The organism is Pectobacterium hainanensis (genome assembly GCF_046237015.1).
In the GTDB taxonomy this organism is placed as follows: Bacteria; Pseudomonadota; Gammaproteobacteria; order Enterobacterales; family Enterobacteriaceae; genus JBJYIN01.
The window spans coordinates 1-57671 of record NZ_JBJYIN010000005.1 but is presented as its reverse complement, the minus strand read 5'-3'; the positions used below and the strand labels follow the sequence as shown (position 1 = coordinate 57671).

Below are 57671 nucleotides of genomic sequence, written 5' to 3'. Positions count from 1 at the left end.
TACAAATGGTTGAGTGCAACAACACCGTCCACATTCGGGTACTTAGGCAATAGGTCGCGTTCAATAATTTTGACAACGTAGTCCACGACACCGGCAACGCAGTGGACGCTGGTGGTAATGCCCAGTAAATTTTTGGTGCCGACACTCCCATCCGCATTGCGGTAGCCTTCAAAGGTATACCCTTCTAAAGGAGGAAGTGGGGCTGGTACTTTTGTGGCCAGCGGCAATGTTTCAAGCGCGGGAGCCTTGGGTAATTCAACCAGTGATTCGTCGATCCAACTGCCTTGGGGGATATCACGCAGCGCATAGCCGATAATTTCGCCATAGCGTACAATTGCGCCTGCCTTGGGAATGTCGACTAGCGCAACTTTATGACCCTGTGGAATATGCTCAATTAATTCTAGTCCAGTATCAAACCGGGTACCTGCACGTAAACCATTATCATTAACGATAATAGCGACGTTGTCGTTATCATGGACTTTAATATAAAAAGCCTTCACGACATTTTGCTCGTTCTGTGACATAGCGTCTCCAGTTAATCTTTAACTATACCTGTGATACTTCAAGCTACATGTGAGTTGGCTTCGTTTCGTTTGGGTCGTTGCTTGCAACGTTCAAATCAGCGTCCAGCAAATTTGTCACCCGAATCACTTGCCGCCTTTCCTGCAACTCTAATTATTTAGGGTATAAAATCAGTAATTTTTATCGTAGTCATTTATAAAAGTAATGCAGATTTTATACACATAATATCTGATTTTTTATAGTACATAACTGTGCAATTGAATAATATTAATTGTTTTTAACGCCAAATAATTTGGCGATCATCCAGATTAACGTGATCTATCTCTCTTTTGATCTTTTCCTGTTCGTTATTGAAAATCATAGTGTGATGACTGTCGCAGGTTTTTGGGTGAATCTCATAAAAAACGCATTGTTCTATGCATATTATTGTGCAATCACACAGTGCTATTCCTTGGCTCTATTTTTATACTGATATCGTTTTCTGAATGTTCGTAGCGGAAACTGGTAGTGCAAGATTTTATTAATGACATCTTTTCCGGAAGAGAGGAGATGTTAAAGGCTCAAATGAACCATGCAGAAAGAATATTGGTTTATTTAGGTTGGTCATACTAATAATGATAATTAAGGTGATTTTATGAACTCCGATGCGGTTCTTCTAAAAAGAAAAACCTATGTTCGCTACATAATATTGTTAATTATATTTACAGTTACTGCAATAAACTATGCAGACCGTGCAACATTATCTATTGCAGGTACAGCCGTAGCGAAAGAATTACAGTTAGACGCGGTGCATATGGGCTATATTTTCTCCGCGTTTGGATGGTCGTATCTCGTGATGCAAATTCCAGGCGGTTGGTTACTTGACCGCTTTGGATCAAAGAAAGTTTATGCTTACAGTATCTTCTTCTGGTCGCTGTTCACCTTTTTACAAGGGTTCGTCGACTGGGTGCCATTAGTATGGGCGCCGGTAACCTTGTTTGCACTGCGCTTTATGCTCGGGTTTTCTGAAGCGCCTTCTTTTCCTGCTAATGCCCGTATTACGGCTGCCTGGTTCCCAACAAAAGAGCGTGGTACGGCATCCGCCATTTTTAACTCTGCCCAATATTTTTCGCTGGCAATCTTCTCTCCAATCCTCGGTTGGTTGACATATCAGTGGGGATGGGAGCATGTATTCCTGGTTATGGGCGGACTGGGATTTGTGCTAACTATTATCTGGGTGAAGTTTATTCATAACCCAACCGATCATCCCGGCATTAGCCAACAAGAATTGGAATATATTTCCAAGGGCGGTGCTGTTGTTGATATGGACCATAAGAAAGGTGACGGTAAAAGCAACGATGGTCCTAAATGGGATTACATCAAACAACTTCTCACTAATCGTATGATGTTAGGTGTATTCCTTGGCCAATACTTTATTAATAGTATCACCTGGTTCTTCCTTACCTGGTTCCCTATTTACCTGGTTCAGGAAAAGGGAATGTCTATCCTGAAGGTTGGTCTGATTGCAGCAATTCCGGCGTTGTGTGGATTTATCGGTGGTGTATTGGGTGGCGTCGTTTCTGATATGTTGTTAAAACGCGGTTATTCGTTAACTGCTGCTCGTAAAATCCCTATCGTTTTGGGGATGTTATTGGCATCCAGCATCATTCTTTGTAATTACACCGATAGTAATGTTTTAGTGGTCTCATTGATGGCGCTGGCTTTCTTTGGTAAAGGTTTCGGGGCATTAGGCTGGCCTGTCATTTCCGATACTGCACCGAAAGAAATTGTCGGGTTATGCGGTGGTGTATTTAACGTATTTGGTAATGTGGCTTCAATTGTTACACCATTGGTTATCGGTTATCTGGTCAAAGAGTTGCATTCTTTTAATAGTGCTCTGCTTTTTGTCGGTATTTCCGCAATAATGGCAATGCTGTGCTATCTGCTCGTTGTTGGTGAGATCAAACGTATGGAATTAAAGAAAAGTTAATAATTGATAATGGTTGTTGTCATTTATTAGCCACCGTAAATATGAATTAATAGAAGGTTATTATGAGTAATTCGATATTACCTAACCATTTTCGCCAAAATTTACGTGAGGGTAAAACCCTGATTGGCTGCTGGTGTGCGCTGGGTAATCCCATTTCAACCGAAGTATTGGGATTAGCAGGGTTTGACTGGCTGGTACTGGATGGTGAACACGCTCCTAACGACGTGATGACGTTTATCCCGCAGTTGATGGCGTTAAAGGGAAGTCACAGTGCGCCCGTCGTGCGTCCGCCGTGTAACGAGCCAGTTATCATCAAACGGCTGTTAGATATTGGTTTTAATAATTTTCTGGTTCCTTTTGTTGAATCGGAAGAGGAAGCCATTCGTGCGGTAGCGTCCACACGCTATCCACCGGCAGGGATTCGCGGGGTATCGGTTGCCCATCGGAGTAATCGCTATGGCACCGAGCCGGACTATTTTGCCACCATTAACGACAATATTACCGTCATGGTGCAGATAGAAAGTCAGGCCGGTATTGATCATCTGGATGCGATTGCGGCGGTTGACGGCGTAGACGGTATTTTTGTTGGGCCGGGTGATTTATCCGCTGCGCTAGGCTATCTGGGCCAGCCGAATCATCCAGAAGTTCAGAAAGCGATCCGCCATATCTTTGAGCGCGCCGCGGCACATAACAAGCCGTGCGGCATTCTGGCTCCGGCAGAAGTGGATGCCCGTCGCTATCTGGAATGGGGTGCGACGTTTGTGGCTGTCGGAAGCGATCTGGGCATATTCCGCGGTGCAACACAGGCACTGAGCGATAAATTCAAGAAGTAATTCTGCGGCGAAGTGAATCCGCAACCTGCGGATTCATCGCGAATTGAAGTGATATCTACATCAGACAATGAGGTTATAGCAATGAAAATTGGTTTTATTGGGCTTGGCATTATGGGAAAACCGATGAGTAAAAATCTGCTGAAAGCAGGTTACTCATTAGTCGTGATGGATCGGAATCTGGAAGCCGTCGCGGAAGTGGTTGCGGCAGGTGCGACGGCGGCGGAAACGCCAAAAGCTGTTGCAGAGCAAAGTGATGTCATCATCACCATGTTACCGAATTCACCTCATGTCAAAGAGGTTGTGCTGGGCGAAAACGGTGTAATTGACGGCGCACGTGCTGGCAGCATTGTTGTAGATATGAGCTCGATCGCACCGTTAGCCAGCCGTGAAATTGCGGCTGCGTTAGCCGAAAAAGGCATCCTGATGCTGGATGCGCCAGTCAGTGGTGGCGAACCAAAAGCGATCGACGGTACGCTCTCAGTGATGGTGGGCGGCGATAAAGCACAGTTTGATCGTTGTTTTGATATTTTGAAAGCGATGGCAGGTTCCGTTGTCCATACTGGTGACATTGGTGCTGGCAACGTGACCAAACTGGCGAACCAAGTGATTGTTGCGTTGAATATCGCTGCGATGTCCGAAGCATTGGTTCTGGCGACTAAAGCGGGTGTGAACCCTGAGTTGGTCTACCAGGCTATTCGTGGTGGTTTGGCCGGTAGTACCGTGCTGGATGCTAAAGCACCGATGGTGCTGGATCGTAACTTCAAACCAGGCTTCCGTATTGATTTGCATATCAAGGACTTGGCGAACGCGTTAGATACCTCTCACGGTGTAGGCGCTCAGTTGCCGTTGACCGCAGCGGTGATGGAAATGATGCAGGCGTTGAAAGCGGACGATCTGGGTACCGCCGATCACAGCGCATTAGCCTGTTATTACGAGAAATTGGCCAAGATCGAAGTGACGAGATAGGCAGTAATATAACCGTTAGCGAGACCGGCAGCATTATCGGATGCCGGTCTGGTTGATGGCTTCTGATAAGCGCCGATTCATGAGCGCGGATTAAGTACAATCGGAACGTTGATGAAATCGGATCGTTTATGAAAATAGTGATCGCACCGGATTCTTATAAAGAAAGCCTGTCTGCACAAAACGTTGCCATACAAATCGAAAAAGGGTTTCGTGAAATATTCCCCGATGCCTGCTACGTCAAATTGCCAGTCGCAGACGGTGGTGAAGGCACGGTTGAGGCGATGGTCGCTGCAACCGGTGGCAGGATTGTCAACGTCAACGTGACGGGGCCATTGGGCGAAAATATTGATGCCTTTTTTGGCTTGTCCGGTGATGAGAAAACGGCGTTTATAGAAATGGCGGCAGCCAGTGGATTGGAGTTGGTTCCGGCCCCGCAGCGTAACCCGTTGCTGACGACCAGTTATGGTACGGGCGAGCTGATCCGTTGCGCGCTGGATCACGGCGTGGAGCACTGCATTATCGGAATTGGTGGCAGTGCGACCAATGATGGTGGTGCGGGTATGGTACAGGCATTGGGCGTCAGGTTGCTCAATGAGGCGGGTGAAGAGATTGGTTTTGGCGGCGGTGAACTTGATAAGCTGGCAAGCATTGATATCAGGGATGTGGATACGCGTATCAAACGCTGTCGTTTTGAAGTGGCCTGTGATGTCACCAACCCGTTGACGGGTAAGCAAGGGGCTTCCGCTGTGTTTGGCCCGCAAAAAGGCGCGACGCCAGCGATGATAGAACAACTGGATAATGCGTTGAAGCACTATGCTGCGGTGATCCGCCATGATTTGGATAAGGACGTTGAGCAAGTTCCTGGAGCCGGTGCAGCCGGAGGGATGGGCGCCGCGTTGCAGGCATTCTGTGGTGCAGAACTCCGTCAGGGTATTGAAATTGTCACGGAAGCGCTGGGGTTGGATGAACTGGTCAAAGATGCGTCGCTGGTGATTACCGGAGAAGGGCGAATCGATAGCCAGACGATCCACGGGAAGGTGCCAATCGGCGTAGCTCGTGTCGCGAAGCGTTACAATAAGCCAGTGATTGGTATTGCCGGTAGTCTGACGGCGGATGTTGGTGTAGTACATGAACACGGTCTGGATGCCGTATTCAGCGTACTTTATAATATCTGTTCACTGGAAGACGCATTGGATAATGCAGCGGAAAATGTCAGGATGACGGCTCGCAACATTGCCGCGACAATCAGATTGTCAGCAGGTTTAGTATAATGCGATATGAGCAACAAGCGCTTTTTTCTAAAGCGCTTGTTCATTGGAATAGCTTTTATGGAAATGTCAGTCTCCCACCTAATCCCTCTTTTATTTAATGGTTTTAATACCAATCTATTTACATAATATCCATTAGAAACTATTATTTTCGTATACAGTAATTGGATTTTATTAATTGAATTGAGTGTTTTAATTTCTTTTATTATAAAAATTAACTAAATATCACTTTGCGTTTTTTGTGAATGATATCTCATTGTCTTGTGCTGTCGCCTTATTTTAATCCTTATTATATTTTAATATTGAGCGTTTGCCCAATGAGCTGCTTAATGGGGATGCTTATACTTTTTAGTGAAGTCGATGTGGTTGATTTTTTATTCCGCTCTATCGATTGCATATCAATAATATTAACTTAATAACCTGTCTTTCATTCTGACCTCACTACCACTACATTCGTTTAAAGAATAAAGATAAGGTCGCGATAATAAAGTAGGTAAATATGAAAGCATCTATTGGTGCACTATCTGTTTTTAATACTTTAATATTTAGTTCATTTTATACCGTGCTAAAGTTTGATAACTGTTTCGATGTTGCCAGCGTCAAGGCGTCTCGTGTCGAGGGCAAGCATCATGGCTGAAACAACACTCCCCCTGGCTAAAACCAAAACGCATTCTCGGTTCTGGATTTTAGCCATTCTGTTCATCATCAGTACCGTCAATTATGCAGACCGCTCTACGCTTTCTATCGCAGGGCCGCATGTCGCTTCCGACTTGGGGTTAGACCCGCTACAAATGGGATATGTCTTTTCTGCTTTTGGCTGGGCTTATATGCTGGCCCAACTTCCAGGCGGTTGGTTGCTCGATCGCTTCGGCTCTAAAATTGTGTACGGTTTTGCCATTTTTATCTGGTCTATTTTCACGTTTGCACAAGGTTTTGTTCATTTCTTCGCTTCAGCAGCCATGATGTTGTTTATTTTGCGCTTCATGGTCGGTTTTTCTGAGGCTCCGGTTATGCCTGCAAACAGTCGTATTGTTTCGGCGTGGTTTCCTGTCCGTGAACGAGGTACGGCCTCTGCCATTTTTAATATTTCTCAATATGCGGCGTTAGTCGTATTCAATCCATTATTAGGCTGGATTACTCAGGAAGTGAGTTGGGAATATGTATTCATCGTGATGGGTATGGTCGGCATGGTGCTGTCTCTGGTGTGGTACAAGACCATGTATAGCCCGATGAAGCATCCGACGGTCAGTAAGGAAGAAGTGGACTATATCCGCGATGGCGGTGGACTTGTCAACATGGACGATGATCCAAGCCATAAGAAAAGCGCATCGGGCCCGCAGTTCGGCTATGTAAAACAGTTGCTCTCCAGCCGTATGCTGTTGGGGATTTATCTGGCGAACTATTGTGTTAATGCCATTACCTGGTTCTTCCTTTCCTGGTTCCCTATCTACCTGGTGAAAGGTCGTGGAATGTCCATTCTGGAAGCTGGTTTCATTGCCGCTCTGCCTGCCGTGTGTGGCTGTATTGGTGGGGTATTGGGCGGCGTATTTTCAGATTATCTGCTCAATAAAGGGTATTCGCTTTCTGTGGCACGTAAGACGCCAATTATTCTGGGGATGTTGATGTGTAGCAGTATGGTGATTTGTAACTACACCACATCCGATGTCGTTGTTGTTGCCGCTATGTGTCTGGCATTTTTCGGTAAAGGCGTCGGCGCGCTTGGTTGGACGGTTAATGCGGATACAGCACCAAAAGAAATTGTTGGGTTAAGCGGTGGGGTGCTGAATCTGGTCACCCAAATTGGTGCCATCACGACGCCGATCGTCATTGGATACATCTTAAAAGAAACAGGTTCATTTGACGGCGCTTTGTTGTACGTCGTAGCCAATGGCTTAGTGGTGATTTTTAGCTACCTGTTCATTGTTGGCAAGATCCAGCGTCTCGAGTTGAAACCGTTAACCGCATAATTTATCTATTTGAATTCCAGGAGTATGTCATGGGCAGTAATCGTTTTTCAGATACCCCCGTCATTGTTGATATGAAGGTTATCCCTGTCGCGGGTTATGACAGCATGTTGTTGAATATTGGTGGTGCGCATGGTGCTTATTTTACGCGCAATATCGTTATCCTGACCGATAACGCAGGCCATACTGGCGTGGGCGAAGCTCCCGGTGGTGAAGTGATTTATAACACCTTAGTGGAGGTGATCCCGCGTGTAAAAGGTCAGCAGATTGCACGCATGAATCGTTTAGTGCATGACGTACATAAAGGTAACCAGTCTTCAGACTTCGATTCCTTTGGTAAGGGGGCGTGGACGTTTGAGTTACGAGTTAATGCCGTCGCCGCGTTGGAAGCCGCATTACTCGATCTGATGGGGCAATTCATGGGGGTGCCCGTGGCAGAGTTATTGGGGCCAGGGAAACAACGTGATGAAGTCACCGTGTTGGGTTACTTATTTTACGTCGGTGACCGTACCAAAACCGATTTGCCTTATTTGGAAGGTGAGAAAGGTAAACACGAGTGGTACCACCTGCGTCATCAGAAGGCGATGGATAGCGACGCGGTTGTCCGTTTGGCGGAAGCCACCACGGATCGTTATGGGTTTAAAGATTTCAAATTAAAAGGTGGTGTGCTACCGGGCGAGCAGGAAATCGATACGGTTAAAGCACTCAAAAAACGTTTCCCTGATGCTCGTATTACTGTTGATCCAAACGGAGCCTGGCTGCTGGACGAAGCGATTCGTCTGTGTAAGGGGATGCAGGGAATTTTGACCTACGCTGAAGATCCTTGCGGTGCTGAACAAGGTTTTTCTGGGCGAGAGGTGATGTCCGAGTTTCGTCGCGCCACTGGTCTACCGGTTGCGACCAATATGATTGCCACTAACTGGCGTGAAATGAACCACGCTGTCATGTTGCAGGCTGTCGATATTCCTCTGGCTGACCCACATTTCTGGACGATGCATGGTGCTGTGCGAGTGGCACAGATGTGTGATGAGTGGGGGTTAACATGGGGTTGCCATTCCAACAATCACTTTGATATTTCTCTGGCGATGTTCACACATGTCGGTGCTGCAGCACCGGGCAATCCGACAGCGATTGATACCCATTGGATTTGGCAGGAAGGACAGCATCTGACCAAAGAACCCCTGCAAATCGTCAATGGCAAAATCAAAGTGCCTGACCGTCCCGGTTTGGGGATAGAACTGGATATGGAACAGGTAATGAAAGCCCACGAACTGCACAAAAGGTTACCGAGTGGGGCGCGTAATGATGCGGCGGCAATGCAATATCTGATCCCCGGTTGGACGTTTGATCGCAAACGCCCGGTGTTTGGTCGCTAACCGTATTGATATGAATTATGACGGGTATAGAGAGAAAGGATAAAAAGATGGCATTGCAAAGTTCAACACCGATTATTACCCACATGCAGGTTATTCCCGTTGCGGGTCATGACAGCATGCTGCTTAACCTGAGTGGTGCGCATGCGCCGTACTTCACTCGAAACATTGTCATCCTGAAGGATAACAGCGGGAATACCGGCGTCGGTGAAATTCCTGGCGGTGAAAAGATCCGTCAGACGTTGGAGGATGCTTCCGCGCTGGTTGTGGGGAAAACACTGGGTGAATACAAAAATGTGATGACGGCGGTACGGGCGAAGTTTGCCGATCGTGATGCGTCCGGGCGTGGTTTGCAGACATTCGATCTGCGTACCACCATCCATGTAGTGACAGCCATTGAAGCTGCCATGCTTGACTTGCTTGGTCAGTTCCTGAATGTGACCGTGGCGTCGTTGCTTGGCGATGGGCAGCAGCGTGACGCGGTTGAGATGCTGGGCTACCTGTTTTACATCGGCGATCGCAATAAAACCGATTTGCCTTATCAGAACCAATCCGATGATAAATGTGACTGGTATCGTTTACGTCACGAAGAAGCGCTATCACCAGAGGCCGTCGTTCGGCTGGCAGAAGCGGCCTATGAGAAATACGGATTTAATGACTTCAAACTGAAAGGTGGCGTACTGGCTGGTAGTGAAGAAGCGGAAGCGGTAACCGCGCTAGCGAAACGCTTTCCACAGGCACGTATTACGCTGGACCCAAATGGTGCCTGGTCGCTGGATGAAGCAATCAAATTAGGCAAACAGCTGCGTGGTGTACTGGCCTATGCCGAAGATCCGTGTGGTGCAGAACAAGGGTTCTCTGGCCGGGAAGTGATGTCGGAGTTCCGTCGTGCGACGGGGCTGCCCACCGCGACCAACATGATTGCCACTGACTGGCGGCAAATGGGGCATACCATTTCTTTGCAATCGGTCGATATTCCACTGGCTGACCCGCATTTCTGGACGATGCAAGGTTCTGTACGTGTCGCGCAGATGTGCCACGAATGGGGATTGACCTGGGGTTCACACTCCAACAATCACTTTGATATCTCTCTGGCGATGTTTACCCATGTCGGTGCTGCGGCTCCTGGCAAGATTGCTGCACTTGATACGCACTGGATTTGGCAGGAAGGCAATCAGCGTCTGACCAAAGCGCCGTTGCAGATTGTGGGGGGAATGGTGGAAGTGCCGAAGAAACCGGGGCTGGGTGTCGAACTAGATATGGATCAGGTGATGAAGGCACATGAGCTGTATAAAACGAAGGGATTAGGTGCACGTAACGATGCGATGGGAATGCAATACCTGATCCCGAATTGGACGTTTGATAATAAACGTCCGTGCCTGGTGCGCTAACGTTTTGCTTTTTAGCGGTGCCGTTTCGGGTGAAACGGCACCGGGATCATCTATTCACTGGAGAACGCATTGGATAATGCGGCTGAAAATGTCAGGATGACGGGCCCGCAATATTGCTGCGACCATCAGATTGTCAACAGGTTTAGTATAATGCGATATGAGCAACAAGCGTTTTTTCTAAATCGCTTGTTTATTGGATGGATGCCTGTCGCAAATGTAAGTTTGCCGCCTCTGTGACATTGTCTATTTCGTCCAGTAACTCCAGCCATTCTGGTTCCAATTCACCGCTATCGATACCTTTATTTAATTGTTTTTCAAGGTAATAGCAGATGCGTTTTAATCGCGGTACACCGCTATAACTACAGCTGCCGTGTAGTTTATGAATTAATGCAACGATATCGTTGTCTGGGTTTCCGTCTAATATTTTTTCAATTCTGTCGCGGACTTCGGGTAGAAAATCCAATAGCATTTGCAGTAGGTCTTGCGCGAGCTGCGGCTTATTGGCTGCCTGGCGCTGTGCCAGCGCCCAGTCTAGTGAAAGTTGGCTATCGTCATGTTCGTCTAATGGAGGAATCACCTCTACGGAATGTGAATATCTGGCTAATACGTTCCTCAGCATTTGTTCATCAATCGGTTTAGCTAAATAGTCATCCATCCCTGATTGCAGTAGGTGTTCTCGTTCGTTATCTACGGTGTGCGCAGTCACTGCAACGATCGGGGTTTCCGCATGATTGGGCAACTGACGGATGAGTTCGCTGGTACGGATACCATCCATGCCCGGCATCTGGATATCCATAAGGATAATATTGATATTATGGTTTTTGGCCTGAGCGATGGCATCGGTGCCGTTTTCACACAGAATAATATTTTCAACCTGTTCTTCCAGTAAGGTACCAATCAGCTTCAGATTCGCGGGGTTATCATCCACCGCCATTACGCTGAGTGGTAACCGCGTTGTATGAGGTGATGTCGACGGTATCTTTGGCGTATGTTCTTCTAACAATGTATGTTCTTCTAACAATGAAAGTTGAAACAGCGTGCTATCCTGCAATAGCGGTAGCAGGCGTGGCGCAGAGAGCGGCTTACTCAGGCAAGCGTGTACCCCAAATAATTTGAGTTGCTCAGGGTCCATTTGTGCAAGGCTGGGCAGCGCTAAAATGATGCAAGGCGCGAGACGGCAGGCATCACGCAATCTGGGGAGGTAATCCTGTAGGCTGTTGCGGTAATGGACGGGTATACCGAGCAGCAGAATATCAAATGAGGTCTCCGGAAGTTGTTCCAGCGTTGGGCTATAGCTGATCGTCAACGGTGTCTGACCCAGAATATTCAGCGTAGCCTGAGCGGCGGCTGAATTGGATTCAACATAGGCCAGGTGTTTACCTTGTAATCGATGATAGGTCGGTTCACTGGGAACCACATGAGGGTTTAAAGGCAAGTTAATATGGAACCAGAAAGTTGACCCTTGGTTTAACTGGCTCTGGAAACTAATATCCCCCCCCATTTCTTTGACTAAACGCTGGGTAATCACTAACCCGAGTCCGGTTCCACCATGACGACGAGAGATGCTGGTATCTGCCTGTCGAAAAGCTTGAAATAGTTGAGATTGTTGCATTTCCGCAATACCGATCCCAGAATCGCGGATTTGAATTTCCAATTGAACTTCATTGTATTCTTGTCGGCGTTTTTCAACGCGAATATCAATGTTGCCATGCTCGGTGAATTTAATCGCGTTGCCCAGTAAATTGGTAATGATTTGCTGTAGACGCAGCGGATCACCGACGAACTGCTCCGGGATATCGTTCTGGATATCCAACGTAAGCTCTAATCCTTTCTCATGCGCGGTGTGGGCTAGCAACATCACCATCTCGTCTAGCGTGTTATGCAGCGAAAACGGGATGTGTTCCAATATGAGTTTTCCGGCCTCCAGCTTTGAGAAATCTAGCACATCATTGATGATATTCAGCAGGTTATTGGCAGATCGTTCGATCGTGCGCAGGTAATCGGTTTGCGTCGCGTTCAACGGCGTTTTCAATGTCTGGCGGGTGAAACCAATCACACCATTCAGCGGTGTTCTGAGTTCGTGCGACATGTTTGCCAGGAACTCAGATTTAATTCGCGCGGCTTCCTGCGCCCGTTTCTTGGCAATATCCAGCTCAACGTTTTGGATTTCCATCTGTTCCAACGTTTCACGCAGGTCATAGGTCGCCTGATCGATATTTTGTTGCATTTCTTCATGGTAAGCCGTCAACGACATCGCCATTGAGTTGATGCCATTTTTCAGCATGTCGAGTTCGCCCAACATGTGGCCTTCTACCCGGCTGTCCAGTTGCCCGCGACGGATTCGATCGACCGTTTCAACCATATTACGAATAGGGGCCGTGACATCTCGCATGAGGCGATAGGCAAACAGCACGGCAACCCCCAGACACAGCAGTAACAGCAACGCGGCAACAAAAATTTCCTGGTATTGCTGAAGCTTGATGGTCGTCATATCTAACTCAATGACCATATAGCCGATAGGTTTGATCGTACTGGGAAAGGAAAGCGCAAGACCGTCCGCGGTCAATTCACTGTCTGTCGTGATAGGCATATGCAGGATCAGCGAGCTTTCGGTGTAGTGCAACTGCAAACCGTGGTGAGCGGGGGCTTGATCAATAGGTGATGACGCTAATTTGCTATGGCGCACATTCGTGGTTGCCAGCAATTGGCTGCGATCGTCAAACACGCTAATGGCTCTGATAATATCGGAATGACGCCGGTGGATGGTGTTAATCAGCGGTTGAATGGTTTGCTGTTGTTGCTGCGTAATCGCATAAGCGCTAGTGATCACCAGTGGTTCGATGATACTGGTGCCCGTTTCGGCCAATTGTGTCTGGAGTTGGTTGTAGCGATGGATGACGAAAAAGGCACTGAGCAGCAATCCGATCATTAATGTCGGTGCCAAAATCATTATCAACATGCGTGCGCGCAGACTGTATTTGGTCATGGGGTTCCAATGTGGGAGAATTAAGGCAGTTCCCTTCATTTCTCAGTTTGCAGGTGTGCTGGCAGCCGCCCTTCCTGCGCGTTGAAATTCATGGGGTATCATCGTTCAACTCAAAAGATAAATCGACAGCAAATTATGGCGCAATTCTACTCTCCAAACCGGCGCGTGACGACCCGGCAAACGCTCACCGTGACGGTGGATTCCCTTGATGCATTCGGCCAAGGGGTTGCCAGGCATCAGGGGAAAACCATTTTTGTAACGGGAGCCCTGCCAGGAGAACAGGCGGAGATCCAACTGACTGATGAAAAGCGCCAGTTTGCACATGCTAAACTTAAACGCATTCTAACGCGCAGTGCTCAACGTGTTGATCCCGTTTGTCCACATTTCGGAACATGTGGGGGATGCCAACAACAACATGCCAATATTGAACTACAGCAGCACAGCAAGGCGTCTGCGCTAAGGCGTATGATGTCCCATGACTGGGAAGAAGATACCTTACCTGTGACCATGATTGCCGGGCCATCTTATGCCTACCGGCGACGAGCCCGGCTTGCGTTATACTGTCATGCCGAGAAAACAAAGCATGCTGAGAAAACAAACCATGCCGGGAAGCACGGACGTTTCCAGGAAACGCAGCCATCGAAACAGCAACGGTTGGTAATGGGATATCGGCAATCGGGTTCCCATGATTTAGTGGACATTAACGTCTGTCCCATATTGCGCCCGGAACTGGAAAGTTTGCTGTTGCCACTGCGTGATTGTCTGAGTCATTTGCAGGCTGTCAGGCGGTTGGGGCATGTTGAGTTGGTTCTGGCGGACAATGGGCCACTGATTGTGCTGCGTCATCTTGATCCGCTTAGCGCGGCGGATACGCAGACATTGCGTGATTTTGCCCAACAGAGGCATGTCGCCATTTATCTAGCGCCTGATGCTGAATCGCTGGTTTGCCTTAGCGGTGACGTACCAACGTATCAGATAGCAGGGTTAAATCTGGCTTTTAGCCCACGAGATTTTATTCAGGTTAACGACGCGGTTAACCAACAAATGGTGGCGCAAGCGTTGGCCTGGTTGGATGTACGACCTCAAGATAGGATCTTGGATCTGTTTTGCGGTATGGGAAATTTCACGCTTCCTCTGGCGCAGCGGGCCGCTCATGTCGTTGGTGTCGAAGGTGTGATGGCGTTAGTCAATAAAGGCCGTGAAAATGCACAGCGTAACGCACTCGGCAATGTCACATTTTTTCACCAAAATCTTGAGGATGATGTCACTCAGCAACCGTGGGCGGCTCAGGGTTTTGATAAGATACTGCTTGACCCTGCGCGAGCAGGCGCTGCCGGGGTGATGGCGCAGGTCGTTAAATTTTCGCCTCAGCGTGTGGTTTATGTTTCCTGTAACCCCACGACGCTGGCGCGTGACAGCAAAATATTACTCAGTGCCGGTTATCGGCTGGCAAATCTTGCTATGCTGGATATGTTTCCACATACCGGACACCTAGAGTCGATGGCACTATTTTTGCAGGATTCCGACGGGCGGTAACGTAGGGAGAAATTATGGTTGCAGTAAGAAGTGCGCATTTAAATACGGCGGGTGAATTTGTCCCTGACGCCTGGATTGCTTCGCTTGGCATTGCCAGTCAACAGTCATGTGAGCGTTTAGCCGAGACCTGGCGCTACTGTGAGCAACAAACGAAAGGCCATCCTGATGCGGTGCTGCTGTTATGGCGCGGTATCGAAATGGTGGAAATCCTCTCTACGTTGAGTATGGATAATGACAGCATGCGCGCTGCGCTGTTATTTCCCTTGGCCGATGCCAATCTGGTGGATGAAGCTACGCTGAAGGAAGCATTTGGCAGCAATATCGTTGATTTGGTGCATGGCGTGCGCGATATGGATGCCATCCGTCAGTTAAAAGCGACACAGCATGATTCGGTTGCGTCTGAACAGGTAGACAATATTCGCCGTATGCTGCTGGCGATGGTGGAAGATTTCCGCTGCGTAGTCATCAAGCTTGCTGAGCGCATCGCACACCTGCGAGAAGTCAAGGATGCTCCAGAAGAAGAACGTGTTCTGGCCGCGAAAGAGTGTACCAATATCTATGCGCCGTTAGCTAACCGCTTGGGGATTGGTCAGCTTAAATGGGAGCTGGAGGATTTCTGCTTCCGTTATCTACATCCTGATGAATATAAAAAAATCGCCAAACTGTTACATGAGCGGCGTATCGATCGTGAGCAGTACATTGACGATTTTGTTAAAACGTTGCGTGATGCGATGAAAGAGGAAGGGGTGGGGGCGGAGATTTATGGTCGCCCCAAACACATCTATAGCATCTGGCGCAAGATGCAGAAAAAATCCCTGTCGTTTGATGAACTGTTTGATGTCAGAGCCGTGCGCATTGTGGTGGAGCGCCTACAGGATTGCTACGGGGCATTAGGTATTGTTCATACCCATTATCGCCATTTGCCCGATGAGTTTGACGATTATGTCGCCAACCCAAAACCCAACGGCTATCAGTCTATCCATACCGTCGTGCTAGGGCCCGGCGGTAAGACGCTCGAAATTCAGATCCGTACTCGTCAGATGCATGAAGATGCTGAGTTGGGTGTGGCGGCACATTGGAAGTACAAAGAGGGAACGGTCGTCGGTGGGCGTTCAGGTTATGAAGGCCGCATTGCCTGGCTGCGTAAGCTGATTGCGTGGCAAGAGGAAATGGCTGATTCCGATGAAATGCTGGATGAGGTGCGTAGTCAGGTATTTGACGATCGGGTGTATGTATTTACGCCGAAAGGCGACGTTGTAGATTTACCCGCTGGGTCGACGCCGCTTGATTTTGCCTACCATATTCACAGCGATATCGGGCACCGTTGCATTGGTGCAAAGATCGGTGGACGTATCGTACCGTTTACCTATCAACTGCAAATGGGCGATCAGATTGAGATCATCACACAAAAGCAGCCGAATCCAAGCCGTGACTGGCTGAATCCAAATCTGGGATATATCACGACCAGTCGCGGACGTTCAAAGATTCAGAATTGGTTCCGCAAGCAGGATCGTGACAAAAATATCCTGGCGGGTCGGCAGATTCTGGATGATGAACTGGCGCATTTGGGCATTAGTCTGAAAGCGGCGGAAAAGCTGCTGTTACCACGTTATAACGTTAATTCACTGGATGAACTGTTGGCGGGGATCGGCGGTGGGGATGTACGCCTCAATCAGATGGTTAACTTCCTGCAATCTCAGTTGAACCAACCCAGTGCTGAAGAGCAGGACCGCGAAGCATTACGCCAACTGAAGCAAAAATCTCTGCAACCGCCAGTTCGTAGCAACAAAGATAATGGACGTGTTGTCGTTGAAGGCGTTGGTAATCTGATGCACCACATTGCTCGCTGCTGTCAGCCGATACCGGGTGATGAGATTACAGGGTTCATTACGCGCGGGCGAGGCATTTCAATTCACCGTGCTGATTGTGAACAACTGGACGAGTTGCGCGCCAGTTCACCGGAACGGATTGTGGATGCGGTATGGGGTGAAAGCTATTCCAGCGGTTATTCGCTGGTGGTGCGAGTCATCGCCAACGATCGCAGCGGCCTGCTGCGTGATATCACCACGATTCTGGCGAATGAGAAGGTCAATGTATTGGGCGTGGCAAGCCGCAGCGATACCAAACAGCAGTTGGCGACGATTGATATGGATATTGAGATATATAACTTGCAAGTGCTGGGGCGTGTATTAGCTAAGCTTAACCAATTACCTGATGTGATCGACGCACGGCGTCAGCAAGGCGGATAACGCCTGAAACGTCGATGACCCGTAATTCTCCCTCCTTCCTTTGCGAAGGGGGGATCCCTTCCGATAAATACAATGTTTTACAACTGAGAATCCAATGAATTTACCTGCAATTGAGCGCTTGCTCGCCATCATGACTACCCTGCGCGATCCTGAAAATGGCTGTCCGTGGGATAAGAAACAGACTTTTGACACCCTTACGCCCTATACGTTGGAAGAGACTTATGAAGTGCTGGATGCTATCAGCCGCCAGGATTTTGATGATTTGCGTGGTGAGCTGGGGGATTTGCTGTTTCAGGTGGTGTTTTACGCACAAATGGCGCAGGAAAAAGGATTATTCGATTTTTCCGACGTGTGTAACGCCATTAGCGATAAGTTGGAACGCCGTCATCCACATATTTTCGGAAAGCTGACGTTGACGGACAGCGATGCCGTGCTGGCAAACTGGGAGCAGACAAAAGCGCAGGAGCGTGCGGAAAAAGATCGGCATTCTCCCGTGGATGATATTCCTGATGCGCTGCCTGCGTTGATGAAAGCGCAAAAAATTCAGCAGCGTTGCGCTTCTGTTGGTTTCGATTGGGACAGCCTGGGGCCGGTGCTCGATAAAGTTTATGAAGAGATCGATGAAGTCATGCATGAGGCGCGTCAAGCCGTTGTTGATGAAGAAAAACTGGGCGAAGAAATTGGTGATTTATTATTCGCGACGGTGAATCTTTCACGACATCTTGGGCATAAGGCTGAGAGTGCATTACAGGCCGCAAATCGCAAGTTTACGCGTCGTTTTCGTCAGGTAGAACAAATCGTTACGGCATCGGGAAAATCGTTGGAACAGGCAACGCTGGAAGAAATGGAAGCTGCCTGGAATCAGGTGAAAATGCAGGAAAACAGCCATTAGATTCCGTTTCACACGGAATGAAGTATTTATTGATGATAGGTTTTTTATCTTTTTGTTTTTTAATGTAATGGTGACATTGGGTTAGAGGGGTTTTACCTCACCCAATGGGGTGCTGGAATCGCCACTTTGTGTAAAACGAACATTTGTGGCGCTCTTCAGGTTCAGGTATACTACTTTCCCGTCTTGGTACTTCCATCGTCCTTAAACCTAAACTCTCAGGTTCAGCATGACAACTAATTATATTTTTGTGACCGGCGGGGTCGTTTCCTCTCTGGGTAAAGGCATTGCCGCAGCCTCTCTGGCGGCTATTCTTGAAGCCCGTGGCCTCAACGTTACCATCATGAAACTGGACCCGTATATCAACGTGGATCCGGGCACGATGAGCCCGACGCAGCATGGTGAAGTATTTGTCACCGAAGACGGCGCCGAAACCGATCTGGACTTGGGCCACTACGAGCGTTTCATCCGCACCAAAATGTCGCGCCGCAACAACTTCACCACTGGCCGCATCTACTCTGATGTCCTGCGTAAAGAGCGCCGTGGTGACTATTTAGGCGCGACGATTCAGGTTATTCCTCACATTACCAACGCGATTAAAGAACGCATCCTTGAAGGTGGCGAAGGCCATGATGTGGTGCTGGTGGAAATCGGTGGTACTGTCGGTGATATCGAATCATTGCCATTCCTTGAAGCGATTCGGCAGATGGCGGTAGAAGTGGGCCGCGAGCATACCCTGTTTATGCACTTGACGCTGGTGCCGTACCTGGCGGCAGCGGGCGAGGTGAAAACCAAGCCGACTCAGCACTCCGTAAAAGAGTTACTTTCCATCGGTATTCAGCCGGATGTGCTGATTTGTCGTTCTGACCGTACCGTACCTGCTAACGAGCGTGCAAAGATTGCTTTATTCTGTAATGTGCCAGAAAAAGCAGTAATATCCCTTAAAGACATTGATTCCATTTATAAAATCCCGTCGCTATTGAAATCACAGGGGCTGGACGATTATATTTGTAAACGATTCAGCTTGAACTGTCCTGAAGCAAACCTGTCAGAATGGGAACAGGTTGTGTATGAAGAAGCGAACCCGGGTGGTGAAGTCACTATCGGTATGGTCGGTAAATATGTCGCCCTGCCGGATGCCTACAAATCCGTGATTGAAGCACTGAAACACGGCGGTTTGAAGAATCGTTTGACGGTAAACATCAAGCTGATTGATTCGCAGGATGTCGAAACCCGTGGTGTCGACGTACTGAAAGATTTAGACGCTATTCTGATTCCAGGCGGTTTTGGCTATCGTGGCGTCGAAGGGAAAATCATGGCGGCGAATTACGCCCGTGAGAACCAAATCCCTTATCTGGGCATTTGCCTGGGGATGCAGGTCGCATTAATGGAATTTGCCCGTAACGTTGTGGGGATGGATGGGGCAAACTCTACGGAGTTTGTGCCAGACTGTAAGTACCCGGTGGTTGCGTTGATCACGGAATGGCGTGACGAGAACGGCAATGTTGAAGTTCGTGATGAAGCCAGCGATCTGGGTGGCACCATGCGCGTTGGCGGGCAGCAATGCCACTTAACGGAAGGCAGTCTGGTACGCCAGCTTTACGGTGAGCCGACCATCATTGAACGCCATCGTCACCGTTATGAAGTGAACAATATGCTGTTGAAACAGATTGAAGCGGCGGGATTACGGATTGCTGGCCTTTCCGCCGATCGCAAACTGGTGGAGATCGTTGAATTACCCGATCATCCATGGTTCGTGGCTTGTCAGTTCCATCCGGAATTTACATCAACGCCGCGAGATGGGCACCCCCTGTTTGCCGGCTTTGTAAAAGCCGCTGGCGCTTACCAAAAGCGTCAGATGAAGTAAAGGTTTTGCCAGCAACGCGCAATCAGAAGATTGCGCGTTGTTCGTCTAGGGTTTTAGTTATACCTAAAGTTTAACTTGTACTGAGGAAAATCTAATGTCCAAAATTGTTAAAGTCATCGGCCGTGAAATCATCGACTCACGCGGAAACCCAACTGTTGAAGCGGAAGTTCATCTGGAAGGTGGTTTTGTTGGTCTGGCGGCTGCGCCATCAGGTGCTTCTACCGGATCTCGTGAAGCGCTGGAACTGCGTGACGGTGACAAATCCCGTTTTCTGGGCAAAGGTGTAACCAAAGCGGTTGATGCGGTTAACGGTCCTATTGCTCAGGCTGTTCTGGGTAAAGACGCGAAAGACCAAGCGAATATCGACAAGATCATGATTGAGCTGGATGGTACCGAAAACAAGTCTAAATTCGGTGCGAACGCCATTCTGGCCGTTTCTCTGGCTGCGGCTAAAGCTGCTGCTGCGTCTAAAGGCCTGCCTCTGTACGCTCACATCGCTGAACTGAACGGCACCCCAGGCAAATATTCTATGCCTTTGCCAATGATGAATATCATCAACGGTGGTGAACACGCAGATAACAACGTTGATATCCAAGAGTTTATGATTCAGCCTGTTGGCGCAAAAACGCTGAAAGAAGCCGTTCGTATGGGCTCTGAAGTGTTCCACAATTTGGCTAAAGTACTGAAAGCCAAAGGCATGAATACGGCTGTGGGTGATGAAGGTGGCTACGCGCCGAACCTGGAATCTAACGCTGCTGCGCTGGCTGCAATCAAAGAAGCCGTAGAAAAAGCGGGTTACGTTCTGGGTAAAGACGTGACGTTGGCGATGGACTGTGCTGCTTCTGAGTTCTACAACCAAGAAACCGGCGACTACGAACTGAAAGGCGAAGGTAAAACCTTTACCTCTCAAGAGTTCACTCACTATCTGGAAGAACTGACTAAACAGTATCCGATCGTGTCTATCGAAGATGGTCTGAACGAATCTGACTGGGACGGTTTTGCTTACCAGACTAAAGTTCTGGGCGACAAAATCCAACTGGTTGGTGACGATCTGTTCGTAACCAACACCAAGATCCTGAAAGAAGGTATTGAAAAAGGGATCGCTAACTCTATCCTGATCAAATTCAACCAGATCGGTTCTCTGACCGAAACGCTGGCCGCGATCAAGATGGCGAAAGATGCTGGCTATACCGCGATCATCTCTCACCGTTCAGGTGAAACGGAAGATGCTACGATCGCCGATCTGGCGGTAGGTACTGCGGCTGGCCAGATCAAAACCGGTTCTATGAGCCGTTCCGATCGTGTTGCTAAATACAACCAGTTGATCCGTATTGAAGAAGCGCTGGGTAATTCTGCGCCATTCAATGGTCTGAAAGAAGTTAAAGGTCAATAATCATTGCTATTGGTGGTGGCTGGCTGATAGCTAACCGAACCAACTGCATAACGTGATGACCTATTGAATCCAGAAGTGTTTATGCGCTTCTGGATTTTTTTATGCTCATTGTCCAGTCACCCTAATGTGTTTCTTTGATTTCTCCTCACTTATCCTGTGATCGACATAAACGAACCATGGGTTTTCCTAAGTTAAAATGGCTTTTTATAAAATATTTGAAGCCGATCGGGTCATTCTTCTTTGTGGTGCCAGTCGACGGTATCCAGTGGCAAGAGCGCAAAGGTTTTCAGCCGTGCTGAACGTTACTTTAATGCTACGGCGGCAGTATATCCGTCATTTTTCAACGTGCAGTCATGCTGGCTTTCTTCATTCTCCCTGGTTATGGCATTGACAGGTTATGAGCGATAGATTTTTGCTGTCTGGCCGCGTGTCGAAATGAATGAGGTATAGGCATTTCTGTTTGCCATGACACCTTCATAACTAAAAATGACCGAGGAAGGATGGGAATGAAAACACGTAAGATCGGGTTGGCTAACTATTTAGCCTATGGCTCGGGTGACTTTCTTGGGGCGGGCACGACTGCGCTGACAGCGGCCTGGTTACTCTATTTTTACACCACGTTTTGTGGTTTAACACCGATTGAGGCAACCTTTATTTTTGCGATGGCTCGCGTGCTCGATGCTATCGTCAGCCCGCTGATGGGGTTCCTGACTGATAACTTCGGTTCTACCTGGTTGGGTAAACGCTTTGGTCGCCGTAAGTTCTTTATTCTGCTCGGTATTCCCTGTGTGTTCAGCTACAGCTTCATGTGGGTGGGGGACATGGGCTATTGGTATTATCTGCTGACCTATCTGCTGTTTGATGTGGTGTACACCATGGTCCTGGTTCCCTATGAAACGCTGGTGCCGGAAATGACCGATGATTTCAAACAGAAAACCAAGTTCTCCGGCGCACGTATCGCGCTGGCGCAGCTGTCTGCGATTTTGGCTGCGTTTCTACCGGGTATTCTGCTGGGCTACTTTGGCAAAGACAATGCGGTGTCTTTCTTCTATTCGAGCCTGGTGTTTTCCATTATTTGTGCGCTGGTGCTGACGCTGGTCTATTTCTTTACCTGGGAGCGGCCCCGCGATCAGATGTCGGAAGCCTCACTGCGGGCGGAAAAAGAACGCCAGTCTTTGTCGCTGATTGATAGCCTGAAACGCCTGAATGTCGAGCTGCTCTCAACGCTGCGCATCCGTATTTTCCGTCAGCATCTAGGCATGTATCTGGGTGGTTATATCGCACAGGATGTGTTCAACGCGGTGTTCACTTACTACGTGGTCTTTGTGCTGATGCAGAGCCCGACGATGGCGTCTAATCTGATGGGAACGATGGCCATTCTGCAATTTATCGCGGTAATTGGCATGATCCCACTGTGCATTCGCTTTGGGCCAGCGCCGTCTTATCGTTTAGTTGTGTGCCTGTTTGGTCTGAGTGCGCTCTCCTACGCCATTCTGTGGTACAGCGGCCTGCATGATACCTTCTCCCTACTGTTGTTGATCTCTGCATTGGCAGGATTGGGTCGCGGTGGGATCAACTATGTCCCTTGGAATACCTACACTTATATCGCAGATGTGGATGAAGTCATCACCGCACAGCGCCGTGAAGGGATCTTCGCCGGGATCATGACGCTGACTCGTAAAGCCTCTCAGGCTGGCGCAGTGATGCTGGTGGGCGTGGTGTTACAGTTATCCGGCTTCGTGTCTGGGCAAAGCGTACAGGCACCGGGCGTTAGCCACACCATTCTGATGATTTTGAGTTTCGGCACCGTAGGCGTGCTGGCGCTTGGCTTCCTCGTTTCTCTGCGCTTTAAACTGAATTTGCAAACGCACAGTGTGCTGCGGGAAGAGACGTTGAAAATGCGTGAAGCGGGCCGCCCTGTGCCGGAGAATATTACACCGCAGGCTCGTGCAACGGTCGAAACGCTGGCTGGCATGCCGTATGAATCGCTGTGGGGCAACAACAATATCGGCTACCTGAACCGCCATAAAGGCGACAAGCCGATAACGCATGCCACGCAATCGTAACTGTATTGAACTGTTAACTGATAACTCAATTGGATGAATGACTATGACCGTATTCAGTGTAAAACATAGCCCGCTTTTACGTCAGCCGGAACGCTTCATCTCCCGTGAGGATCTGAAGGCACTGATTTGCCGTATCACCGACAATCTGGTGAATATTGAAGATAAAACCGGTGAGTTCTTGTTACGGCTGGACGATGGTCGGGTGATTGATACCAAAGGCTGGGCGGGGTGGGAGTGGACGCACGGTATTGGGCTGTATGGGATCTATCAGTATTATCAGCAGACGGGTGATGAGCAGATGCGCGCCATCATTGACGACTGGTTTACTGAACGTTTGGCGGAAGGCACGCCGACGAAAAACGTCAACACCGTGTGTCCGTTCCTGACGTTGGCGTATCGCTATGAGGAAACGGGTGATGCCCGCTGGCTTCCGTATCTGGAGCGCTGGGCAGAGTGGGTGATGTACGAAATGCCGCGCACGGACAAGCAGGGTTTGCAGCACATTGTTTATAACAATGAAAATCACCAGCAGTTGTGGGACGACACGCTGATGATGAGCGTGCTGCCGCTGGCGAAAATCGGCAAGCTGTTAAACCGGCCGGAGTTTGTCGAAGAAGCGACGTATCAGTTCTTGCTGCATGTGCAATACCTGATGGATCGTGAAAGCGGCCTGTGGTTCCACGGCTGGACGTTCGAAGGGCAGCACAACTACGCTAAGGCTCGCTGGGCGCGTGGTAATAGCTGGCTGACGATCGTGATTCCTGAATTTATCGAGTTGCTGGATCTGCCTGAGCACAACGCGACGCGTCGCTTCCTGTTGCAGGTGCTGGAAAGCCAGATTGAAGCATTGGCGAAATATCAGGATGACAGCGGCCTGTGGCACACGCTGATTGACGATCCGAATTCGTACCTTGAAAGCTCGGCAACCGCCGGTTTTGCCTACGGGATTTTGAAAGCGGTACGCAAGCGCTACATCGATCCGAGCTATGCTGAAGTCGCGGAGAAAGCGATTCGTGGTGTGATTAATCACGTTAATGAGGACGGTGAACTGACGCAGGTGTCATTCGGTACCGCGATGGGCAACGATCTGGATTTCTATCGTAATATCGCGCTGACCTCGATGCCGTACGGACAGGCAATGGCGATTCTGTGTCTGGCGGAATATCTGCGGGTTTATTTGTAACAACGTATATACCCGTCATACTTCAAGTTGCTTGTGCGTTGGCTGCACTCACTCACCCGAATCACTTACTCAAGTAAGCTCATCGGGATTCCTTCACTTTCCGCCTTCATGCAACTCGAATTATTTTGGGTATAGCTTCCTGCGTAGAGTGGCCCCCTTTGCCGAAGGGGGCTGTTATCCGCATTTTACTTTAATCCTGAAAGGCTGTAATTCACTGGGAGCCAGCGGTAGCCGCTTGGTTTACCGTTAGCGTCATACACTGCTTTGACCTGGCCTAAACCGGGGAAGGAAATGTGTGCCGCACCAATCCATTCATTATTGCGTGCCGCCTCTGCCAGAATCTGCAAACGCGCTTCTGCGGCTTCATCCATATTGCGATCGAAATCGATCGTGGTCATGGGGCGAGGAAATTGTACGGCTTCAGCATGGATCGTATCGCCCCACAGCGTCAGTTTCTGGCCTTCACTTTCAACCTGATACAGGCTGTGCCCCGGCGTGTGCCCCGGTGCTGGCACGGTGGTAATACCTGGGAAAAGCTGCTGCTTGCCGGAGAAGGTTTTCAGTCGTTTGGCGGCAATGACGGGGTGAAGTGAATCTTCAGATTGTCCAAACGTGTGTTTCTCGCTATCCCGTACATGTGCGCTGTTGGCTGGGTTAAGCCAAAAATCCACATCCTTCTGGTTAACATAAACGGTGGCATTCGGGAAAACCAGTTTACCGTCACGAGACACCCCGCCGGAATGGTCGGCATGAATATGGGTCAGTAGAATGGTGTCGATCTTCTCGGGTGGATAGCCTGCGGCCCGCAGGTTGTCGGGTAATTTTCCTCCCTGTTTACCGAATAGCGGCCCGGCCCCCGTGTCGACCAGTATCAGCTGCTTACCCGTATTGATCAGATACGCATTAATGGAGGTTTCCATCTGTGGCTGGAGATTTTTTTGTGCCAGCAGATGTGCCATTTCCTCATGAGAAATATGGGTGAGCAGTTTATCCAGTGGAATAGTGACCGTACCGTCAGACAGGGCGGTAATTTCAAACTGGCCTAGCATCATCCGGTAATAACCTGGTGCCTGAGTTTTCAGTTGAGGCATGGCTTCTGCATTGGCTATAACGGGCATTCCCGCGAGTAAGAGGGTAGACAATAGCGTCTGTTTCAGAATATTTATTTTCATCATGTATTCCTGGAAGGTGATCCGGTTTGTCAGGGACTGGAAGGATTATTCGTCTGACAGTACTATTGTTCAAATTGATTAATTTGATACTTACTATCATGGAAAATGATTTCCGCGGTGTGGATTTAAATCTGCTAGTGACATTTCTGGTGTTGTATCGTGAGCAAAGTGTCTCCGTAGCGGCAGATAAGCTGCATTTGGGGCAGCCTGCCGTGAGCGGTGCGCTGGCGCGTCTGCGCACGCTGTTTGACGATCCGCTGTTTATTCGCACTGGGCAGGTAATGCGTCCGACGGCGCGTGCGGATTATCTGGCGACCCGGCTGTCACCCGTTTTTGAACACTTACAGTCGATTTTGGGTGAGCCTGAGAAGTTTGATCCGCAGACGGATTCACGTGTGATTACGTTAGGCATGACCGATTGGGTGGAAATCTGGCTGATGCCGCTACTGCTGAAACGGCTCAAAACCAACGCCCCGCATTTACGAATCAACCTTGTGGCGACCGACCCGTTTTTAGATGTGGAGCGTCTGGAAAATGACAGTGTCGATCTGGTGGTATCCGTCGCCAGTTCACAAGCTGGCTGGTTGAAGCAACAAGCCCTGATGTCATCAGGATTCAGGGCGCTGTGGCATCCGCAGCAACTCGCTTTGCCGCAGCCTCTTTCGTTGGACCTATACTGCCAGCAGCGTCATTTACTGGTGACGTATCGTGAACGTGCACATGGCATCGTAGATGACACGTTGGAAAAACAGGGAATGACGAGGACGATTCATTACACCACGCCGCATTTCTCCGCGCTGCCGGGGATATTGCAGCATACCCCTGCTGTCGCTACCGTGCCTGAAAAACTAGCGATGCTATGGTGTCAGTATTATGGCCTGATCGACAGCCCGGTACCGCTCGCGTTACCGACGTATACGCTCTCGGCGCTTTGGCATGCCCGGCAGGACAGTAATCCGGCAATAAAATGGGTATATGAGCAAATTTCTGAGGTGATTGCAGAGCAGGAGGTTGGCTAGCCTCCTGCTTGAGCGATGGTAAGAGAATTAGTGTGACAACCCAGCCATGCTGTAATTCGCCGGGAGCCAGCGATAGCCGTTGGTGGTGCCGTTGCGTTCCAGACGCGTCCCTACGTGACCAATTCCGGGGAAGGGCAGGTGAGCGCCTGCAACCCAGTAATTCTGACTGGCGGCATCGGCTAGCACGCTATTACGTGACAGTGTTGCCTGATCCATATTTGAGTCAAAACTGATGGTGGTGGCCGGTAAGCTCATTTGCACCGCTTCTGCATGAATGATATCTCCCCATACCAGCAATTTTTTACCTTCGCTCTCCACCATAAAAGAGGTGTGTCCCGGTGTATGACCAGGGCTGGGAATCGCGGTAATGCCGGGTAAAAGGGCGAGTTGCTGGGCTGGGAAGGTTTTCAGCTTGTTGGCATTGCGAACGATGTCAAAGGTACTCTGTACCCGCTGAAATGCGGATTTGCTGCTTTCTGGCGCACTTTTCCGGTTCTCCTGACTAAGCCAGAAGTCGGTTTCAGGCTGGCTGACATAAACCGTCGCATTTGGATAGGTGAGTTCATTATCCTGAACCAACCCGCCAAAGTGGTCGCCATGTAGATGAGTCATCAACACGGTATCAACTTGATCGGGATGGTAGCCTGCTGCGATCAGATTCTGACGTACTTTTCCCACGTTGGGGTTACGCTGTTTGCCATTTCCCGTATCCACCAGCACCAGATGTTTTCCGGTATTGATCAGATAGGCGTTAATCGAGGTTTCTACCTGTGGTGTGAGTGATTTCTCTGCCAGTAGTTCGGTAATTTTCTCCGGTGGGGTTCGTTGCAAGAGCTTATCCATCGGCATGGTATTGGTGCCGTCAGAGAGCGCTGTAATTTCAAATTGGCCCAACATCATACGGTAATAGCCCGGCTGGGTTTTTACCTGTGCAACTTCCTGCGTTTGTGCAATGGCAGGGAAGAATGCACATGATAGGAACAAGAACGCGAGTGGTTTCAAGAGTTTCATTGGTTTTTATCCTTGTTAAAGATGAAACGTTGATGAGGCAGGCGAGATCTGAATAGCAGATTGATTATTATCGTACAAGCGGAATTACTCAACTTCCCCAGTTTGGCGTGCTGAGCGACGATCTGCGATAATACCTTTTTAAGCCAGTGAGACAGTGAATAACATGCAGTACCCGATTAATGAAGTATTCCAGACGTTGCAGGGCGAAGGTTATTTTACCGGTGTGCCGGCGGTATTTGTGCGCCTGCAAGGGTGCCCGGTAGGCTGTAGCTGGTGCGATACCAAACACACCTGGGACAAACTGGCAGAGCGGGAAATCTCATTGGATCAGGTGCTGGTAAAAACGGAAGAAAACGACGCCTGGGGCGCGGCGAGTGCGGACGATATTTTGGCGCTGATGACGCAACAGGGTTACACGGCGCGTCACATTGTCATCACCGGCGGAGAACCCTGTATCCATGATTTGGCACCGCTGACGCTACAGTTGGAAAAGCAGGGCTTCAGTTGCCAGATTGAAACCAGCGGCACTCACGATGTGCGTTGCTCGCCCAAAACCTGGGTGACGGTATCGCCGAAAGTGAATATGCGCGGTGGCATGAAGGTGCTCGATCAGGCGTTGCAACGAGCGGATGAAATCAAACACCCGGTGGCGCGCGAACGTGACATTGAAGCGCTGGATGCGCTATTGGCGCGGCTTGATGATGATAAGCCGCGCATTGTGGCGCTACAGCCAATAAGTCAGAAAGAAGATGCGACTAAGCTGTGCATTGAGACCTGCATCGCCCGTAACTGGCGGCTTTCCATGCAGACGCATAAGTATCTGAATATTGCCTGACTATTTGTGATTTTTTGTGTAGTTGTCATGGGCCGCTGAAATGACTGCTTTAGCGGCGTTGACATCTTCAAATCCTTTTAATTCAACCACTTTTCTTCCCGCAGGTAATTGTTTATAGACCCGGAAGAAAGCCTGTAACCTCTCCTTCTCAATAGGTGGCAAATCGGCGATAGTGTTGATGTTGTCATAGGTCGGATCGATCTTACTGGTTGGAACTGCGACAATCTTGTCGTCGACTTCGCCAGCATCGATCATTTTCAGGATACCAATCGGACGCAATTTGATTAACGAACCGGGGATCAACGGAGCGCGGGTGTAAAAAATGACGTCGAGAGGATCGTTATCGCCACCTAATGACTGGGTGAGCGAGCCATAGTTTGCCGGGTACGCTACTGGCATAGATTGAAAACGATCGGCAATAATAAACCCGGTATCAGCATCGGTTTCATACTTAACCATACTGCCAGCAGGGATTTCCGTTACGGCATAAATCTCATCAGGGGTGTTTTTGGGCTGCGGAAAATCCAGAATATTTATCGGTGCAGCCGTTGCATAAAGTGAACAAAACGAGAGTGCGACAATGAGCTTTCTGACTGAAAAGAACATAAAAATCCCCTATTTATGATGAATGCCTCATGAATAGAGAATGACGGAAATATGTGACAAAAAGATGTAACGAGGCAATTTATTCGCCTTTGTACACGCACCCTGCGGTACAGGTTTCTTTTACCATCACGGCGCTTAACTGCGGTAGAGCGGGTTTCAGTTCTTGCCAAATCCAGTGAGCCAGCACTTCGCTGGTCGGGTTTTCTAAACCGGGGATATCATTGAGATAGTGATGATCGAGCCTTTCCCAAGTGGGTTTGAACGCGGCTTTCAGTTCAGCGAAATCTATAACCCAACCGGTATGTGGATCGACTTCACCCGTGATTTCCAATCGGACCATAAAGGAATGTCCGTGTAGACGCCCACATTTATGCCCGGCAGGGACGTGTGGGAGTCGATGAGCGGCTTCAAATTGAAAATCTTTAAATAGTGTAGTGACCATAGTACGGCTCTCGGTTTCGTTCTGAAAAAACAGACCAGAACATAGTATGCAAAAAACCGCTGCATACTACCTCAAACTACCGTTTGAAGCACTGATTCTTCCCAATCAGGCTTGTTTCATATTGTGTCATCATGATTGTGGGGCTGGTTAGCCCCATATCTATTGAAAATAGAACAGTGTGTGGGAGCGCTTAGAATCCCTCTAGCAGCTTTAATTGATTTAGCGTTAATGGGCGATAAAAAATATATCCTTGGACACCGATATGGCTATATTTATTAAGTTGATTTAGATCGATGGCTGTTTCAACACCTTCACAGATTATATTGGTTCCTAAAGGAATTAACTTATTGAGTAAAGTCTTTAATCTTTTCGCTTTAGTGAGGTCTTCACCGATGCCATCCACGAGTGAACGATCTATTTTTATTGTATCAAAATCAAACAAATTGAGACTGTCGATCTCCAGACTTCCTGCGCCAAAATCATCCAGTGAGATCATGAACCCATATGCCTTTGCCTTACTTAAGAAGTGTAAGCCATCAATTAATTGTTGTCTGGTTATTTTTTCGCTGATTTCTATCTCTATATTTTGTGGGCGAACATTGTACGCTAAACACATTTTGTACAGCGTATCTAAATAGGCTGTATCATTAAAGAGCAGATGAGAAAGATTAAATGATATTGTTATGCTGCTTTTTATTTTTATAATCTTACAAATAACACTAAATATGAAATCGGTTACTTCATTAATGGCATTGCATTTTTCAATTTTTTCTATTGTTTGTTTCGTGTGGACTAATACACCGCTTGTGTTATAAAACCTGGCGAGCGCTTCGTAGCGAAATATTTTATTTTGTGGCAAATAAATGATCGGTTGAAATTCTGCTGTCAGTCTAAGAATTTTCCCATCGATGTTCAATGTTATTGTGTTCATTTTATTGACTCATCACCCTCTCCATTTTCGTAAAAACGGGAGTTATGTGCTATAGCTTTTTGAATTCTACACATTAATTTAGAATGTTGGGAAATTGTTTTAAATGATCGATAATTCTATTTTGATAGTTTTTGGCTATCATTTAAAACGTAATGATCGTTTAAATCTATGTTGTTTTTGGTGTTTTATCTCTGATAAATTATTTGGAATGGAGTTAAATGCTTTTTCGTTTTTATTGAATGGCTTATTTGTTGGTTTTTTCATTGAATTTAAACTATTTTGTATACATGGGGAACCATTGTAACCTCATGGTATCCTTGTTAGAGTAATAAGCGATTTTGCGAAGATCAGTTCGTCGATGATTCATGTAGTAGTCATTCTCATTCTTAATGATGTGTAATCAAAGATTCATACGTTTTTAATTACTTTAGCAGGTCTAATCTAATCGATGCAGATGTGTTTTGTGACAAGGGTTAAAAGATGAACGTAGACACACGTCGTTTTAACAGTAACTCAGCATTCATACTGGATAGTGTTTTTCCAGATACGCGTTGGTTTTTCTACAGTAATTAATCATTCGAATGAATATTCGATGTTTTTAAATAAGAAAGACCTCTTTGATTTTTTAGATGATCGAACTAATAGGTATATCTTATATGGAACATCTCACTCCCCCATCCGTTAATGTTATTCGTGCATTATTGCAACACTCATATGTGATGTCTGTCTACGCGAAAGATATGCCCTATACGCTGAAAGCAGATGTGACGGAGTTAAGTCTGGACAAAAGCCATATGGTATTGGAGGTAGAATACGCAGGCGAGAATATTGAGCGATATCTGACTGATGGTAGTTTAAACTTTGATCTGGAAGCATTAAAAGGAACAGAGGCGATTGAGCGTGAAACTTATAGCCTTTGTAATATTCCCGTTCGGTTGGCTAAAACAGACAACATGTTATATCGACTTGAGTGTCAATTGCCAAAGTCTGTCTTTGTGACGGAAAACCGGGGAGCGGTTCGCATTCCCTTTATTCTTGGCATGCAGGCACGCGTCCGTATTGAGGTCTATATGCACGTACTTAACGTGCCAGGCAAACTGCGGAATTTGTCAACGGGCGGCTGTATGGTCGAAATTGATCTCGTTGAAAGTATTGCCATTGAAGTCGGGCATGATATCCCGGGTATTACGATTGAGTTTCCTAACGGAGAGAGTTTTTTTGCCGAGGGGAAAATTCGCCATATACGCCCCTTTGGAAATAACGGCTATGCCGCGGTTGGTATTCAATTCACTAATCTGTCTTCGCTTCAGGATGAGGCGCTGCTGCACTATACGAATGAGGCAGAAAGAGAAGCGGCACACCGGACTGGCGTTACCGGCAGTATGGTATACCCGTCCCCTCTATTTGTTCCTGGTATCAGGGAGAAGACCATGTTGCAGCGAGAAAGTCAGGATAGAGAGAAACGTACTCGCCAAACGCCAATGGAACAAGGGGTCATGGAAGTGGCCCATCGGTTGCAGATTGGGCTCATGTACATGAAAACTCGCAATCAACTGCTCATCGAAATCTTTTATGATTGCGTTGATACCTTACTTTATCTGGTCAAAAAAGATCGCAAAGCATTTCTGTATGCTCTGTCGTCCCTGCGTGACGAAGCTGATTGGGTCAGGCATGCCGTTCAGGTTGCGGGAAAACTGGCCGATTTGCTGCTGATTGCCGATCCACATGATCCTCAGGTTCGTGAAGCTGTGTTGGGAGCCATCTTGCACACCATGGGCAAACCATTGCTGGTCAACGCCAATCTTCCTTCACTAAAAGTAAATATGAATCCGGCGCAGAAAGCGATTCTCCGTGGTCATGTGGCGGAGCTTTGTGCGAAATTACGCGAATTGGGCTGGACGCCAACGCCGACTTGCTACGATGTGATTAAAAATGCTAACGAGCGTCTGGATGGTACTGGCTATCCGGCCGGTAAATCCGGTGATCAACTTTCGGCGTTAATTCGCGTGGTTTCGGTGATCAAAGCGATTAATAGGCTCAGGTATGCGCGTAATGGCGTCTCTCCTCGCACACCGTTGGCGGCCTATCGAAAAATCTACGAGGCTAATGCGGCCTACGATAGGGGCATTTTGGTCAAATATGTTCAGATTTATGGTTTTTACCCGATCGGTAGTTTGGCGAAATATTCGGGAGGCTTTTTGGGATGGATTGTGGATATCAATAATAAAGGTCGGCCTACCGTTGTACACCTTGTTAAAGATCTTCGCTTTCCCGATACGAATATCAGCAGCATTGTGTCCAAAGGCGATCTGGCTCAGGTTGGTACGCTGGAAGGCATTGTGAACCCGCTAGATTTTGGCATAAGGGTGCTTAAAATTTAGCGGATGTGATGTATTTATCAGGCGCTTCTCGTTTCTGAATGACGTAATCGTAGCGCCTCATTTCATCTGACGAGGGGCCAAATCTCTCTTGATGCCGTATGTCATAAAGCATAACACTTTAAGCAATAAGGATTATCAGAAAAACCATTTAGTCATTTTGGTTATTTAATATTTCCATCATTTCTTTAATTGTTAAGATGCAGATCGTTACCCTTATCCTCTATTCATCTTTTTATTGCTTATTTTTGTATTAGCTTCGTTGGCTAATAGTACAGGCACAAGGAAACAGATATCACAATGACTACTCCGGTTTCCCCCACTTCATTGCTTCCGCTGAGTGTGGAGCAATTAACGCGTTTACAGGCGGCAACCGGTGATTTCTCATCGACGCAGCTGGCCTGGCTATCTGGCTATTTCTGGGGGCTGGTTCAGCAGCCTGGGAATGTTCAGCCGGGTGCGGTGACCGCCGCGGCAACGACTGTATCTGCGGTAACCGTGCCGGTACAAACGATCACGTTGATCTCCGCTTCACAGACCGGCAATGCGCGTCGGGTGGCTGAACAACTGCGTGACGATCTGCTGGCAGCCAAATTGTCCGTTAATTTGGTCAATGCAGGTGATTACAAATTCAAGCAAATCGGGCAGGAAAAACTGCTGTTGATCGTGACATCGACGCAGGGTGAAGGGGAACCGCCGGAAGAGGCCGTTGCGCTGCATAAATTCCTACTGTCCAAAAAAGCCCCGGAACTGAAAGATACCGCGTTTGCCGTGTTTGGTTTGGGCGATACCTCTTATGAATTCTTCAGTAAGGCGGGTAAAGATTTTGATAACCGTCTGGCTGAACTCGGCGCTGAACGTCTGCTGGAGCGTGTTGATGCCGATGTGGATTATCAGGCGCTGGCTGAGCAATGGCGACGCCAGCTGGTTGATATTTTGCAGGCGCGTGTTCCTGTTCAGGGAACGGCGGTCGCACAGCTAGCCTCTCAGGGTGTACTGGATGAAATTACCAGCAGCCCATACAGCAAAGTGTCCCCGCTGCATGCTACGTTTGCGCTGAACCAGAAAGTCACCGGGCGTAATTCCGAAAAGGATGTTCGCCATATCGAGATCGATTTGGGCGATTCCGGTTTACGTTATCAGCCGGGCGATGCGTTGGGCGTGTGGTTTGATAATGACCCTGCGCTGGTGCAAGAACTGCTGGAACTGCTGTGGTTGAAAGGCGATGAGTCCGTCAGCGTTGATGGCAAAACGTTGCTGTTGTCGCAGGCGTTGAAGAGTCACTTCGAACTGACGCAGAACACCGCGCCAATCGTCGAGAAATATGCCGCCCTGTCGCGTAATGAAACGCTGCTGTCGCTGCTGGCCGATAAGCCTGCGCTGCAACAGTTTGCACAGCGTACACCGTTGGTGGATATGGTTCGACAGGCTCCGGCGGAGCTGACGGCGGAACAACTGCTGGGTCTGCTGCGTCCGCTGACGCCGCGTCTGTATTCGATTGCTTCTTCACAGGCGGAAGTCGAAAGCGAAGTGCACATCACCGTTGGCGTGGTGCGCTACGACTACGAAGGTCGTGCGCGTGCGGGTGGCGCATCCAGCTATCTGGCCGATAGGCTGAGCGAAGACGATGAAATCCGCGTCTTCATCGAACATAACGATAACTTCCGTCTGCCCGCCAATGCCGACACGCCGGTCATCATGATTGGGCCGGGCACCGGTATTGCGCCGTTCCGCGCGTTTATGCAACAACGCGATGCCGAAGGGGCAGAAGGGAAAAACTGGCTATTTTTTGGTAACCCACACTTTACGGAAGACTTCCTGTATCAGGTTGAATGGCAACGCTACGTTAAAGATGGATTGTTGACCCATATCGATCTGGCTTGGTCACGCGATCAGGCACACAAAATATATGTGCAGGACAAACTGCGGGAAAAAGGCGCGGAGGTCTGGCGCTGGATTCAGGATGGCGCGCACCTGTACGTGTGTGGTGATGCCAACCGTATGGCGAAAGACGTCGAGCAGGCGCTGCTGGATGTGATTGGTGAGCATGGCGGCATGGACAGTGAACAAGCCGATGAGTTTTTAAGCGATCTGCGCCTTGAGCGCCGTTATCAGCGAGATGTGTACTAATGAGCGAAAAATACGTTTTCAGTGAAAAACACCCCGGTCCCTTGGTGGTTGAAGGGAAACTCGTTGATGCTGAGCGGATGAAGCTGGCAAGTAACTTTCTACGCGGCACGATTGCGGAAGATCTGAACGATGGCCTGACTGGCGGCTTCAACGGCGATAACTTTTTGCTGATCCGCTTCCACGGCATGTATCAGCAGGATGACCGCGATATTCGTGCCGAGCGTGCCGAGCAGAAACTGGAGCCTCGCCATGCAATGATGCTGCGTTGCCGTCTACCCGGTGGGGTGATGACGCCGGAACAGTGGCTGGGGATCGACCAGTTTGCCAGCGAAAGCACCTTGTACGGTAGTATTCGTATTACCAACCGCCAGACCTTTCAGTTTCATGGCATTCTCAAGCCAAACGTGAAACCGGTGCACCAACTGTTGAATCGTCTTGGGCTGGATGGCTTGGCGACGGCAAATGACGTGAACCGTAACGTGCTGTGTACCTCCAATCCCGTGGAGTCGGAACTGCACCAGCAGGCGTATGAGTGGGCGAAAAAGCTCTCTGAGCATCTGCTGCCGCGCACGCGTGCCTATGCCGAGATCTGGATGGATCAGGAAAAAGTGGCAACGACAGATGAGGAGCCGATTCTGGGTTCAACCTATCTGCCGCGTAAGTTCAAAACTACGGTGGTGATCCCGCCGCAAAATGATGTGGATCTGCACGCTAACGATCTTAATTTCATTGCGATTGCTGACAATGGGCGTCTGGTGGGCTTCAACGTGCTGGTGGGCGGCGGTTTATCTATCGCTCACGGTGATAAGGCGACCTATCCACGTACTGCCAGTGAGCTGGGCTACATTTCCGTTGAGCACACGCTGGCGATTGCCGAAGCGGTGGTGACGACACAGCGCGACTGGGGCAACCGCACCAACCGTAAAAACGCGAAAACCAAATACACGCTGGAGCGCGTGGGTGTAGACAACTTCAAGCAGGAAGTGGAAGCGCGTGCAGGTGTGAAATTTGAAGCGGTACGCCCTTATGAATTCACCGGGCGTGGCGATCGTATCGGTTGGGTGAAAGGCATCGACAATAAATGGCACCTGACGCTGTTTATCGAAAACGGTCGTATTCTGGATTATCCGGGACGTCCGCTGAAAACGGGTCTGGCGGAAATCGCGAAAATCCATAAAGGGGATTTCCGTCTAACCGCGAATCAGAATCTGATCGTCGCGGGCGTTCCTGCACGTAGCAAAGCGAAGATTGATGCGTTGGCACGTGAGCACGGCCTGATTGATGACAGCGTGAGCGAGCAGCGCAAGAATTCGATGGCCTGCGTGTCGTTCCCGACCTGTCCGCTGGCGATGGCGGAAGCGGAACGCTTCCTGCCGGAGTTTGTCACAAAAGTGGAAGACATCATGCAGCAACACGGCGTGGGCGATGAACATATTGTTCTGCGCGTCACGGGCTGTCCGAACGGCTGTGGCCGCGCGATGCTGGCGGAAATCGGTCTGGTGGGCAAGGCCGTTGGGCGTTATAACCTGCACCTCGGCGGGAATCGCGAGGGAACACGCATTCCTCGTATGTATCGCGAAAACATTAATGAAACGGAGATCCTGGCTGACATCGATCGGCTTATCGGGCTGTGGGCGCAGGATCGTCAGCCGAATGAAGGTTTTGGTGATTTCGTCATTCGTACCAATATCATTAAACCGGTGCTGGATCCTGCCCGCGATTTTTATGACTGATAGGAGAGCCTGATGACAGCATTTAACCTTGAGGCGCTCAACGCGTTACCAAAAGCAGAGCAGGTGGCGGCACTGGCTGACGTAAATAGCCAACTTGAAGCGCTATCGGCACAAGAAAGAGTGCGTTGGGCGCTGGAGAATCTGCCCGGTGAGTTTGTTTTGTCGTCCAGTTTCGGCATTCAGGCTGCGGTATCGTTGCATCTGGTGACGCAACAGCGCCCAGATATCCCGGTTATTCTTACGGACACGGGCTATTTGTTCCCTGAAACCTACCAGTTTATTGATGCATTAACAGAGCAGTTAAAGCTGAATCTGCAAGTGTATCGTGCCGCTGAATCTCCGGCTTGGCAGGAGGCGCGCTACGGTAAGCTGTGGGATCAAGGAGTAGAAGGTATCGAGCGCTATAACCTGCTGAATAAGGTTGAACCGATGAATCGGGCGCTGAGTGAGTTAAAGGCGAAAACGTGGTTTGCTGGTCTGCGCCGCGAGCAGTCCGGCAGCCGAGGTGACTTGCCTGTGTTGGCAATTCAGCGCGGCGTCTTCAAATTCCTGCCGATTATCGATTGGGATAACCGCACGGTTTACCAGTATCTGAAAGAAAATGGCCTGAGCTATCACCCGCTATGGGAGCAGGGTTACCTGTCTGTCGGTGATACGCACACCACCCGCAAATGGGAACCGGGCATGAGCGAAGAAGAAACGCGCTTCTTCGGCCTGAAACGCGAATGCGGGCTACACGAAGGGTAAACAGAAAACCGGGCATCGTCCGGTTTAGACCGTTGACAAACCTATTTGCCGAATGAAAACGGGAGTAACGGAATAGAAGAGTAAAGCGTTTGCGCCATGGATGGCGCAAGCCGAGCGTACAGGGATGTATTTACAGCGTCTTTACGATCTATCCGTTACTCCCGCTCTACGGACTTTGTCAGCAACCTCAACCGGGCACTGCCCGGTTTTTTATCGTCTGAATAACGCTTGTGAACGTATTGTTATTCCATTACGGAACTTGTCATTCCAATTCGGCATTTCATAAGTGTTCTGTCTGCACCGTATAGTCGCATTATCTACTTTTTTGCTTAGTTAAGGCGATTGTGAACTATCTCCCTATATTTGCCGATCTTCGTCAGCGTCCGGTACTGGTTGTTGGCGGTGGCGAGGTTGCTACGCGCAAAATCGATCTACTGCAACGCGCGGGTGCGGAGGTAAAAATTGTCGCGCAAGCGCTGGCGGAGCCACTGGCTGCACAGCATCAGGCTGGGAAGGTTGAATGGCTGGCACAGACGTTTACGCCAGCGCTGTTATCCGGCGTGTTTCTCGTGATTGCCGCAACCGATGACGCTGAGCTGAATGCAGCAGTGTTTGAGGCGGCAAATCAGCGTCATTTGTTGGTGAACGTGGTGGACGACCAGCCGAAGTGCTCGTTTATTTTCCCCTCGATTGTTGACCGTTCTCCACTGGTGGTGGCGATTTCCTCGGGAGGGCAGGCGCCCGTGCTGGCACGCTTGCTGCGCGAAAAACTGGAATCATTACTGCCAGTCAGTCTGGGTACGATGGCGCACATCGCCGGAAGCTGGCGTAACAGAATTAAAACCCGTCTGCATTCGATGTCAGCACGCCGTCGTTTTTGGGAACGGCTGTTTGTCGGGCGTTTTGCTGCACTGGTTTCTGCCGGACAGCTGGCGCAGGCTGAAGACGAATTGCAACAGCAACTGATTAATCAGCAAGACGAGCAACAACTGCCTGCGGCATCACGCGGTGAAGTAGCGTTGGTTGGTGCAGGCCCCGGCGATGCGGGGCTGTTGACGTTACGTGGCTTACAGGTGATGCAGCAGGCGGATGTGGTGCTGTATGACCACTTGGTTAGCGCCGATGTGCTGGAGCTGGTGCGTCGTGATGCTGAGCGCATCTGCGTCGGGAAACGAGCCAGCGCGCACTCGCTACCACAGGATGAGATTAACCGACTATTGGTGACGCTGGCGCAAGAAGGTAAGCGAGTGGTGCGTCTGAAAGGCGGTGACCCCTTCATCTTTGGTCGTGGCGGCGAAGAGCTGCAAGCCGTGGCGCAGGCCGGGGTTTCATTTCAGGTGGTGCCCGGCGTGACGGCAGCGGCAGGTGTGACGGCGTATGCGGGGATCCCGCTGACGCACCGAGATTATGCACAGAGCGTACTTTTTATTACCGGCCACTGTCGCCCCGATGGCGACGAACTGGACTGGTCAACGCTGGCGCGCGGGCGTCAGACGCTGGCGATTTATATGGGAACGATGAAAGCTGCGGAAATTTCACAGCAGCTTATCGCGCATGGCCGTTCAGCGCAGACCCCAGTCGCGGTAATCAGCCGCGGTACTCGACACGATCAGCAGGTGCAAATCGGCACGCTGCAAGAGTTAGAACATTTGGCACGGCAAGCGCCGACTCCAGCACTGCTGGTGATTGGCGAGGTGGTGGACTTACATCACCAAATTGCTTGGTTTGGTCAGACTACGCCGACGGTGCCGCAAGACAGCCGCCCAGCGGTAGTAAACTTGGCTTAAGGAAAGGGTATGGACGAGAAACGACTCACGCATTTACGGCAGCTTGAAGCCGAAAGCATTCACATCATCCGCGAAGTGGCGGCCGAGTTCAGTAACCCGGTGATGATGTATTCCATCGGTAAAGACTCTTCGGTGATGTTGCATTTGGCGCGCAAGGCGTTCTATCCGGGTTCGCTGCCTTTCCCGCTGCTGCACGTTGATACCGGCTGGAAATTTCGTGAAATGTATGAATTCCGCGACCGGACGGCGAAAGCCTATGGCTGTGAACTGTTGGTACACCGTAACCCGCAGGGTGAAGCATTGGGGATTAACCCTTTTGTACACGGCAGCGCCAAGCATACCGACATCATGAAAACCGAAGGATTGAAGCAAGCGCTGGATAAATACGGGTTTGATGCCGCATTTGGTGGGGCGCGTCGTGATGAAGAGAAGTCACGTGCCAAAGAGCGTATTTACTCCTTCCGCGACCGTTTTCACCGCTGGGATCCGAAGAACCAGCGTCCGGAACTGTGGCATAACTATAACGGCCAGATTAACAAAGGCGAGAGCATTCGCGTTTTCCCGCTCTCCAACTGGACCGAACTGGATATCTGGCAATATATCTATCTGGAAAACATCGAGATTGTCCCGCTGTATCTGGCCGCTCCGCGCCCGGTGCTGGAGCGTGATGGGATGCTGCTGATGGTGGATGACGACCGCATCGACCTGCAACCGGGCGAAGTCATTGAACAACGGATGGTACGCTTCCGCACGTTGGGCTGCTGGCCGCTGACGGGTGCGGTAGCATCACATGCGCAGACGCTGCCGGAAATCATCGAAGAGATGCTGGTTTCTACGACCAGTGAGCGTCAAGGACGGGTGATTGACCGCGATCAGGCCGGTTCAATGGAACTGAAAAAGCGTCAAGGGTATTTCTGAGGAATCGTCGAATGAGCCAAATTTCGTTAAAAGACACAGTCGCAGAAAATGGGGCTGAGAAAGATACTGTTGTCATCAATAACGCGATTGCACAGCAGATCGCCGAGCAGGGTGGTGTGGAAGCCTATTTACATGCACAGCAGGATAAAACGTTGCTGCGTTTTCTGACTTGCGGCAGCGTCGATGATGGGAAAAGTACGCTGATTGGCCGTTTGCTACACGATACGCGTCAGATTTATGAAGATCAGCTCAGTACCCTGCACAATGACAGCAAGCGAATTGGAACGCAGGGAGAAAAGCTGGATCTGGCGCTGCTGGTCGATGGACTTCAGGCTGAGCGCGAGCAGGGCATTACGATTGATGTGGCTTACCGCTATTTTTCGACGGAAAAACGCAAATTTATCATCGCTGATACGCCGGGACACGAGCAATACACCCGCAACATGGCGACCGGAGCATCCACCTGCGAGCTGGCGATTCTGTTGATTGACGCCCGCAAAGGCGTACTGGATCAAACCCGTCGGCACAGCTTTATTGCGACCCTACTGGGGATTCGCGATCTGGTGGTGGCGGTGAACAAAATGGATCTGGTTGATTATCAACAGACGGTATTCGAGCAGTTTAAGCAGGATTACCTGGATTTTGCCCAGCAGCTGCCTGCCGACCTGAATATCACCTTTGTGCCCATTTCCGCCTTGGATGGCGACAACGTTGCGACGCCGAGCACGGCGATGAGTTGGTATACCGGGCCAACGCTGTTAGAGGTGTTAGAAACGGTGAATGTGGCGCAGCGCAGCCTCGAGCAGCCGATGCGCTTCCCGGTGCAGTATGTCAACCGCCCGAATCTGGATTTCCGTGGCTACGCGGGAACACTGGCATCCGGCATTATCCGCGTCGGGCAGCGGGTTAAAGTGCTGCCGTCCGGTGTAGAATCTACCGTCAGCCGTATTGTGACCTTTGACGGCGATTTGCCGCAGGCACAGGCGGGAGAAGCGATCACGCTGGTGCTGACCGATGAAATCGACATCAGCCGCGGCGATCTGCTGGTTGACAGCAGCGAATCCCTGAAAGCGGTGCAGCATGCGTTGGTGGATGTCGTCTGGATGGCGGAGCAGCCACTGGTGCCGGGACAGAGCTACGACATCAAGATCGGTGGCAAGAAAACGCGTGCACGGCTTGAGAATATTCAGTATCAGGTGGAGATCAATACGCTGACGCAGCGCGTTGCTGAAAACCTACCACTGAATGGTATCGGTTGTGTTGAGCTGATTTTTGATGAGCCGCTGGTGTTGGATAATTATCAGCACAACGCGGTGACGGGCGGAATGATCTTTATCGATCGTCTGAGTAACGTGACGGTGGGTGCGGGTCTGGTGCGGGAACCTATCGAACAGGTGTATCAGGAGGCCGGGGCGTTCAGCGCGTTTGAGCTGGAACTGAATGCGCTGGTGCGTCGCCACTTCCCACACTGGGGTGCGCGTGATCTGCTGGGAGGCAAATAACGTGTCTTTACGTGATGAGCCGAATGACGATAACGTCGTCTGGCATGCGCACGATGTCTCCCGTGAGTCGCGCGAGAAGCTGCATGGTCATCAGGGCGTGGTTATCTGGTTTACCGGGCTGTCTGGGTCTGGTAAATCCACGCTGGCGGGGGCACTGGAGCAAGCGCTACACCAGCGCGGTGTCAGCACTTACCTGCTGGATGGCGACAATGTCCGGCACGGTTTGTGCCGGGATTTGGGTTTCACCGATGACGATCGGCGCGAGAATATTCGCCGCGTGGGGGAAGTCGCCAAACTGATGGTGGATGCTGGTTTGGTGGTGCTGACCGCGTTTATCTCGCCACATCGTGCCGAACGTAAAATGGTGCAAGATTTGCTGGGAGAAGGGCAATTTATTGAAGTCTTTGTGGATACGCCGTTAGCGACCTGTGAAGCGCGCGATCCTAAGGGATTGTATAAAAAAGCCCGCGCGGGAGAACTGCGTAATTTCACCGGAATCGACTCGGTGTATGAAGCGCCGGAAGCGCCAGATAGCCATTTGGATGGCGAACAATTAGTAACAAATTTGACCGACCAATTGTTAGATCTGCTTGGCAAGCGAGCTATTATCAAACTCTGATGTCTTCGCCAACATCATGATTTGTCTCTCGGGTGATGTGGAAGAATTACGGGAACGATGATGCCAAATGCCACTCAATTAATGATCGGTAAAACGAAATCAATGTCGGATGATGAAGAGCGTGCCTCGTACCCTTTTATGGGGGCGGTGGCAGGCTTCTCTTTTTATTGGTTGGCTTTCACGCTTCCCTTTTTGGTGTACGGTTCCAATACCACGTTTTTCTTCATGCTTTACACCTGGCCTTTTTTTCTGGCCTTGATGCCACTTTCGGTTTTAATCGGGGTGGGATTTAGCTTTGTGCTGAGTGGGAACGTGTTCTATACCCTTTCTGCGACCGGGCTATCGGTGGTCTGTCTATTCTGGCTGGTGTTTTCTTTTCTGACGGGTTGGTAAACCACCAGCCCATATTTTGGGCTGGCCTTGATTAATAGCAGCGTTGTTTCATTTGTTTCATATAAACAACGTGAATTACAGCACCTTACTTAGAAACGCACGTGTGCGTGGGTTACTCGGATTGGTAAAAATGTCTTCGGGTTTACCCTGTTCCTGAATAATGCCCTGATCGATAAAGATCACGCGGTCGGCGACTTCCCGGGCGAAGGCCATCTCATGCGTTACGATCACCATCGTCATACCTTCCAGCGCCAGCGTTTTCATGACGGCCAACACTTCACCCACCAGTTCTGGGTCTAACGCAGAAGTGGGTTCATCAAACAACATGATCGCAGGTTCCATCGCTAACGCGCGAGCAATGGCGACACGCTGCTGTTGACCACCAGACAGGCTGTTCGGCCAGGCATCGATTTTATCCAGCAAACCAACCTTGCTGAGCAAGACTTTAGCGCGCTCAACGGCTTGTGCTCGGGGGATTTTTTTCACATCCATCGGTGCCATAATCACATTTTCCAACACCGTCATGTGTGGGAACAGATTAAACCGTTGAAATACCATGCCTACGCTTTCACGCATACGGTTGATATCGGTTCTCTTATCGTGAATGGCAAAGCCGTTGACCGTAATCTCGCCTGCTGACAGCGTTTCTAGTGCGTTAATGCAGCGCAGGAATGTGCTCTTCCCTGAACCCGATGGGCCGATCATGCAGATGACTTCCTGAGGGGCAATATCACAGGAAATACCAGACAGAACCTGCGTATCACCAAACTTTTTTTGCAGATTATTAACGTGAATCACTTTTACCGAACCTCGTTTCCATGTGCCGAACCAGCAGTGAGAGCAGGAAAGTAATAACCCAATAGACAAGAGAGATGGTCAGGTAGGGTTCCCAATAGGTGGCATAAGCGCCAGAAACGGTACGGGCCGCATAGGCCAGATCGGCAAGGCCGATTGCTGAAGCGAGTGAAGAATCTTTTACGATGGCAATCGCGTTGTTTCCCAGTGGCGGCAGCATACGGCGGAATGCCTGCGGTAATATTACCTTGCGCATGGTCTTACCGTAGCTCATCCCCAGTGAACGCGAAGCTTCCATCTGACCGCGATCGATGGATTGAATACCTGCACGAAAAATCTCGGAAACATAAGCCCCGGCATTTAGGGTGATCGCCACAATACAGGAGAGAAATGCGCCGTAGTCGGAACGCAGCATACGCGCGAAATCTACGGACATCATGCCACTGGTGACCAGCAGGCCGTCACGTGGGTTGATAAACAACGGCACGAGGGCGAAATGCACCACCATGATTTGCACGAATAGCGGCGTGCCGCGGAACGCACTGATATAGATACGAACCGGCCATTGCACACCGTAATGCAGAATATATTTCCAGGGACCGTGTGGCGCCTGTGCTAACCGCCCCAAGCCCAGGGTTAGGCCCCAGCAGGTGCCAAGTATGACACAGATAAGGGTACATTTTATGGTCATCCAGGCACCTTCTGTAAAGAGTGGTGCATATTCCTGAATGATCTCCCAACGAAATCCCGTCAAGATCGTTTCCTTTATGATTGAATAGATTAGCGTAATAACGTGTTATTGATGCCGGATAGCGAGCCACACTATCCGGCAGGTGTTTGTTATGCGAGGATCGTACCGTTGTGGTTTCCTGTTGAGCGATTACTCTGCTGGCAATGTAGGAACATTATTATCAAACCAGGTTTGATAGATTTTGGCGTAGGTACCATCAGCGACAATCTTTTTCAGACCGTCATTGATTTTTTTACGTAGTTCGTCGTTACCTTTAGCTACGGCGATACCAAAATACTGGCGTTCAAAGCGGGCATCGGAAACCAGATTGAATTGTTTTTCAGGGTGGGTCTTAATGTAAAACTTAATGACGCCCACATCACCGACCGCCGCGCCAATGCCGTCTTCATACAGCTCTTGCAGCATTAATGGCGTGTTGTCGAAGCGTTTAATCGACGTGCTGTTTTTACCCAAAACATCAGAAACGACAACGTCGCCGGTACTGGAGTTTACCACGCCGACTTTATTGTCTTTCAGGGCGGCGACTGAATCGATCGTTGAGCCTTTAGGTACAACGATCGACTGTTCGGCAGGGAAGTAAGGGTTGGAGAAATCAACCATCTGTTTGCGTTTGTCTGTGATCGTGATACCCGAAATGATGATGTCACGGTCGCCCGCACCCAGCGTGGCAAAAATGCCTTCCCAAGGGGTGTTGATCAGCTTGATGTTAAATTTTTCAGCTTTGGCAATTGCTTTAATAATGTCGATATCAAAGCCTTCTAATTCTTTCTGCGCGTTTTCAAATTCGAACGGGCGATAGGTGCCACCGGAGCCTACAACGTAGGTTGGTTCTGCTGCGAATGCGCTGCCAGACATAACAGTGGCGCACATGGCACCAATCAGTAACAGTTTCTTAAACATGCGTTCTCCTGGTATTGGGTTAAATTTTTGTGCGTATGCACTTTTTTTATGCATTTTGTCTGCATAAAAATACACATATAGCGTTGATGATTCAACTTACGTCTGCTGAGCAAGGTACTTTCTGCTTGTCAGATTGAGTGTAGCTGACGTTAATCTTTCCCTTCGCGGTCTGACAATGTGGAGTCGGAGCTAAAGTTATGGGATGATTAGGCGGTTTTGCAGGGGGCGGGATGGGAAAACTTACGCTGTTATTACTGGTATTGCTCGGCTGGCTTCAGTATTCACTGTGGCTGGGCAAAAATGGTATTCATGATTATGTGCGAGTAAAGGATGATGTTGTTGTCCAGCAAGGGAACAATGCCAAACTGAAAGCCCGTAACGAGCAATTGTTTGCAGAAATTGATGATCTGAACGGTGGACAGGAAGCGATTGAAGAGCGTTCACGCAACGAGCTGGGCATGATTAAACCCGGCGAGAGTTTCTATCGTCTGGTGCCGGAGTCTGGCCATCGTTCTGCTGCTACCCCTGTGTCTTCACCTAACAACACATCACGCTAACGCATGTTAAAACAGAGTCTTTCCCAGCCAGAGATTGTTGCTGTTCTGCCCGCTGCCGGTAATGGCAGCCGGATGAAAAGCGATCGTCCTAAACAGTACTTGACCATCGGTCATAAAACGATCCTCGAACACGCGGTTGATGCGTTGTTATCTCATCCCCTGATTCATCGAGCAGTGATTGCCATTAGTCCTGATGATGTATCCTTTCATTCCTTACCGATCGCCAGAGATCCTCGCATCCGTGTGGTTGTTGGGGGAAAACAACGTGCTGATTCAGTATTGGCGGGATTACAAGAGGTTGCTGATACAGAATGGGTTTTGGTACATGACGCAGCGCGTCCCTGTTTGCATCAGGATGATCTGGCTCGGTTGTTGAGTCTGGTTGGACACAGTGACGTTGGTGGAATTTTGGCTGCTCCGGTTCGTGATACGATGAAGCGCGGTTCAGGATCGGTGATTACCCAAACGGTTGAGCGACGTGATTTATGGCATGCGCTCACGCCCCAGTTGTTTCCTTCCGTTTTATTGAAAACCTGTTTACGCCGCGCTTTAAATGATGGCGTGGTGGTCACTGATGAGGCCTCTGCGCTGGAGTATTGTGGTTATCATCCACAATTAATAAGTGGTCGCGCTGATAATATTAAAGTGACCTGCCCGGAAGATTTGGCATTGGCCGAGTTTTATTTAACGAATTTGCACCACAATCATACGATTGAATAAAAAGGAGAAGGCGCGATGCGTATCGGTCACGGTTTTGATGTTCATAAATTCGGTGGAGAAGGTCCGCTGGTGATCGGTGGTGTGCGTATTCCTTATACTCAGGGATTACTGGCACATTCTGACGGTGATGTTGTTTTGCATGCGGTAACTGATGCGCTACTCGGTGCTGCGGCATTGGGGGATATTGGAAAACTATTTCCTGATACTGACCCTGCGTTTAAAGGTGCTGACAGCCGTGGGCTATTGCGGGAAGCCTGGAAAAAAATTAATGAGAAAGGCTACCGTCTGGGAAATGTGGACGTCACGATTATCGCTCAGGCACCTAAAATGGCCCCCCACATTCCGCAAATGCGGGTGAATCTGGCTGAAGACTTACAGTGCCATATGGACGACGTGAACATTAAGGCAACGACAACGGAACAGTTGGGCTTTACTGGCCGAGGTGAGGGGATTGCCTGCGAAGCAGTCGCTCTGCTGGTAAAAAACGAAGCCGGTGAGATTGTCGCATGGTAAGTACGCACTGATGATTGAGATGAATAACGATGACAGCCTGATTTGGTTGCATGGCAAACCACGGTCATCTGGCGTACTGAAATCGACGGCGGATGATTTCTGCGTGATTGAGGATCTGGGGTTTCAGCCCGATGGCGAGGGTGAGCATGTTTTGGTGCGCGTGCGTAAGCGCGGCTGTAATACGCAATTTGTCGCGGAAGCATTGGCTAAATTTTGCCGTATCCCACAACGTGATGTGAGCTATGCCGGTCTGAAGGATCGCCATGCCGTGACCGAACAATGGTTCTGTCTACGTATTCCTGGTAAAGCCGAGCCTGATTTTAGCGCATTTTTGTTGGAAGGTTGCGAGGTGCTTGAATTTGCTCGTCATCGCCGTAAATTGCGTATTGGTTCGTTACAAGGCAATGATTTTGCTTTGGTATTGCGTCAGATTAGCGATCGGCCTGATGTGGAATCTCGCTTACAACAGGTTGCTGAATACGGTGTACCTAACTATTTTGGGCGTCAGCGATTTGGCAAGGGCGGTAACAATCTTGAGCAGGCGCGTCTCTGGGCGAATAATACTATTCGGGTCAAAGAGCGTAGTAAGCGCAGCTTTTATCTTTCAGCCAGTCGGAGTGCGCTCTTTAATCAGGTTGCCAGTATCAGGCTTGCCAGACAGCAGGCCAAAACTGTTTTATCGGGCGATGCATTACAATTAACCGGTCGTGGGAGTTGGTTTGTCGCCAAGCCGGATGAGTTGACGGCGTTACAAGCAAGAGTTGACGCGGGTGAACTTCAGGTAACTGCGCCGTTACCCGGAGAAGGTGAACTCGGTACGTTAGATGCTGCACTGGCTTTTGAACAGCAGAGTCTGGTCGGTCAGGAAACGTTGTGGACATTATTACAACGTGAACGGGTTGAACCTGCTCGTCGGGCGATTTTATTATATCCGCAGCGTATGGTCTGGCATTGGTTGGATGACAGTACGGTTGCACTGAAATTCTGGTTGCCTGCTGGAAGTTTTGCCACCAGCGTTGTACGTGAAATTATCGATCAGCAACAGGACTTGGATACTGTAGCCTGACGTATGCAGTTGATTTTTCCTAATCGAATGTTTGTAACGATAATGATGATAGCGGCAATTTTTACCCCGCTTGGGGGAAAGTGCGCATTGGCGATGAGGTTAACCAAATCTGAGGTTAGCAGAGAATGGTGAACAAACGGATGCAAACGTTGCTGGCGCAGTTGCGTCAATTGGGTATACAGGATGAGCGCCTGCTGAAGGCTATTGAAGCTGTACCCAGAGAACGCTTTGTTGACGAAGCGTTTGAGCACAAAGCTTATGAAAATACTGCATTGCCAATAGGATCCGGTCAGACGATCTCCCAACCCTATATGGTGGCGCGGATGACAGAATTATTGTGTCTGACGCCCGAGTCCCGAGTGTTGGAAATCGGAACAGGTTCTGGCTATCAAACAGCCATTTTGGCCCATCTTGTCAAGCATGTCTGTTCCGTTGAGCGCATCAAAGGATTGCAGTGGCATGCTAAACGTCGGCTTAAGCAGCTCGATTTACATAATGTTTCCACTCGTCACGGCGATGGCTGGCAAGGATGGGCTTCTCGTGGGCCTTTTGATGCCATCATTGTGACCGCCGCACCACCAGAGATTCCGAAAGCCTTGCTGGCACAACTGGATGAGGGCGGGATAATGGTGCTACCCGTAGGCGATCAATCACAAATGCTACAGTTGGTGCAGCGCCATGCGGGGGAATTCATTATTCAGGCGGTGGAAGCTGTTCGGTTTGTTCCACTAGTCAAAGGTGAACTAGCCTGATACCGTTGCGGTAGGGTATTTTGATAGTTGTTTCTTGATGGTAGAGAAGTACAACTATCTGAATTAATTTGCGAATTTTATAGTTATAGGGGAGAGGGCGCATGGGAAGCCGAATGATGGGTTTGCGTCAAATGGCTGTTTGTACGGTAATTGTTTTGGGGGTAGCTGGTTGCTCCAACAATAACACGACATCAGCACCGATAAGCAGTGTGGACGGAAATAAGGGTAGTAGAAGCGGCATGCTATCGGCACCTCCATCACGTATATCGACCTCTGGTGACTCAATGGTTACGACGCGTGATGGGCGAATTGTTTATAACCGTAGTTACGGGAATATTCCGAAAGGTAGCTATAACGGTAATAATTATATCGTCAAGCGTGGCGATACGTTATTTTATATTGCGTGGATTACAGGTAATGATTACCGGGATCTGGCTCAGCGCAATAATATTCCAGAACCCTATAGCCTGAATGTAGGCCAAACCTTAAGTCTTGGGAATGGTTCTACTGGTGTTACAGGTAGTGGTTTGACCGGTGGTGGAATGTTGGCAGCGACGGATGCGACAACGAAGGGCGTACCGACGCCGCCATCAAGTGCTCAAATACAAACTACACAGGTTGATTCTCAGTCAACTAATGCGTATTCTGGTAATTCGGGTAAACAGAATGTAGGCAAAATGTTGCCTACGGCAGGAGCAACAGCCACCGCTCCTGTTACCGCACCAGCGGCTGTTGCCAGCAGCAATACGAGTAGTACCGCTGCTGTCGGCAGTTGGCGTTGGCCTACCGATGGGAAAGTCATAGATAGTTTCTCCGCATCTGAAGGGGGAAATAAAGGGATTGATATCGCCGGCTCACGTGGGCAACCGATCACTTCTACCGCCAGTGGGCGTGTAGTGTATGCGGGCAACGCTCTGCGAGGTTACGGAAATCTAATAATCATCAAGCATAATGATGACTACCTGAGCGCCTATGCCCATAACGACACAATGCTGGTCCGGGAACAACAAGAGGTCACGGCGGGGCAACAAATCGCTACCATGGGTAGCACCGGAACCAGTTCAGTACGTTTGCATTTTGAAATTCGTTACAAGGGGAAATCCGTAAACCCGCTGCGTTTTCTTCCGCAGCGATAAATCGGGCAGAGTATTTCGGTATTCTGCCAAGGGATCACGGGTAGGAGCCACTTATGAGCCAAAGTACGCTGAAAGTTAACGAGTTACATGAAGATGCTGATTTCGAAGAGAATGGACTTGACGTTTTTGACGACAAAGCGCGAAACCAGTGATAATGATTCGATTGATGATGAGTTATTATCGCAAGGGGTCCCACAGCGTGTTTTAGACGCTACGCAACTCTATTTGGGAGAGATTGGTTATTCGCCTCTTTTAACCGCTGAAGAAGAAGTCTATTTTGCCCGACGTGCGTTGCGCGGTGATACTCCGTCACGCCGTCGGATGATCGAAAGTAACCTGCGGCTGGTGGTGAAAATTGCCCGCCGTTACAACAATCGTGGTTTAGCGCTTTTAGATCTTATTGAGGAAGGGAATCTCGGTCTGATCCGCGCAGTAGAAAAATTTGATCCAGAAAGGGGATTCCGTTTTTCAACTTACGCCACATGGTGGATTCGGCAAACGATTGAACGGGCCATCATGAATCAAACCCGCACCATTCGTTTGCCTATTCATATCGTCAAAGAGCTGAACGTTTATCTGCGTACCGCACGCGAACTTTCTCATAAACTGGACCACGAGCCAAGCGCGGAAGAAATTGCCGAGCAGCTCGATAAACCTGTTGATGATGTTAATCGTATGTTGCGTTTGAATGAGCGTATTACTTCCGTTGACACGCCATTGGGTGGTGATTCGGAAAAGGCGCTGCTGGATATTCTGGCTGATGAAAAAGACAACGGCCCAGAAGATACCACGCAAGATAATGATATGAAGCAGAACATCGTGAAGTGGTTATTTGAACTTAACGCTAAACAGCGTGAAGTTTTAGCCCGTCGCTTTGGTCTGTTGGGCTATGAAGCTGCAACGTTGGAAGATGTTGGCCGGGAAATCGGCTTGACTCGTGAACGTGTTCGGCAGATTCAGGTTGAAGGTTTGCGTCGTCTGCGTGAAATTTTGCAGGCACAAGGACTCAATATTGAAGAATTGTTCCGTGAATAACGACGGTTCGATATAGTATTAGTCAGAATAAAAAACGGTGGGGTAACCCACCGATTTTTTATGTGCTGACAACGGTTAGCGAACGATATTCGCCAGCAGGAAATCGACGATCTCGCTGGTTTTAATCATTTGTTTTTCACCAATCCGGCGATGCTTATATTCAATCTCTTCGCTATCCAAATTGCGATCGCCAATAACAATGGTATGCGGTACGCCAATTAATTCCATATCAGCGAACATCACGCCAGGGCGTTCTTTACGATCGTCCAATAACACTTCGATACCTTTAGCGTGTAATTGCTGATAAATATCTTCAGCGACTTCCTTCACGCGGAAAGACTTGTGCATATTCATCGGCAGAATAGCGACGTGGAAAGGTGCAATCGCGTCTGGCCAGATAATGCCACGATCGTCATGATTCTGTTCAATCGCGGCTGCGACGACGCGAGTGACCCCAATACCGTAGCAACCCATGGTGAGAATCTGATTACGTCCATCTTCTCCCTGTACGGTCGCTTTTAAGGCCTCTGAATATTTAGTACCCAGTTGGAAGATATGACCGACTTCAATACCACGCTTAATTTGTAGCGTCCCTTTACCATCAGGGCTGGCATCACCTTCTACCACATTACGGATATCTGCAACGGAGGGCAGAGGAACATCTCGCTCCCAGTTGATACCGAAATAGTGTTTGTCATCAATATTGGCACCGGCGCCAAAATCACTCATTGCGGCAACCGCCCGGTCAACCACGACAGGAATCGGTAAATTTACCGGTCCTAGTGAGCCAGGACCTGCGCCAACGATAGCTCGGATTTCCTCTTCCGTTGCAAATGTCAGCGGGCTGGCAACCAGTTCGAGTTTCTCGGCTTTAACTTCGTTCAGTTCATGATCGCCACGTACCAGCAGGGCGACCAGTTTCTGTCCGCTTTCTTCCGTTGCCTTAACCAGTAAGGTTTTTACCGTTTTTTCAATTGGCAGCTTAAATTGTTCAACCAGTTGAGCGATCGTTTTAGCATTTGGCGTATCAACCAGACGCATTTCTTCCTGAGCTTCTGCGCGCCCTAATTTTGGGGCAACAGCTTCAGCCAGCTCAATATTTGCTGCGTAGTCTGAATCGGTAGAGAAGACGATGTCATCTTCACCGCTTGCCGCTAATACCTGGAATTCATGCGATGCATTACCGCCGATGGAGCCGGTATCTGCCTGAACAGCTCTGAAATCCAGATCCATGCGGCTGAATATTTTGCTGTAGGCGGCGTACATGGCATCGTAGGTCACCTGAAGTGATTCCTGTGATGTATGGAAAGAGTACGCATCTTTCATCAGAAACTCACGGGAACGCATGACGCCAAAACGTGGACGAACTTCATCACGGAACTTGGTCTGAATCTGGAAAAAATTCAATGGAAGCTGTTTGTATGAGCTGATCTCATTACGGATCAAATCAGTAATCACTTCTTCATGTGTTGGACCAAGTACGAACGGGCGTTCACCACGGTCAACAAAACGCAGAAGCTCTGGGCCATATTGCTCCCAGCGACCGCTTTCTAACCAAAGGTCGGCTGGTTGAACCACCGGCATGGAAACCTCAATCGCGCCTGCGTTATTCATCTCTTCGCGCACGATGGTTTCTACTTTTCTCAAAACGCGCAAGCCGGTCGGCAGCCAGGTATAGAGGCCAGAGGCGAGTTTGCGAATCATACCTGCACGGAGCATTAACTGGTGGCTGATAACTTCCGCATCAGCGGGCGTCTCCTTGAGTGTGGAGAGCATGTATTGACTAGTACGCATGGTGTTTTAGTTCCGTCAGAACAAGAAATAGCATCTGCTGCCTAATGCAGCCGAAGGCATAAAAAGTGGCTTAGTTTAACAGTGTGAACCGCTCCTCAAAAGAGAGTCGGGATAAATTTATGTAGGAATAGTCATCGTGAACTCATCGCGGCGCATATGTGAGGCTTTTAGCTTGCATCGAGAGACAATACCTCGGTTTGTTGATCCGACACGCGCCAACGTACATTGAATTCCAATAATAAAACGGCGTACTCCCGATCGTTCTTTTCACCCTTGCGGTATGCCGGACGAGGATCCTGGGCAAGAACCTGGCTGATAAAGCGCTTTAGCTGTGGGTACTTCAATCGATTGTGGGCGAGTTGTTGTTCCGCATACGGAGAGAATATAACCGTCATCTCCGTTTCTGGTGCAGATTGAGCGAAACCCGCAAGTGCATTTGGATAACTTTCTGCAAAAGGGAGATAGGGTTTGATATCAATGATCGGTGTGCCATCAACCAGATCGAGACTACCTAACTCCAGAGTAATGTTTCCATCCTGCGCTCGAATGCCTTTTAACTCTACGAGTGACATCCCGATAGGGTTAGGACGGAAAGTGGAGCGTGTTGCGAATACCCCAACGCGCGCATTTCCGCCTAATCTAGGCGGACGGACGGTAGGATGCCAACCCTTTTCCATGGTCTGGTGGAAAATAAACAGGATCCACAAATGGCTGAAATCGGAAAGCCCACGAACACATTCCGCCTGATTATAAGGCGGTAAAAGCTGGAGTTCCCCTCCGCCATCATCAATCAGACCCGGTTGCCGTGGAATGGCGAATTTTTCTTTGTAGGGTGAACGAATAACGCCGATCTGATTGAAAATAAATGGATTCATTTATCTGAAACTTTTAATGCGGTACCTTGGCAAACGGCCTGACGGTAACAACCAGCAACACCGCTGATGATCTGGCATTCATGGAGTAAAACGGCATTGGCTTTCATCGCGGTTGCTCGGTTCTGCATTCTTTTCCGAGCATTGGTCGTATTCGGAGGGGAGTCTTGTGCTGTTACCTGACACGATGAACCTGACACTTCTCCCATGTCTCGAAACGGCTTGCCAACCAACTCTTCAGCGTTTTTATAGAGAACAGCAGGCGCGGGGCGCGGAGCTGGTTTTGGCTTCGCGACAGGTTCTACTTTCGGTTCGCTAACCGGTTGAGGTGCGGGTGCTGTTGGCTTTTGGAATAGGGAACAGCCTGTTAGCGATATGGTTAACAAGATAAGAGGGACGACACGCATAGGATTACCTCTGCTTTTTCTCAAAGAGCGGATATTGAAGCAAGCTATTGCACAAATAACAAGACGAGCCTGAGCTCGTCTTAAGGATATATTTAATAAAACGTGTAACGAGAGACTTACCAACCTTTCACTGCGCCACCGTTGAAGATTTTATTTGCCGCTTCGTTAACATCGTCTGACTGATAAGCCTGAACGAATTTTTTCACATTTTCCGCGTCTTTATTGTCTTCGCGAGAAACCAGCAGGTTTACATACGGAGAGTCTTTTTCTTCAACAAAAATGCCGTCTTTAGCAGGTGTTAAGTTAATCTGGCTGGCATACGTTGTGTTGATAATTGCCAATGCAATTTGCGCATCGTCCAGGGAGCGAGGCAATTGTGGGGCTTCCAGTTCAACCAGCTTAAGATTTTTGGCATTCTCTGTAACATCCAGAATGGTTGGTAACAGGCCAACGTTATCTTTTAGCTTAACTAAGCCGACTTTTTGTAACAGTAATAATGAGCGACCCAGATTAGTTGGATCGTTCGGTAGCGCAATTTGTGCACCGTTTTGTAATTCATCCAGTGATTTTATTTTCTTGGAATAACCCGCAATCGGATAAACAAAACTATTACCAACAGCAACTAACTTATAGCCGCGATCTTTGATCTGCTGATCCAGATAAGGTTTATGTTGGAAAGCGTTGAGATCGATATCACCTTTGCTTAGCGCTTCATTAGGCAAAACATAATCATTAAAGGTTACTAATTCCACATCCAGACCATATTTATCTTTTGCCACTTTCTGCGCAACTTCTGCAACTTGCTGTTCAGCACCAACAATGACGCCAACTTTAATATGGTTTGGGTTCTTTTCTTCCTGACCACATCCCGCCAGCGCAAGAACGCTAATTAAAGCCCCAATGGTTGCGATGGATTTAAATTTCATAGCCATATCCTTAACCTCTAATTAAAAATCTTCATAGCTTATGCTCAAAGTAAGCAAAAGTGTGTTTTAACGACTACTTGTGTGTGACGGCTTTTACCGTATGGTCCCCGCAAAATTGGATCAGGTAAACCAAAATAACTAACAAGATTAATACAGTATTCATGACGGTAGCGTTATAACCAATATAACCATACTGATACCCAATTTGACCTAGGCCGCCAGCACCAACGGCTCCCCCCATAGCAGAATAGCCTACAAGCGTAATAAGGGTGATCGTTGCGGCGTTAATTAATCCTGGTAAAGCTTCCGGCAGTAAAACCTTTCTGATGATCTGCATGGGTGTTGCACCCATAGCTCGCGCAGCCTCAATTAAACCTGTTGGGATTTCCAGAAGCGCATTTTCTACCATTCTGGCAATGAACGGCGCGGCTCCGACTGTTAGGGGGACAATAGCCGCCTGTAGGCCAATCGAGGTTCCTACCACCATGCGTGTAAAAGGAATCATCCAAACCAGCAAAATAATAAAGGGAATCGATCGAAAAATGTTAACCAGTGCTGAAATGACTCGGTAGAGCTTAGGGTTAGCAATAATTTGTCCGGGGCGGGTGGTATATAATAAAACGCCCACTGGCAGACCCAAAACAAAGCCGAAGAATCCGGAAACGAATGTCATGGCGACGGTTTCCCAGACACCTCGAACCATTAACCACATCATAGCTTCAGACATAACCCAGAACCTCAATAGTAACGTTACTTTCCTGCAAGAACGCGATTGCTGCTACGGTGTCATCATGTTCGCCATGCATTTCCGCCAGCATGATGCCGAATTTAACGCCACCGGCATAATCCATTTGGGCGCTGATGATGTTGTTATTCACATTAAAGCGTCGTGCAACTTCAGAAAGTAACGGTGCGTCAACAGATTGGCCGGTAAATTCCATTCGCAATAACGGGGTGGTATTAATACCGCATTCCGGTGACAGACGAGCAATATAGTCGTCGGGAATATCGAGATGTAAAGTGGATTGAATGAACTTTTGCGCCAGCGGGGTTTTAGGGTGTGAGAACACTTCGCTTACCGTATCTTGTTCGATAAGTTTCCCATCGCTGATGACTGCAACTTGATCGCAAATGCGCTTTACGACATCCATTTCATGAGTGATTAAAAGGATAGTCAGCCCTAAGCGGCGGTTGATATCTTTGAGTAATTCGAGAATCGAGCGGGTCGTTGCGGGATCGAGTGCACTCGTTGCTTCGTCACACAACAACACCTTGGGATTACTGGCCAGAGCGCGAGCGATTGCCACACGTTGTTTTTGCCCACCAGAAAGATTTGCTGGATAAGCATCATGTTTATCCGCCAGACCCACTAAATCCAGCAACTCATTTACCCGACGTGCGATTTCCGCTTTAGGTGTGTTATCCAGTTCGAGAGGAAGCGCAATATTGCCAAATACCGTACGTGAAGCGAGTAAGTTAAAATGCTGAAAGATCATGCCAATTTGTCGGCGTGCTCGTGTGAGCTGACTATCTGATAACTGGGTTAAATCCTGGCCGTCAACCAACACGTTTCCTTGTGTAGGACGTTCTAACAAGTTAACACAGCGGATTAATGTACTTTTGCCCGCACCAGATGCACCAATTACGCCGTAAATCTGTCCCGTTGGAACACGAAGATTTACGTCAGCAAGGGCGGTGATCGCACGCCCTTTTTGCTGAAAAACCTTGGTAATATTAGAAAGTTCAATCATATATTTTTTATCGTGAATGCCTATGGCTGGATAAACCTGATTCTGTCAAAGCAGAATAATAGCGGGATGTTAGGGCGTCTAGACGTCTAAGTCAATTGAGATTGATGTTGTCTGCCATTCTCTCTGTCCGCAAAATCATGCGATACTAGCGAGTAATTTACGCCATCAGGAGCTAAGTAAGTGGCACAGTGTGTTCCAGCAATTTTCCTCGATCGTGACGGCACGATCAACATCGATCACGGATATGTACATGAGATTGATCAGTTTCAATTCATCGACGGTGTCATTGACGCTCTGCAAGAACTGAAAAAATTGGGATTTGCTTTGGTTATTGTGACCAATCAATCTGGTATTGCACGCGGTAAATTCACCGAAGAACAGTTTATGCAACTGACTGAGTGGATGGATTGGTCCTTGGCCGATCGCGATGTTGACTTGGATGGGATCTATTTTTGCCCACACCATCCCGATGCAACAGTGGGAGATTATCGTCAAGTGTGTGATTGCCGTAAACCAGAACCGGGTATGCTGCTTTCTGCCCAACGGCATTTGAATATCGATATGGCTGCTTCTTATATTGTCGGGGATAAAATAGAAGATTTGCAGGCAGGTATTGCTGCTGGGGTTGGAACTAAAGTTTTAGTTCGTACGGGAAAACCTGTCACGGAACAGGGGGAAGCCTTGGCTGATATTGTGATTGATAGCCTTGCAAACTTACCCCAATGGATAAAAAAGCGTAGCTAATAGGCTAAATGGATGAAAGTTGTGCAAATAGAATAAAGTTGGATATATTTGCTTGCGCTTCCTGATTCGCTGCCTATAATGCGCCTCCATCGACACGGCGCTGTGAACACACAACCGGGTCGGTAAAGAAAGAGAAAACGCTTTAAAATAAACGTTGACTCTGCAGGTGATAAGCGTAGTATACGCCACCTCGCGAAGTGGTTAAGACCGCAACGCAACGCTCTTTAACAATTTAATCAGACAATCTGTGTGGGCACTCACAAGACCGTATCTT

General features: G+C 49.0%; 48 protein-coding genes and 1 pseudogene (1 of these 49 running past the window's edge). 33 read left to right on the top strand and 16 right to left on the bottom strand.

Features of this window, described 5'->3' with window-relative positions; genetic code table 11:
• Positions 1-524, bottom strand: the 5' portion of a protein-coding gene (gene garD / locus ACKPVM_RS06515; RefSeq protein WP_409307934.1) for a galactarate dehydratase. The gene continues 1042 nt to the left of window position 1, outside the view; only the first 524 of its 1566 coding nucleotides appear in the window; it begins with the start codon at positions 522-524; its stop codon lies beyond the left edge, outside the window.
• Positions 525-1156: 632 nt separating this feature from the next.
• Between garD and ACKPVM_RS06510 the strand changes: the two genes are divergently transcribed.
• The 7 genes from ACKPVM_RS06510 to gudD all read left to right on the top strand — a co-directional run bounded on the left by ACKPVM_RS06510 (position 1157) and on the right by gudD (position 10286).
• Entirely contained in the window at positions 1157-2491 is a 1335-nt protein-coding gene (locus ACKPVM_RS06510) for an MFS transporter (protein WP_409307933.1), read from the top strand.
• Between the two features lie 62 nt (positions 2492-2553).
• Entirely contained in the window at positions 2554-3324 is a 771-nt protein-coding gene (gene garL / locus ACKPVM_RS06505; protein WP_409307931.1) for a 2-dehydro-3-deoxyglucarate aldolase, read from the top strand.
• A 75-nt stretch (positions 3325-3399) separates the two neighbouring features.
• Entirely contained in the window at positions 3400-4290 is an 891-nt protein-coding gene (gene garR / locus ACKPVM_RS06500; protein WP_409308235.1) for a 2-hydroxy-3-oxopropionate reductase, read from the top strand.
• Between the two features lie 128 nt (positions 4291-4418).
• Positions 4419-5561, top strand: coding sequence for a glycerate kinase (locus tag ACKPVM_RS06495; RefSeq protein ID WP_409307929.1), 1143 nt, complete (start codon positions 4419-4421; stop codon positions 5559-5561).
• Between the two features lie 626 nt (positions 5562-6187).
• Positions 6188-7525 carry an MFS transporter gene (locus tag ACKPVM_RS06490; protein WP_409307928.1) on the top strand — a complete coding sequence of 446 codons (1338 nt, stop codon included), beginning with the start codon at positions 6188-6190 and terminating at the stop codon, positions 7523-7525.
• 29 nt (positions 7526-7554) lie between these two features.
• Entirely contained in the window at positions 7555-8898 is a 1344-nt protein-coding gene (locus ACKPVM_RS06485) for an enolase C-terminal domain-like protein (protein ID WP_409307926.1), read from the top strand.
• Positions 8899-8945: 47 nt separating this feature from the next.
• A complete protein-coding gene (gudD, locus tag ACKPVM_RS06480) occupies positions 8946-10286 on the top strand; it encodes a glucarate dehydratase (protein ID WP_409307924.1) in 1341 nt (446 codons plus the stop codon).
• Positions 10287-10476: 190 nt separating this feature from the next.
• Here the strand turns inward: gudD and barA are convergent, their stop codons facing one another.
• Entirely contained in the window at positions 10477-13272 is a 2796-nt protein-coding gene (gene barA, locus ACKPVM_RS06475) for a two-component sensor histidine kinase BarA (protein WP_409307922.1), read from the bottom strand.
• A gap of 135 nt (positions 13273-13407) precedes the next feature.
• Between barA and rlmD the strand changes: the two genes are divergently transcribed.
• The 7 genes from rlmD to bglB all read left to right on the top strand — a co-directional run bounded on the left by rlmD (position 13408) and on the right by bglB (position 24455).
• Complete coding sequence (gene rlmD / locus ACKPVM_RS06470; RefSeq protein ID WP_409307921.1) at positions 13408-14808, top strand: 23S rRNA (uracil(1939)-C(5))-methyltransferase RlmD; 1401 nt, start codon at positions 13408-13410, stop codon at positions 14806-14808.
• Between the two features lie 14 nt (positions 14809-14822).
• Positions 14823-17057, top strand: a complete 2235-nt coding sequence (gene relA / locus ACKPVM_RS06465; protein ID WP_409307919.1) for a GTP diphosphokinase — start codon at positions 14823-14825, stop codon at positions 17055-17057.
• Between the two features lie 94 nt (positions 17058-17151).
• On the top strand, positions 17152-17949 hold the full coding sequence (gene mazG, locus ACKPVM_RS06460) for a nucleoside triphosphate pyrophosphohydrolase (protein ID WP_409307918.1): 798 nt from the start codon (positions 17152-17154) through the stop codon (positions 17947-17949).
• A 226-nt stretch (positions 17950-18175) separates the two neighbouring features.
• Positions 18176-19813, top strand: a complete 1638-nt coding sequence (gene pyrG / locus ACKPVM_RS06455; protein ID WP_409307916.1) for a glutamine hydrolyzing CTP synthase — start codon at positions 18176-18178, stop codon at positions 19811-19813.
• A 94-nt stretch (positions 19814-19907) separates the two neighbouring features.
• Complete coding sequence (gene eno / locus ACKPVM_RS06450; protein WP_409307914.1) at positions 19908-21206, top strand: phosphopyruvate hydratase; 1299 nt, start codon at positions 19908-19910, stop codon at positions 21204-21206.
• A 506-nt stretch (positions 21207-21712) separates the two neighbouring features.
• Positions 21713-23272, top strand: coding sequence for an MFS transporter (locus ACKPVM_RS06445; protein ID WP_409307912.1), 1560 nt, complete (start codon positions 21713-21715; stop codon positions 23270-23272).
• 43 nt (positions 23273-23315) lie between these two features.
• Positions 23316-24455 carry a beta-galactosidase BglB gene (gene bglB, locus ACKPVM_RS06440; RefSeq protein ID WP_409307910.1) on the top strand — a complete coding sequence of 380 codons (1140 nt, stop codon included), beginning with the start codon at positions 23316-23318 and terminating at the stop codon, positions 24453-24455.
• Positions 24456-24640: 185 nt separating this feature from the next.
• Here bglB and ACKPVM_RS06435 read toward each other — a convergent pair whose 3' ends face one another.
• Positions 24641-25627 carry an MBL fold metallo-hydrolase gene (locus tag ACKPVM_RS06435; RefSeq protein WP_409308233.1) on the bottom strand — a complete coding sequence of 329 codons (987 nt, stop codon included), beginning with the start codon at positions 25625-25627 and terminating at the stop codon, positions 24641-24643.
• A gap of 98 nt (positions 25628-25725) precedes the next feature.
• On the opposite strand from ACKPVM_RS06435, the gene ACKPVM_RS06430 reads away from it, so the two are divergent.
• The gene (locus ACKPVM_RS06430) at positions 25726-26646 is read left to right on the top strand and encodes a LysR family transcriptional regulator (protein ID WP_409307908.1); all 921 of its coding nucleotides are present in this window, start codon (positions 25726-25728) and stop codon (positions 26644-26646) included.
• A 27-nt stretch (positions 26647-26673) separates the two neighbouring features.
• On the opposite strand, the gene ACKPVM_RS06425 is transcribed toward ACKPVM_RS06430, so the two are convergent.
• Complete coding sequence (locus tag ACKPVM_RS06425; protein ID WP_409307907.1) at positions 26674-27657, bottom strand: MBL fold metallo-hydrolase; 984 nt, start codon at positions 27655-27657, stop codon at positions 26674-26676.
• Positions 27658-27820: 163 nt separating this feature from the next.
• Here ACKPVM_RS06425 and queE point away from each other — a divergent pair, with 163 nt between their 5' ends.
• Positions 27821-28492, top strand: a complete 672-nt coding sequence (gene queE / locus ACKPVM_RS06420; RefSeq protein ID WP_409307905.1) for a 7-carboxy-7-deazaguanine synthase QueE — start codon at positions 27821-27823, stop codon at positions 28490-28492.
• Here queE and ACKPVM_RS06415 read toward each other — a convergent pair whose 3' ends face one another.
• The 3 genes from ACKPVM_RS06415 to ACKPVM_RS06405 all read right to left on the bottom strand — a co-directional run bounded on the left by ACKPVM_RS06415 (position 28493) and on the right by ACKPVM_RS06405 (position 30471).
• Positions 28493-29098 carry an inorganic diphosphatase gene (locus tag ACKPVM_RS06415; RefSeq protein WP_409307903.1) on the bottom strand — a complete coding sequence of 202 codons (606 nt, stop codon included), beginning with the start codon at positions 29096-29098 and terminating at the stop codon, positions 28493-28495. It abuts the gene before it with no gap.
• Between the two features lie 79 nt (positions 29099-29177).
• On the bottom strand, positions 29178-29540 hold the full coding sequence (queD, locus tag ACKPVM_RS06410) for a 6-carboxytetrahydropterin synthase QueD (RefSeq protein WP_409307901.1): 363 nt from the start codon (positions 29538-29540) through the stop codon (positions 29178-29180).
• 190 nt (positions 29541-29730) lie between these two features.
• Positions 29731-30471 carry an EAL domain-containing protein gene (locus ACKPVM_RS06405; protein ID WP_409307899.1) on the bottom strand — a complete coding sequence of 247 codons (741 nt, stop codon included), beginning with the start codon at positions 30469-30471 and terminating at the stop codon, positions 29731-29733.
• Between the two features lie 656 nt (positions 30472-31127).
• On the opposite strand from ACKPVM_RS06405, the gene ACKPVM_RS06400 reads away from it, so the two are divergent.
• From ACKPVM_RS06400 to ACKPVM_RS06360, 9 genes are all read left to right on the top strand, one after another.
• Entirely contained in the window at positions 31128-32852 is a 1725-nt protein-coding gene (locus tag ACKPVM_RS06400; protein WP_409307897.1) for a PilZ domain-containing protein, read from the top strand.
• Positions 32853-33149: 297 nt separating this feature from the next.
• Entirely contained in the window at positions 33150-34979 is a 1830-nt protein-coding gene (cysJ, locus tag ACKPVM_RS06395; RefSeq protein WP_409307895.1) for an NADPH-dependent assimilatory sulfite reductase flavoprotein subunit, read from the top strand.
• Positions 34979-36712: an assimilatory sulfite reductase (NADPH) hemoprotein subunit gene (cysI, locus tag ACKPVM_RS06390; RefSeq protein WP_409307893.1), complete on the top strand. Its 1734-nt coding sequence runs from the start codon at positions 34979-34981 to the stop codon at positions 36710-36712. The genes cysJ and cysI overlap by 1 nt, the downstream gene beginning before the upstream one ends.
• 12 nt (positions 36713-36724) lie before the next feature.
• Positions 36725-37459: a phosphoadenylyl-sulfate reductase gene (locus tag ACKPVM_RS06385; RefSeq protein WP_409307891.1), complete on the top strand. Its 735-nt coding sequence runs from the start codon at positions 36725-36727 to the stop codon at positions 37457-37459.
• 344 nt (positions 37460-37803) lie between these two features.
• Positions 37804-39246: a siroheme synthase CysG gene (gene cysG / locus ACKPVM_RS06380; RefSeq protein ID WP_409307889.1), complete on the top strand. Its 1443-nt coding sequence runs from the start codon at positions 37804-37806 to the stop codon at positions 39244-39246.
• A 9-nt stretch (positions 39247-39255) separates the two neighbouring features.
• Positions 39256-40164, top strand: a complete 909-nt coding sequence (cysD, locus tag ACKPVM_RS06375; protein ID WP_319849121.1) for a sulfate adenylyltransferase subunit CysD — start codon at positions 39256-39258, stop codon at positions 40162-40164.
• An 11-nt stretch (positions 40165-40175) separates the two neighbouring features.
• Positions 40176-41666, top strand: a complete 1491-nt coding sequence (cysN, locus tag ACKPVM_RS06370; protein ID WP_409307886.1) for a sulfate adenylyltransferase subunit CysN — start codon at positions 40176-40178, stop codon at positions 41664-41666.
• Positions 41605-42285 (top strand): adenylyl-sulfate kinase, encoded by a 681-nt coding sequence (gene cysC, locus ACKPVM_RS06365; protein ID WP_409307884.1) that lies wholly within the window; start codon positions 41605-41607, stop codon positions 42283-42285. The genes cysN and cysC overlap by 62 nt, the downstream gene beginning before the upstream one ends.
• 60 nt (positions 42286-42345) lie before the next feature.
• The gene (locus tag ACKPVM_RS06360) at positions 42346-42678 is read left to right on the top strand and encodes a DUF3561 family protein (RefSeq protein ID WP_409307882.1); all 333 of its coding nucleotides are present in this window, start codon (positions 42346-42348) and stop codon (positions 42676-42678) included.
• Between the two features lie 75 nt (positions 42679-42753).
• Here the strand turns inward: ACKPVM_RS06360 and ACKPVM_RS06355 are convergent, their stop codons facing one another.
• The 3 genes from ACKPVM_RS06355 to ACKPVM_RS06345 form a co-directional block, all read right to left on the bottom strand.
• Positions 42754-43476 (bottom strand): amino acid ABC transporter ATP-binding protein, encoded by a 723-nt coding sequence (locus ACKPVM_RS06355; RefSeq protein WP_409307881.1) that lies wholly within the window; start codon positions 43474-43476, stop codon positions 42754-42756.
• On the bottom strand, positions 43463-44227 hold the full coding sequence (locus ACKPVM_RS06350) for an amino acid ABC transporter permease (protein ID WP_409307880.1): 765 nt from the start codon (positions 44225-44227) through the stop codon (positions 43463-43465). The genes ACKPVM_RS06355 and ACKPVM_RS06350 overlap by 14 nt, the downstream gene beginning before the upstream one ends.
• A gap of 126 nt (positions 44228-44353) precedes the next feature.
• A complete protein-coding gene (locus ACKPVM_RS06345; protein ID WP_409307878.1) occupies positions 44354-45124 on the bottom strand; it encodes a basic amino acid ABC transporter substrate-binding protein in 771 nt (256 codons plus the stop codon).
• A gap of 230 nt (positions 45125-45354) precedes the next feature.
• Between ACKPVM_RS06345 and ftsB the strand changes: the two genes are divergently transcribed.
• From ftsB to rpoS, 7 genes and pseudogenes are all read left to right on the top strand, one after another.
• Complete coding sequence (ftsB, locus tag ACKPVM_RS06340; protein WP_409307876.1) at positions 45355-45681, top strand: cell division protein FtsB; 327 nt, start codon at positions 45355-45357, stop codon at positions 45679-45681.
• Between the two features lie 3 nt (positions 45682-45684).
• The gene (gene ispD / locus ACKPVM_RS06335; protein ID WP_409307875.1) at positions 45685-46401 is read left to right on the top strand and encodes a 2-C-methyl-D-erythritol 4-phosphate cytidylyltransferase; all 717 of its coding nucleotides are present in this window, start codon (positions 45685-45687) and stop codon (positions 46399-46401) included.
• A 15-nt stretch (positions 46402-46416) separates the two neighbouring features.
• Complete coding sequence (gene ispF / locus ACKPVM_RS06330) at positions 46417-46914, top strand: 2-C-methyl-D-erythritol 2,4-cyclodiphosphate synthase (protein WP_409307873.1); 498 nt, start codon at positions 46417-46419, stop codon at positions 46912-46914.
• A 19-nt stretch (positions 46915-46933) separates the two neighbouring features.
• Positions 46934-47980, top strand: coding sequence for a tRNA pseudouridine(13) synthase TruD (truD, locus tag ACKPVM_RS06325; protein ID WP_409308231.1), 1047 nt, complete (start codon positions 46934-46936; stop codon positions 47978-47980).
• Positions 47981-48105: 125 nt separating this feature from the next.
• Entirely contained in the window at positions 48106-48732 is a 627-nt protein-coding gene (locus ACKPVM_RS06320) for a protein-L-isoaspartate(D-aspartate) O-methyltransferase (RefSeq protein WP_409307871.1), read from the top strand.
• Positions 48733-48845: 113 nt separating this feature from the next.
• A complete protein-coding gene (nlpD, locus tag ACKPVM_RS06315) occupies positions 48846-49868 on the top strand; it encodes a murein hydrolase activator NlpD (protein ID WP_409308229.1) in 1023 nt (340 codons plus the stop codon).
• 53 nt (positions 49869-49921) lie between these two features.
• Positions 49922-50903 (top strand): annotated as a pseudogene (gene rpoS / locus ACKPVM_RS06310) (RNA polymerase sigma factor RpoS).
• A 75-nt stretch (positions 50904-50978) separates the two neighbouring features.
• On the opposite strand, the gene proS reads toward rpoS, so the two are convergent.
• The 6 genes from proS to metN form a co-directional block, all read right to left on the bottom strand.
• Positions 50979-52697, bottom strand: coding sequence for a proline--tRNA ligase (gene proS, locus ACKPVM_RS06305; RefSeq protein WP_409307869.1), 1719 nt, complete (start codon positions 52695-52697; stop codon positions 50979-50981).
• 167 nt (positions 52698-52864) lie between these two features.
• Positions 52865-53572: a tRNA (N6-threonylcarbamoyladenosine(37)-N6)-methyltransferase TrmO gene (tsaA, locus tag ACKPVM_RS06300; protein WP_409307867.1), complete on the bottom strand. Its 708-nt coding sequence runs from the start codon at positions 53570-53572 to the stop codon at positions 52865-52867.
• Positions 53569-53976, bottom strand: coding sequence for an envelope stress sensor lipoprotein RcsF (gene rcsF / locus ACKPVM_RS06295; RefSeq protein ID WP_409307865.1), 408 nt, complete (start codon positions 53974-53976; stop codon positions 53569-53571). The genes tsaA and rcsF overlap by 4 nt, the downstream gene beginning before the upstream one ends.
• Before the next feature lie 116 nt (positions 53977-54092).
• Positions 54093-54908, bottom strand: a complete 816-nt coding sequence (locus ACKPVM_RS06290; RefSeq protein WP_409307863.1) for a MetQ/NlpA family lipoprotein — start codon at positions 54906-54908, stop codon at positions 54093-54095.
• A gap of 67 nt (positions 54909-54975) precedes the next feature.
• The gene (locus tag ACKPVM_RS06285) at positions 54976-55629 is read right to left on the bottom strand and encodes a methionine ABC transporter permease MetI (protein WP_409307861.1); all 654 of its coding nucleotides are present in this window, start codon (positions 55627-55629) and stop codon (positions 54976-54978) included.
• Positions 55622-56653 (bottom strand): methionine ABC transporter ATP-binding protein MetN, encoded by a 1032-nt coding sequence (gene metN / locus ACKPVM_RS06280; protein WP_409307860.1) that lies wholly within the window; start codon positions 56651-56653, stop codon positions 55622-55624. The genes ACKPVM_RS06285 and metN overlap by 8 nt, the downstream gene beginning before the upstream one ends.
• A gap of 180 nt (positions 56654-56833) precedes the next feature.
• On the opposite strand from metN, the gene gmhB reads away from it, so the two are divergent.
• Positions 56834-57397: a D-glycero-beta-D-manno-heptose 1,7-bisphosphate 7-phosphatase gene (gene gmhB, locus ACKPVM_RS06275; RefSeq protein WP_409307858.1), complete on the top strand. Its 564-nt coding sequence runs from the start codon at positions 56834-56836 to the stop codon at positions 57395-57397.
• The last annotated feature ends 274 nt before the right edge of the window (positions 57398-57671 follow it).

Coding starts and splice junctions, on each gene's coding strand:
- ACKPVM_RS06510 (WP_409307933.1), top strand. CDS start 1,157: ATGAACTCCGATGCGGTTCTTCTAAAAAGAAAAACCTATGTTCGCTAC.
- garL (WP_409307931.1), top strand. CDS start 2,554: ATGAGTAATTCGATATTACCTAACCATTTTCGCCAAAATTTACGTGAG.
- ACKPVM_RS06495 (WP_409307929.1), top strand. CDS start 4,419: ATGAAAATAGTGATCGCACCGGATTCTTATAAAGAAAGCCTGTCTGCA.
- ACKPVM_RS06490 (WP_409307928.1), top strand. CDS start 6,188: ATGGCTGAAACAACACTCCCCCTGGCTAAAACCAAAACGCATTCTCGG.
- ACKPVM_RS06485 (WP_409307926.1), top strand. CDS start 7,555: ATGGGCAGTAATCGTTTTTCAGATACCCCCGTCATTGTTGATATGAAG.
- gudD (WP_409307924.1), top strand. CDS start 8,946: ATGGCATTGCAAAGTTCAACACCGATTATTACCCACATGCAGGTTATT.
- barA (WP_409307922.1), bottom strand. CDS start 13,272: ATGACCAAATACAGTCTGCGCGCACGCATGTTGATAATGATTTTGGCA.
- rlmD (WP_409307921.1), top strand. CDS start 13,408: ATGGCGCAATTCTACTCTCCAAACCGGCGCGTGACGACCCGGCAAACG.
- relA (WP_409307919.1), top strand. CDS start 14,823: ATGGTTGCAGTAAGAAGTGCGCATTTAAATACGGCGGGTGAATTTGTC.
- mazG (WP_409307918.1), top strand. CDS start 17,152: ATGAATTTACCTGCAATTGAGCGCTTGCTCGCCATCATGACTACCCTG.
- pyrG (WP_409307916.1), top strand. CDS start 18,176: ATGACAACTAATTATATTTTTGTGACCGGCGGGGTCGTTTCCTCTCTG.
- eno (WP_409307914.1), top strand. CDS start 19,908: ATGTCCAAAATTGTTAAAGTCATCGGCCGTGAAATCATCGACTCACGC.
- ACKPVM_RS06445 (WP_409307912.1), top strand. CDS start 21,713: ATGAAAACACGTAAGATCGGGTTGGCTAACTATTTAGCCTATGGCTCG.
- bglB (WP_409307910.1), top strand. CDS start 23,316: ATGACCGTATTCAGTGTAAAACATAGCCCGCTTTTACGTCAGCCGGAA.
- ACKPVM_RS06435 (WP_409308233.1), bottom strand. CDS start 25,627: ATGAAAATAAATATTCTGAAACAGACGCTATTGTCTACCCTCTTACTC.
- ACKPVM_RS06430 (WP_409307908.1), top strand. CDS start 25,726: ATGGAAAATGATTTCCGCGGTGTGGATTTAAATCTGCTAGTGACATTT.
- ACKPVM_RS06425 (WP_409307907.1), bottom strand. CDS start 27,657: ATGAAACTCTTGAAACCACTCGCGTTCTTGTTCCTATCATGTGCATTC.
- queE (WP_409307905.1), top strand. CDS start 27,821: ATGCAGTACCCGATTAATGAAGTATTCCAGACGTTGCAGGGCGAAGGT.
- ACKPVM_RS06415 (WP_409307903.1), bottom strand. CDS start 29,098: ATGTTCTTTTCAGTCAGAAAGCTCATTGTCGCACTCTCGTTTTGTTCA.
- queD (WP_409307901.1), bottom strand. CDS start 29,540: ATGGTCACTACACTATTTAAAGATTTTCAATTTGAAGCCGCTCATCGA.
- ACKPVM_RS06405 (WP_409307899.1), bottom strand. CDS start 30,471: ATGAACACAATAACATTGAACATCGATGGGAAAATTCTTAGACTGACA.
- ACKPVM_RS06400 (WP_409307897.1), top strand. CDS start 31,128: ATGGAACATCTCACTCCCCCATCCGTTAATGTTATTCGTGCATTATTG.
- cysJ (WP_409307895.1), top strand. CDS start 33,150: ATGACTACTCCGGTTTCCCCCACTTCATTGCTTCCGCTGAGTGTGGAG.
- cysI (WP_409307893.1), top strand. CDS start 34,979: ATGAGCGAAAAATACGTTTTCAGTGAAAAACACCCCGGTCCCTTGGTG.
- ACKPVM_RS06385 (WP_409307891.1), top strand. CDS start 36,725: ATGACAGCATTTAACCTTGAGGCGCTCAACGCGTTACCAAAAGCAGAG.
- cysD (WP_319849121.1), top strand. CDS start 39,256: ATGGACGAGAAACGACTCACGCATTTACGGCAGCTTGAAGCCGAAAGC.
- cysN (WP_409307886.1), top strand. CDS start 40,176: ATGAGCCAAATTTCGTTAAAAGACACAGTCGCAGAAAATGGGGCTGAG.
- cysC (WP_409307884.1), top strand. CDS start 41,605: ATGCGCTGGTGCGTCGCCACTTCCCACACTGGGGTGCGCGTGATCTGC.
- ACKPVM_RS06360 (WP_409307882.1), top strand. CDS start 42,346: ATGCCAAATGCCACTCAATTAATGATCGGTAAAACGAAATCAATGTCG.
- ACKPVM_RS06345 (WP_409307878.1), bottom strand. CDS start 45,124: ATGTTTAAGAAACTGTTACTGATTGGTGCCATGTGCGCCACTGTTATG.
- ftsB (WP_409307876.1), top strand. CDS start 45,355: ATGGGAAAACTTACGCTGTTATTACTGGTATTGCTCGGCTGGCTTCAG.
- ispD (WP_409307875.1), top strand. CDS start 45,685: ATGTTAAAACAGAGTCTTTCCCAGCCAGAGATTGTTGCTGTTCTGCCC.
- ispF (WP_409307873.1), top strand. CDS start 46,417: ATGCGTATCGGTCACGGTTTTGATGTTCATAAATTCGGTGGAGAAGGT.
- truD (WP_409308231.1), top strand. CDS start 46,934: ATGAATAACGATGACAGCCTGATTTGGTTGCATGGCAAACCACGGTCA.
- ACKPVM_RS06320 (WP_409307871.1), top strand. CDS start 48,106: ATGGTGAACAAACGGATGCAAACGTTGCTGGCGCAGTTGCGTCAATTG.
- nlpD (WP_409308229.1), top strand. CDS start 48,846: ATGATGGGTTTGCGTCAAATGGCTGTTTGTACGGTAATTGTTTTGGGG.
- proS (WP_409307869.1), bottom strand. CDS start 52,697: ATGCGTACTAGTCAATACATGCTCTCCACACTCAAGGAGACGCCCGCT.
- tsaA (WP_409307867.1), bottom strand. CDS start 53,572: ATGAATCCATTTATTTTCAATCAGATCGGCGTTATTCGTTCACCCTAC.
- rcsF (WP_409307865.1), bottom strand. CDS start 53,976: ATGCGTGTCGTCCCTCTTATCTTGTTAACCATATCGCTAACAGGCTGT.
- ACKPVM_RS06290 (WP_409307863.1), bottom strand. CDS start 54,908: ATGGCTATGAAATTTAAATCCATCGCAACCATTGGGGCTTTAATTAGC.
- ACKPVM_RS06285 (WP_409307861.1), bottom strand. CDS start 55,629: ATGTCTGAAGCTATGATGTGGTTAATGGTTCGAGGTGTCTGGGAAACC.
- metN (WP_409307860.1), bottom strand. CDS start 56,653: ATGATTGAACTTTCTAATATTACCAAGGTTTTTCAGCAAAAAGGGCGT.